At 73.7% G+C, this 50,052-nt stretch carries 46 protein-coding genes and 1 pseudogene; 17 read left to right on the top strand and 30 right to left on the bottom strand.

Annotated elements, in window-relative coordinates; all coding sequences use genetic code 11:
- Positions 1–12: 12 nt before the first annotated feature.
- The 5 genes from C1I92_RS34515 to C1I92_RS18870 all read right to left on the bottom strand — a co-directional run bounded on the left by C1I92_RS34515 (position 13) and on the right by C1I92_RS18870 (position 5,975).
- Positions 13–594, bottom strand: coding sequence for a hypothetical protein (locus C1I92_RS34515; RefSeq protein ID WP_111256203.1), 582 nt, complete (start codon positions 592–594; stop codon positions 13–15).
- Between the two features lie 78 nt (positions 595–672).
- Entirely contained in the window at positions 673–1,293 is a 621-nt protein-coding gene (locus tag C1I92_RS18880; RefSeq protein ID WP_111256202.1) for an HNH endonuclease family protein, read from the bottom strand.
- 150 nt (positions 1,294–1,443) lie between these two features.
- Entirely contained in the window at positions 1,444–1,617 is a 174-nt protein-coding gene (locus tag C1I92_RS33905; RefSeq protein WP_158564198.1) for a hypothetical protein, read from the bottom strand.
- A gap of 142 nt (positions 1,618–1,759) precedes the next feature.
- Positions 1,760–4,414 (bottom strand): ATP-binding protein, encoded by a 2,655-nt coding sequence (locus C1I92_RS18875; protein ID WP_111256201.1) that lies wholly within the window; start codon positions 4,412–4,414, stop codon positions 1,760–1,762.
- A gap of 1 nt (position 4,415) precedes the next feature.
- Positions 4,416–5,975: a 3-hydroxyacyl-CoA dehydrogenase family protein gene (locus tag C1I92_RS18870; RefSeq protein ID WP_111256200.1), complete on the bottom strand. Its 1,560-nt coding sequence runs from the start codon at positions 5,973–5,975 to the stop codon at positions 4,416–4,418.
- 97 nt (positions 5,976–6,072) lie between these two features.
- Between C1I92_RS18870 and C1I92_RS18865 the strand changes: the two genes are divergently transcribed.
- From C1I92_RS18865 to C1I92_RS18845, 5 genes are read left to right on the top strand one after another with little or no spacing between them, the layout of a single operon-like run.
- Positions 6,073–6,909 (top strand): ABC transporter ATP-binding protein, encoded by an 837-nt coding sequence (locus C1I92_RS18865; protein ID WP_111256199.1) that lies wholly within the window; start codon positions 6,073–6,075, stop codon positions 6,907–6,909.
- Between the two features lie 34 nt (positions 6,910–6,943).
- Positions 6,944–7,963, top strand: coding sequence for an ABC transporter substrate-binding protein (locus C1I92_RS18860; RefSeq protein WP_111256198.1), 1,020 nt, complete (start codon positions 6,944–6,946; stop codon positions 7,961–7,963).
- 13 nt (positions 7,964–7,976) lie between these two features.
- Positions 7,977–10,085, top strand: a complete 2,109-nt coding sequence (locus C1I92_RS18855; RefSeq protein WP_233507082.1) for an iron ABC transporter permease — start codon at positions 7,977–7,979, stop codon at positions 10,083–10,085.
- Entirely contained in the window at positions 10,048–10,488 is a 441-nt protein-coding gene (locus tag C1I92_RS18850; protein ID WP_111256196.1) for a nitroreductase family deazaflavin-dependent oxidoreductase, read from the top strand. The genes C1I92_RS18855 and C1I92_RS18850 overlap by 38 nt, the downstream gene beginning before the upstream one ends.
- A 38-nt stretch (positions 10,489–10,526) precedes the next feature.
- Positions 10,527–11,402: an SDR family oxidoreductase gene (locus tag C1I92_RS18845; RefSeq protein WP_111256195.1), complete on the top strand. Its 876-nt coding sequence runs from the start codon at positions 10,527–10,529 to the stop codon at positions 11,400–11,402.
- 22 nt (positions 11,403–11,424) lie between these two features.
- On the opposite strand, the gene C1I92_RS18840 is transcribed toward C1I92_RS18845, so the two are convergent.
- The 3 genes from C1I92_RS18840 to C1I92_RS18830 all read right to left on the bottom strand — a co-directional run bounded on the left by C1I92_RS18840 (position 11,425) and on the right by C1I92_RS18830 (position 13,851).
- The gene (locus tag C1I92_RS18840; RefSeq protein ID WP_111256194.1) at positions 11,425–12,741 is read right to left on the bottom strand and encodes a WD40 repeat domain-containing protein; all 1,317 of its coding nucleotides are present in this window, start codon (positions 12,739–12,741) and stop codon (positions 11,425–11,427) included.
- A complete protein-coding gene (locus tag C1I92_RS18835) occupies positions 12,738–13,262 on the bottom strand; it encodes a SigE family RNA polymerase sigma factor (protein ID WP_111256193.1) in 525 nt (174 codons plus the stop codon). Before C1I92_RS18835 ends, C1I92_RS18840 begins: the two co-directional genes overlap by 4 nt.
- Positions 13,263–13,323: 61 nt before the next feature.
- Positions 13,324–13,851 (bottom strand): PepSY domain-containing protein, encoded by a 528-nt coding sequence (locus C1I92_RS18830; RefSeq protein ID WP_111256192.1) that lies wholly within the window; start codon positions 13,849–13,851, stop codon positions 13,324–13,326.
- A gap of 139 nt (positions 13,852–13,990) precedes the next feature.
- Here C1I92_RS18830 and C1I92_RS18825 point away from each other — a divergent pair, with 139 nt between their 5' ends.
- Together C1I92_RS18825 and C1I92_RS18820 are read left to right on the top strand one after the other, a co-directional pair.
- Positions 13,991–14,398: a hypothetical protein gene (locus tag C1I92_RS18825; protein ID WP_146605195.1), complete on the top strand. Its 408-nt coding sequence runs from the start codon at positions 13,991–13,993 to the stop codon at positions 14,396–14,398.
- Positions 14,305–15,603, top strand: coding sequence for an HNH endonuclease signature motif containing protein (locus C1I92_RS18820; protein ID WP_158564197.1), 1,299 nt, complete (start codon positions 14,305–14,307; stop codon positions 15,601–15,603). The genes C1I92_RS18825 and C1I92_RS18820 overlap by 94 nt, the downstream gene beginning before the upstream one ends.
- A gap of 14 nt (positions 15,604–15,617) precedes the next feature.
- On the opposite strand, the gene C1I92_RS18815 is transcribed toward C1I92_RS18820, so the two are convergent.
- Both C1I92_RS18815 and C1I92_RS18810 read right to left on the bottom strand, forming a co-directional pair.
- Entirely contained in the window at positions 15,618–16,901 is a 1,284-nt protein-coding gene (locus C1I92_RS18815) for a sensor histidine kinase (RefSeq protein ID WP_111256189.1), read from the bottom strand.
- A gap of 4 nt (positions 16,902–16,905) precedes the next feature.
- Positions 16,906–17,589: a response regulator transcription factor gene (locus tag C1I92_RS18810; RefSeq protein WP_111256188.1), complete on the bottom strand. Its 684-nt coding sequence runs from the start codon at positions 17,587–17,589 to the stop codon at positions 16,906–16,908.
- Positions 17,590–17,711: 122 nt separating this feature from the next.
- Between C1I92_RS18810 and C1I92_RS34510 the strand changes: the two genes are divergently transcribed.
- The gene (locus tag C1I92_RS34510; protein WP_199521358.1) at positions 17,712–18,263 is read left to right on the top strand and encodes a hypothetical protein; all 552 of its coding nucleotides are present in this window, start codon (positions 17,712–17,714) and stop codon (positions 18,261–18,263) included.
- Between the two features lie 12 nt (positions 18,264–18,275).
- Here C1I92_RS34510 and lpdA read toward each other — a convergent pair whose 3' ends face one another.
- From lpdA to nucS, 4 genes and pseudogenes are all read right to left on the bottom strand, one after another.
- Positions 18,276–19,676 (bottom strand): dihydrolipoyl dehydrogenase, encoded by a 1,401-nt coding sequence (gene lpdA, locus C1I92_RS18800; RefSeq protein WP_111256187.1) that lies wholly within the window; start codon positions 19,674–19,676, stop codon positions 18,276–18,278.
- Between the two features lie 71 nt (positions 19,677–19,747).
- Positions 19,748–19,825: pseudogene (locus C1I92_RS35455) on the bottom strand (endonuclease NucS domain-containing protein); the annotation flags it as partial.
- A 314-nt stretch (positions 19,826–20,139) separates the two neighbouring features.
- Entirely contained in the window at positions 20,140–20,406 is a 267-nt protein-coding gene (locus C1I92_RS18790) for a hypothetical protein (protein ID WP_111256186.1), read from the bottom strand.
- Between the two features lie 9 nt (positions 20,407–20,415).
- Positions 20,416–21,105, bottom strand: a complete 690-nt coding sequence (gene nucS, locus C1I92_RS18785) for an endonuclease NucS (RefSeq protein ID WP_111256185.1) — start codon at positions 21,103–21,105, stop codon at positions 20,416–20,418.
- A gap of 61 nt (positions 21,106–21,166) precedes the next feature.
- Between nucS and C1I92_RS18780 the strand changes: the two genes are divergently transcribed.
- On the top strand, positions 21,167–21,487 hold the full coding sequence (locus tag C1I92_RS18780) for a hypothetical protein (protein ID WP_111256184.1): 321 nt from the start codon (positions 21,167–21,169) through the stop codon (positions 21,485–21,487).
- A gap of 3 nt (positions 21,488–21,490) precedes the next feature.
- Here the strand turns inward: C1I92_RS18780 and C1I92_RS18775 are convergent, their stop codons facing one another.
- Complete coding sequence (locus tag C1I92_RS18775) at positions 21,491–22,345, bottom strand: alpha/beta fold hydrolase (RefSeq protein ID WP_111256183.1); 855 nt, start codon at positions 22,343–22,345, stop codon at positions 21,491–21,493.
- Between the two features lie 58 nt (positions 22,346–22,403).
- On the opposite strand from C1I92_RS18775, the gene C1I92_RS18770 reads away from it, so the two are divergent.
- Complete coding sequence (locus C1I92_RS18770; protein WP_146605193.1) at positions 22,404–23,405, top strand: zinc-dependent alcohol dehydrogenase; 1,002 nt, start codon at positions 22,404–22,406, stop codon at positions 23,403–23,405.
- A gap of 10 nt (positions 23,406–23,415) precedes the next feature.
- On the opposite strand, the gene C1I92_RS18765 is transcribed toward C1I92_RS18770, so the two are convergent.
- From C1I92_RS18765 to imuA', 3 genes are read right to left on the bottom strand one after another with little or no spacing between them, the layout of a single operon-like run.
- Complete coding sequence (locus tag C1I92_RS18765) at positions 23,416–26,820, bottom strand: error-prone DNA polymerase (RefSeq protein WP_111256181.1); 3,405 nt, start codon at positions 26,818–26,820, stop codon at positions 23,416–23,418.
- Positions 26,821–26,833: 13 nt separating this feature from the next.
- Complete coding sequence (locus tag C1I92_RS18760; protein ID WP_111256180.1) at positions 26,834–28,429, bottom strand: DNA polymerase Y family protein; 1,596 nt, start codon at positions 28,427–28,429, stop codon at positions 26,834–26,836.
- Positions 28,426–29,094, bottom strand: coding sequence for a DnaE2-dependent mutagenesis accessory factor ImuA' (gene imuA', locus C1I92_RS18755; protein WP_233507078.1), 669 nt, complete (start codon positions 29,092–29,094; stop codon positions 28,426–28,428). The genes C1I92_RS18760 and imuA' overlap by 4 nt, the downstream gene beginning before the upstream one ends.
- Before the next feature lie 94 nt (positions 29,095–29,188).
- Here imuA' and C1I92_RS18750 point away from each other — a divergent pair, with 94 nt between their 5' ends.
- A complete protein-coding gene (locus C1I92_RS18750) occupies positions 29,189–29,986 on the top strand; it encodes an MBL fold metallo-hydrolase (RefSeq protein WP_111256179.1) in 798 nt (265 codons plus the stop codon).
- A 344-nt stretch (positions 29,987–30,330) separates the two neighbouring features.
- Here C1I92_RS18750 and C1I92_RS18745 read toward each other — a convergent pair whose 3' ends face one another.
- Positions 30,331–30,582 (bottom strand): YrhB domain-containing protein, encoded by a 252-nt coding sequence (locus C1I92_RS18745; RefSeq protein WP_158564196.1) that lies wholly within the window; start codon positions 30,580–30,582, stop codon positions 30,331–30,333.
- 256 nt (positions 30,583–30,838) lie between these two features.
- Here C1I92_RS18745 and C1I92_RS18740 point away from each other — a divergent pair, with 256 nt between their 5' ends.
- Genes C1I92_RS18740 through C1I92_RS18730 form a run of 3 tightly spaced genes read left to right on the top strand, consistent with a single transcriptional unit; the run spans position 30,839 to position 34,636 of the window.
- A complete protein-coding gene (locus C1I92_RS18740) occupies positions 30,839–31,447 on the top strand; it encodes a GNAT family N-acetyltransferase (protein WP_111256177.1) in 609 nt (202 codons plus the stop codon).
- A gap of 10 nt (positions 31,448–31,457) precedes the next feature.
- Complete coding sequence (locus C1I92_RS18735; protein ID WP_111256176.1) at positions 31,458–33,569, top strand: prolyl oligopeptidase family serine peptidase; 2,112 nt, start codon at positions 31,458–31,460, stop codon at positions 33,567–33,569.
- Positions 33,570–33,574: 5 nt separating this feature from the next.
- Positions 33,575–34,636 (top strand): mechanosensitive ion channel family protein, encoded by a 1,062-nt coding sequence (locus C1I92_RS18730; protein WP_199521357.1) that lies wholly within the window; start codon positions 33,575–33,577, stop codon positions 34,634–34,636.
- Positions 34,637–34,645: 9 nt separating this feature from the next.
- Here C1I92_RS18730 and C1I92_RS18725 read toward each other — a convergent pair whose 3' ends face one another.
- A complete protein-coding gene (locus C1I92_RS18725) occupies positions 34,646–35,077 on the bottom strand; it encodes an OsmC family protein (protein WP_111256175.1) in 432 nt (143 codons plus the stop codon).
- Positions 35,078–35,195: 118 nt separating this feature from the next.
- On the opposite strand from C1I92_RS18725, the gene C1I92_RS18720 reads away from it, so the two are divergent.
- Entirely contained in the window at positions 35,196–35,585 is a 390-nt protein-coding gene (locus C1I92_RS18720; protein ID WP_111256174.1) for a globin, read from the top strand.
- A 4-nt stretch (positions 35,586–35,589) separates the two neighbouring features.
- On the opposite strand, the gene C1I92_RS18715 is transcribed toward C1I92_RS18720, so the two are convergent.
- Positions 35,590–36,201 carry a CGNR zinc finger domain-containing protein gene (locus tag C1I92_RS18715; RefSeq protein ID WP_158564195.1) on the bottom strand — a complete coding sequence of 204 codons (612 nt, stop codon included), beginning with the start codon at positions 36,199–36,201 and terminating at the stop codon, positions 35,590–35,592.
- 91 nt (positions 36,202–36,292) lie between these two features.
- Between C1I92_RS18715 and C1I92_RS18710 the strand changes: the two genes are divergently transcribed.
- Complete coding sequence (locus C1I92_RS18710; protein ID WP_199521356.1) at positions 36,293–37,477, top strand: MFS transporter; 1,185 nt, start codon at positions 36,293–36,295, stop codon at positions 37,475–37,477.
- On the opposite strand, the gene C1I92_RS18705 is transcribed toward C1I92_RS18710, so the two are convergent.
- Positions 37,455–37,970 (bottom strand): mycothiol transferase, encoded by a 516-nt coding sequence (locus tag C1I92_RS18705; protein ID WP_111256171.1) that lies wholly within the window; start codon positions 37,968–37,970, stop codon positions 37,455–37,457. The genes C1I92_RS18710 and C1I92_RS18705 overlap by 23 nt on opposite strands.
- Positions 37,971–38,071: 101 nt before the next feature.
- Here C1I92_RS18705 and C1I92_RS18700 point away from each other — a divergent pair, with 101 nt between their 5' ends.
- Complete coding sequence (locus C1I92_RS18700; protein WP_111256170.1) at positions 38,072–39,712, top strand: glycoside hydrolase family 13 protein; 1,641 nt, start codon at positions 38,072–38,074, stop codon at positions 39,710–39,712.
- A 93-nt stretch (positions 39,713–39,805) separates the two neighbouring features.
- Here C1I92_RS18700 and C1I92_RS18695 read toward each other — a convergent pair whose 3' ends face one another.
- The 8 genes from C1I92_RS18695 to C1I92_RS18660 all read right to left on the bottom strand — a co-directional run bounded on the left by C1I92_RS18695 (position 39,806) and on the right by C1I92_RS18660 (position 49,892).
- The gene (locus C1I92_RS18695) at positions 39,806–40,450 is read right to left on the bottom strand and encodes a DUF8185 domain-containing protein (RefSeq protein ID WP_111256169.1); all 645 of its coding nucleotides are present in this window, start codon (positions 40,448–40,450) and stop codon (positions 39,806–39,808) included.
- Positions 40,447–40,851: an acyl-CoA thioesterase gene (locus C1I92_RS18690; protein ID WP_111256168.1), complete on the bottom strand. Its 405-nt coding sequence runs from the start codon at positions 40,849–40,851 to the stop codon at positions 40,447–40,449. The genes C1I92_RS18695 and C1I92_RS18690 overlap by 4 nt, the downstream gene beginning before the upstream one ends.
- A complete protein-coding gene (locus C1I92_RS18685) occupies positions 40,848–41,300 on the bottom strand; it encodes an acyl-CoA thioesterase (RefSeq protein WP_111256167.1) in 453 nt (150 codons plus the stop codon). The genes C1I92_RS18690 and C1I92_RS18685 overlap by 4 nt, the downstream gene beginning before the upstream one ends.
- A 10-nt stretch (positions 41,301–41,310) precedes the next feature.
- A complete protein-coding gene (gene ettA / locus C1I92_RS18680) occupies positions 41,311–42,987 on the bottom strand; it encodes an energy-dependent translational throttle protein EttA (RefSeq protein ID WP_111256166.1) in 1,677 nt (558 codons plus the stop codon).
- Positions 42,988–43,743: 756 nt separating this feature from the next.
- Positions 43,744–44,928, bottom strand: coding sequence for a single-stranded DNA-binding protein (locus C1I92_RS18675; protein WP_111256165.1), 1,185 nt, complete (start codon positions 44,926–44,928; stop codon positions 43,744–43,746).
- A gap of 454 nt (positions 44,929–45,382) precedes the next feature.
- On the bottom strand, positions 45,383–46,531 hold the full coding sequence (locus C1I92_RS18670; protein ID WP_111256164.1) for an epoxide hydrolase family protein: 1,149 nt from the start codon (positions 46,529–46,531) through the stop codon (positions 45,383–45,385).
- A 20-nt stretch (positions 46,532–46,551) separates the two neighbouring features.
- Positions 46,552–48,195, bottom strand: a complete 1,644-nt coding sequence (locus tag C1I92_RS18665) for a GTPase (protein ID WP_111256163.1) — start codon at positions 48,193–48,195, stop codon at positions 46,552–46,554.
- Positions 48,192–49,892: a GTPase family protein gene (locus C1I92_RS18660; protein ID WP_146605192.1), complete on the bottom strand. Its 1,701-nt coding sequence runs from the start codon at positions 49,890–49,892 to the stop codon at positions 48,192–48,194. Before C1I92_RS18660 ends, C1I92_RS18665 begins: the two co-directional genes overlap by 4 nt.
- Positions 49,893–50,052 lie beyond the last annotated feature (160 nt).

Below are 50,052 nucleotides of genomic sequence, written 5' to 3'. Positions count from 1 at the left end.
GGAGGCGGCGGGTCAGCCGGCACGCCGGCTCCTGATCAGCGCCCAGCCGGCCGCGGCCGCCCCGCCGGCGATCACGAGGATGGCGTACGGCGCCGAGACACCGGAGTCGTCGCCCGCCGAGCCGCCGGCCGGGATCGCGGTGGGCACCGGGAACGACGTCGGGGCGGGCGCGGGCGTCGGCGTGGGAGTCGGCGTCGGCGTCGGTGTGGGCGTCGGCGTCGGTGTGGGCGTCGGTGTGGGCGTGGGTGTCGGCGATGGCGGCTCTGCGGCGACGCGGGCGCCGCAGACGAACCAGTCGGCGATCTCGCGCGCCCGGCCGTTGGGCAGGGCCGGCGCCGTCAACCCGGTGAACGGCGGGTCGGTGTAGACGCGGTGGTCGGGCCCGCCGCGCACCCCCACCGCTGTGATCGAGTAGCGCTCGTCACGAACCCCGACGCTGAGCCGGGTGCCGTCGTCGGAGAGCGACGCGCTGATCGCGTCGCTGCCGGTCAGGTCGTCGCCGAACCCGCCGCAGCCGGCCGCCTGGGCCTCGGCCGGGGCGACGGTCAGCAGCAGCGCGGCCAGCCCCGCCGGCAGCAGCCGAAGTCCACGCACGACGCCCCCCGACGCAACGGTGTGAGGCCGCAGACGACGAGGCGGCCCACAGCTTTATAGCGTGACGGGACCGGATTGTCAGCAAGTGCCCAACATCTGGTGCAATGCCGCCTTCTCCGCGCTGGTGACGGTGAGGTCCCAGTCGTACTTCACGTCGGTCCAGTGCCGGGCGTAGTAGCACCACCAGTCCTGGTTCGCCGGCTTCCACTCCGATGGGTCGCTGTCACCCTTGGAGCTGTTGCTGGACGCGGTGACGGCGATCAGCTGGCCGCGAGCGAGGTCGTTCGCGAAGTCCTCGCGCCGGTCCTCGGTCCACGAACTGGCGCCGGAGCGCCAGGCGTTGGCCAGCGGCACCATGTGGTCGACGGAGACGTCACCCGGCTCCTCGATCCAGACCTGGTCGTAGACGCTGTACCACCGGCCCGCGGTCGGGTAGCAGTCGGCGCCGGTCATGACGCCGGATCCGTCGCGGACCAGCACCGTCTCGCGGGTGTTGCAGGTCCCTTCGGCGGGGCTCCAGTGCGGGAACCGGTCACGTGAGTAGCCGTCGCTGGAGCCGGGCGGCGCGACGGTGAGATCGGCGAGCTGGCTGGCCGACTCCGACGGCGACGGCGGATCCGGCGGGTAGGCGTGGGCGGCGCTGACCAGCCCGACGAGGACGGCGAGGGTCGCGAGGAGGGTGAGGACGGCTCGGCGCATGGTGGTGACCTCCTGATTGGCCAGGTGTCACCAAGACTGTCAAGAATATCCGGAGTGCACCAGGATGCGTCGCCCGTCGTTCACCGAGCCTTCGACGGGGAGTCGCACATCCCCCGAGCGCCGGCGACTCCCCGTCGATCGATGTGCCCGTCAGTTGGGCGAGTAGCTGACCAGGTAGAGCTGGCCGTCCTTGAACACGTAGGTGAAGCCGAGCGCGTCCTTGTACCCCGAGTAGCTGGACGCGCTCGCCGGCATCGTCGCGCCCACCGAGGCCGCGGCCACGACGCCGAGCGTGGCCAGCGTCATCACCATGCGCTTCTTCATGTCATTCCCCTTCGACTGCGGACAGCGGATTCGCCGGTGCCAGGGCGGCGCCGGCATCGCAACGGTAGGGACGACGCCGCGCCGCTCCGCCCGGTTCGGCGCCGATCGGGCGATTCCCGAACGACCCCGAACGGCGGCGGGGTCAGACCCTGGTGAGGCCGCGCTCGACGACCAGTGGCGCGTCCGGCCGCGCGCAGCCGCAGTCCGCCCCGGCGTCGAGCTGCGCCAGATGATCGAGGACGCGGCGAGCGGACGGTTCCGACGCCGACCGGTAGCTCTCACCGGTCCGGGCCCAGACCTCGCGGGCACCCTCGCGGTCGCCGCGCGCACACCGCACTGCGGCCAGGCCCTCGTCCGCGACCGCGGTGCGGATCGGATCGGACAGCTCCGCGGCGAGGTCACGGGCGGCGGTGAACGCCCGCTCGGCCTCGTCGAGGTCGCCGCGGTAGCGAGCGGCCACGCCGGCGGCGCTGTGCAGCCGAGCCTCCAGCCCGCGGTCACCCAGCTCTCGCGCGAGCTCGAGCGCGTCCTGCAGGCGCCGCTCGGCCGCGTCGAACTCGCCCAGCGCGGCCAGCGCCTCGCTCAGGCAGTGCCCGTGATAGGCCGCGCCCATCCGGTCGCCGATCTCCAGGGCCAGCTCCACGCCCCGCTCGGAGTGGTGGCGCGCGTCGGCGAACCGGCCGAGCTGCAGGCAGAACGCCGCCGCGTTGGTCAGCACCATCACCTCCTGGTCGCGTTCGCCGTTGCGCCGGCAGATCGCGACCTCCTTCTCGAAGTGGGCCAGCCCCTCCTCGAGCTGGCCGGTGTGCTGCTGCGTGACCGCCAGGTTGTCCGCCGTCATCCGGGCCCGGCGCTCCTCGCCGTGCCGCTGGTAGATGTCGCGCGCCGTTCGGAACCCCTCGACGGCGGCGGCGAAGTCCCCTGTCTCGGCGTGCACGATCGCCAGCGAGTTCAGCGCCTGCGCGAGCCCGAGCTCGTGGCCGACGCCGCCGAACAGCTCGGCCGCCGCCGCGAGGTGCCGGCGTCCCGCCTCCATGTCGCCGATCCGCAGCCAGGTGCCCCCGATGTTCCGCTCGGTCGCCGCGACGACGACCGGGTCGCCGTATCGCTCGGCGGCGTCGCGGGCGCGCAGGTGCAGGTCGAGCACCACTTGCAGGTCGGTGCGCAGGTTCAGGTACGGCGTGAGCAGCAGGACCAGCGCCACCGTCGCCTCGGCGTGCTCGGAGGCGTACTCGTCCTGGATCAGCGCGACCAGCGCGGCGGCCTTGGCGTCCAGCCAGGCGACCGCCGCCGCCCGGTCCGCCGGGGCGGCGACGGCGGACGGTCGCGGGCCGCCGTCCGGAGGGTCGGCCGGGAGCAGCGGCAGCCCGGCCAGCGCCGGGCCCAGCTGCTCCAGCTCCTGCGCCATGCGCGCGACCGCCAGCCGGTAGTGGTCGAAGAGCCGCGCGACGGCCGCCGACCGCTCCGCCGGCCGGTCCTCGTCGAGCGAGGCGGCGACGAGCTGGGCCCGGACGAGGTCATGCAGGCCGAAGGTGCCGGGAGCGCTGCGGCGGACCAGGTGCTGGTCGGCGAGCTCCGCCAGCCGGTCGGCCGCCGCCTCGACGTCGATGCCGGCCAGCGCCGCGGCGGCCGGCGCGTCCAGGTGCTGGCCGGGATGCAGCGGGAGCAGCCGGACGAACCGCTGGTCGTCGCGGGGCAGGCCGCGGTACGACAGCGCCAGCGACGTGTCCACGTCCGGCTCCAGGCGCAGCCCGTCGAGCCGCTTGCGCAGCGGATGGGCGAGCTCGGCCAGGGTCCAGTCCGGACGAGCCGCGATCCGCCGGGCCGTGATGCCCAGCGCTAGCGGCAGCCGGCCGTCGGCGCGGGCGATCTCGAGCGCGGCCTCCGGCTCGGCGTCCACCCGCTCGGCGCCGGCCATGGTCCGGAACAGCTCCAGCGACTCGGCGTCGGTGAACGGCTCCAGCCCGATCCGCTGCGGGCCGCCGCGCCCACGGACGGCCTCGTCCAGGCCGGGCAGCGCGAGCCGGCTGGTCACGAGGACCCGGGCCGGTGTGGTGGCCGCGAGCAGCGGCGCCAGCTGCTCCTCGCCCCCGGCGTTGTCGAGGACGACGAGGTGCGGCCGGTCCGCGAGCCGCCGCCGGCACTGCACAGCCAGCGCCTCTGGGGCGTCGGCTCGCCAGCGCGGATCGTCCTCGCCCAGCAGCCGCAGCATCGCCACCAGCACCGACCCGGGCGTGAGCGGCGCACCGTCCGGCTCGAACCCGCGCAGATCGACGAACAGCGTCGCGAGGCCCGGGGTCCGCGACCGAAGGACCGCGGCGGCGCGCAGGGCCAGCTCGGTCTTGCCGACGCCGGCCATGCCGGTGATCAGCGTGACGGCGTCGGCCCGGGCGTCGGCGATCGCGACGAGCTCACGGCCGCGCCCGGTGAACTCCGGCACCGGCTCGGCGACCGTCGCGGAGACCGGCACGAGCTGTTCCGGCACCGCGCCCATCGCCCGGCCCGCGGCCAGCCGCCAGGTCAGCGCCTCGGACTCCGACAGCCCGAGCGCGGCGACGATGTCGCCGACCAGCTCCGCGTCCACCCGCCGCCGGCCCGGCTGGAACGCGTCGTAGACGGTGACCCGGCCCGGCTGTGCGGCGCCGCCGCGCACTCCGCGAGCGACGCGGTGCGCCGCGACCCGGCGGGTGATCTCGCTGAACGACGGCGAGCCGGCCCACACCCGCAGCCGGGCCAGCCCCGCCGCCAGGTCGTCGAGGGTCCACAGGCCGACCGCCTGCGGGCGTCGCTCCCCCATGTCAGAGGTCGGCGAACCGCAGGCCGGTCGTCGCCAGCTGCCTGAGCAGCGGCGACGGCGCCAGGCCGGGCTCGCGGACCTCGGCCTGCAGCCGCTCCAGCGTCGCCAGCGCGGCGGCCGGTCCGAGCCCGTCCAGCAGCTCGAACGGACCGGCCGGCAGCCGGCAGCCCAGCCGCATCGCGGTGTCGACGTCGGCGGCCGAGGCGTACCCGGTCTCCAGCATCGTGACGGCGTCGTTGAGGTAGGGCACCAGCAGCGCGTCGACGACGAACCCGGCGCGGTCGGCGCAGACGACGGTGGTCAGCCCGGCGGAGGTCGCGAGGCCGGCGACGGTGTCCACGGCGCCAGGGGCGGAGACGACGGTGCGGACGACCTCGGCGACGGCGCCGGACGGCCCGGCCAGGTGCAGTCCGACGACGTCCGCGGGCCGGCCGCTGGCGGCGGCCGCCGCGACGACCGGGCCGTCGCCGAGGGCCACCAGCACGGCGCCGGGACCGGCCTCGGCGCCGAGCCGGGCGAACGTCTCGGGGTCGCCCGGCGCGACGAGGACATCGACGTCGGCCCCGTCGAGGACGACGTCGTGGCCGGCCTTGGCCAGCGCGTCCGGGAGCGTCCCGGCCGACGCGGGGTCGCGGAATCCGACGCGGCGGACCCGGTGGGCATCAGGAGGAACCACAGCGGACCCCGCGCCGACACCGTCGTCCACCGAGTAGTCGTAGAAGCCGCGACCGGACTTGCGGCCGAGGAACCCCAGCGTCACGAGCTCGCCCAGGACGGGGGCCGGCGCGTGCAGCCGGTTGCGGCCCTGCCGGTACATCGTCGCCAGGATCTCCTGCGCGGTGTCGAGTCCGATCAGGTCCAGCAGCGCCAGCGGGCCCATCGGGTAGCCCAGCCCCGCCGTCGTCGCCGCGTCGATGTCCTCGCGCGACGCGTGCCCGCTCTCGTACATCGCCGCCGCCCGGTTCAGGTACCCGAACAGCAGCGCGTTCGTGACGAACCCGGCCCGGTCGCCACAGGCCACCGGCGTCTTGCCGAGCCGCCGCGCGAGCTCGGTGACGGCGTCGGCGACCTCCGGCCCGGTCACCACCGTGCGCACGACCTCGATCAGGTCTTGCACCGGCGCCGGGTTGAAGAAGTGCATGCCGACGACCCGCTCCGGGTGCGACACCGCGACGCCGATCTCCGTCACCGACAGCGAGGACGTGTTGGTCGCGAGGACGGCGTCGGCCCGGACGATGCCGTCGAGCCGGCCGAACAGGTCGCGCTTGAGGTCCAGCCGCTCCGGTACCGCCTCGACGACGAGGTCGGCGTCGGCCAGCGCGGCGAGATCGGTGGTGAACGCGATCCGGCCGGCCAGCGCCGCCTGCTCCTCGGCCGTGAGCTTGCCTCGCTTCACGGCCCGGCCGGTCGACGCGTCGAGGTGGCCGCGCCCGGCCGCGAGCGCCGCGTCGTCGCGCTCCACGCCGACGACGTCGAGGCCGGCCCGCGCGAACACCTCCGCGATGCCCGCGCCCATCGTCCCCAGCCCGACGACGCCCACCCTGGCGATCCGCACAGTCATGCGGCGAGTCTAGGCAGCGCGGCGGGACGCGCGAACGTGACGTATCCGCCACCGCCGCGGGTTGCGATTTAGCTTAGGCGTACCTTACGTTGGCGCGGTGACCATTTCGCCCCCTCTGCCCGTCGACGGGCTCGCTGCGCGCGGGGTCGACCTCGCGTACGGGCGCGACGTCGTCGTGCGGGCGGCCTCGATCGAGCTGGAGTGCGGCGTGGTCACGGCGCTCATCGGGCCGAACGGCAGCGGCAAGTCCACGCTGCTGCGGGCGCTGGCCCGGCTCCATCTCCCCCAGGCCGGCGAGATCAGCTTCCACGACGGCACCGACGTGCTGAGCCTGGACCCGCGCGAGCTGGCCCGCCGCGTCACCCTGCTGGCGCAGAGCCGCAGCACGCCGGGCGGGCTCTCGGTCCGCGAGCTGGTCGAGTACGGACGGCACCCGCACCGCGCCCGCTGGAGCGGCCGCGACCCCGGCGCCGAGGCGGCCATCGCCCGGGCCATGACGCTCACCGGCATCGAGGCGCTGGCCGACCGGCCGGTGCAGGCGCTGTCCGGCGGACAGGCGCAGCGGGTGTGGCTGGCCAGTTGCCTCGCGCAGGACACCGGCCTGCTGCTGCTGGACGAGCCGACCACGTTCCTCGACCTGCGCTACCAGATCGAGATCCTCGACGTCGTGCGCGAACTGGCCGACGACCACGGCATCGGCGTCGGCCTCGTGCTGCACGACCTCGACCAGGCGGCCGCCGTCGCCGACCGCGTGCTGCTGCTCGAGGGCGGGACGGTCACCGCGGACGGCCCGCCGCACGAGGTGCTCACCACCGAGAACCTGACCCGCGCCTACGGCATCCGCGTCGACGTCCATGTCGACCCCGTCGACGGGCGCATCTCCACCCGCGCCGTCGGCCGGCACAACGACGTCCGGTCGCGCGCGACCGCCTGATCCCGTTCCCACACCGATCACGAGGTACATCATCATGAGAAGAGCGCGCGCCCTCGCGGGCCTGTCCGTCGCGTTCGTGCTGCTCGCCACCGCCTGCGGCACGACGGAGGACGCGTCCGACGACCCGACGGAGGCGGCCTCGACCGGCGACTCCGAGGACGCCGGCGGCTCCGGCGACGCCGGCGGGCCGATCACCGTCACCGACGCCCGCGGCGTGGAGGTCACGCTGGAGGAGCCCGCGGTGCGGGTGGCGGCCACCGAGTGGAACGCCGTCGAGAACCTCGTCTCGCTCGGCGTCATGCCGGTCGGCGTGTCCGACATCCAGGGCTACGAGAACTGGGTCAGCGGCGCGCCGCTCGACGACACCGTCACCGACATCGGCACCCGCGGCGAGCCGAGCATGGACACCCTCGCCACCCTCGACGTCGACCTCGTCATCGTCACCGACAGCCTGATCGAGGGCGCGATCGAGCAGGTCGAGGCCACGACGCCGGTCGTCGTCATGCCGGGCGGCGACGTGCAGGACAACATCGGGCAGATGTTCGCCAACCTCGACCTCATCGCCGAGCTGACCGGCACCGAGGACCGCGCCGAGGGCCTGCGCGACCAGTTCGACGAGAAGATCGAGGAGGGCCGGGCGGCGGTCGAGGAGGCCGGCGCCGCCGGCAGCCCGGTCGCGTTCGCCGACGGCTGGGTCGACGCCGGCAGCGTCAGCATCCGTCCTTTCGCGCCGGGCTCGCTGGTCTCCGACGTGTTCGAGGAGATCGGCCTGGAGAACCCGTGGCAGCTCGAGGGCGACCCGGTGTACGGCCTGGCCCAGACCGACGTCGAGGGACTGACGGCGCTGCCGGCCGAGACGCGCTTCTGGTACATGGCCAACGACAACGACGGCGGCGACGCCTTCGCCGACAACCTGGCCGGCAACGCGATCTGGGAGTCGCTGCCGTTCGTGCAGTCCGGCAACGTCGCCCGGCTGCCCGACTCGCTGTGGATGTTCGGCGGCCCGACGTCGATGATGCAGTACGTCGACGCCGCCGTCGACGCGCTCGGCTGAGACGGACCGTCTGGTGAGGTCCGGCCGCCTGGGGCTGGTCGCCGCCGGACTCGCGGTGCTCATCGCGGGCCTGGCGGTCGTCCACCTCATGCAGGGCACCGCGCAGGTCGGCGCCGGCGAGGTGCTGCGCTGGGCGACCGGACAGGGCACGGACGACGCCGGCGCGATCGTGCTGGCCTCGCGGCTGCCGCGGCTGCTGGCGGCGATCGTCGTCGGCGTCGCGCTCGGCGCGGCCGGCGCGGTCATGCAGTCGGTGTCGCGCAACGTCATGGCCTCGCCGGACACGCTGGCCGTCAACGCCGGCGCGCACCTGATGCTGGTGACGGCGGCGACGGCGGGCTTCACGCTGCCGCTGCTGGGCGGTGCCGGCCTGGCGTTCCTGGGCGGGCTCGGCGCGGCGGCGCTGGTGCTGGCGCTGTCCGGGCTCGGCGGCACCGGCGCGGTCCGGCTGGTGCTGGCCGGCACCGCCATCGCGCTGGCGCTCCAGTCGCTGACCAGCGCGCTGGTCATCCTGTTCTCCGAGGAGACGCGCGGCCTGTTCGCCTGGGGCGAGGGGTCGCTCGGGCAGAACGGCCTCGGCGGCGTCCGCACGATCGCACCGGTGGTCGTCGTCGTGCTGGCCGGCCTGCTGCTGCTCGGCCGCAAGCTGGACCTGCTCTTCGTCGGCGACGACCACGCCCGCATGCTCGGCGTCAACGTGCGCCGGGTCCGCGCGGGCTCGATCGTGCTCGCCGTCATGCTGTCCGCCTGCGCCGTCACGCTGGCCGGCCCGATCGGCTTCGTCGGCCTGGCCGCGCCGGCCATCGTGCGGCTGGCGACGCCCGTGGTGCCGGGGCTGCACCGGCACGCCGTCCTGCTGCCGATGTCGGCCGCGACCGGCGTGCTCATGCTGCTCGCGGCCGACGTCGGGCTGCGGGCGGCGATCGGCTCGCAGGGCGCGCTGGAGGTGCCGACCGGCGTCGTCACGACCATCCTCGGCGCGATCTTCCTCATCGCGCTGGCCCGGCGCATGCGCATGTCCGACACCGTCGGCGAGCCGCCGGCCGCGGGGGTGCGCGGCGGCGTGACGCGGCGGCGGTTCGCCGCCGTGCTGACCACGATGATCGTGGTGACGGTGGCGGTCGCGGCCGGCGGCACCCTGCTCGGCGACTCCGTCCTGCTGCTCGGCGACGTCGTCAACTGGCTGTCCGGCCAGGCCGGGCCGATCGTCAGCACCGTCATGGACACCCGCCTTCCCCGCGTCGCCGCCGGGCTGCTGGCCGGCGCCGCGCTGGCGCTGGCCGGCGCGATCATCCAGGCGGTCGCCCGCAACCCGCTGGCCGAGCCCGGCATCATCGGCGTGGCCGGCGGCGCCGGAGCCGGCGCGGTCCTGATGATCACGCTGGTGCCGCTCGCGAGCTTCTGGGCGCTGGCCGGCGCGGCCGGGCTCGGCGCCGCCCTGGCCGCGGCGCTGGTGTTCGCGCTCGCCGCCCGCGGCGGCTTCGCCAGCGACCGGCTGGTGCTGATCGGCGTCGCGGTGTCGGCGGGCGCGCAGTCGCTGATCGTCGTGATGATCACGCTCACCGACCCGTGGAACGAGACCAAGGCGCTGACCTGGCTGGCCGGGTCGACGTACGGCCGCTCGTTCGAGCACCTGGTGCCGATGGCGCTGGCCGTCGCCGCGGTGGTCCCGCTGCTCTACGGCATGCGGCACACGCTGGACCTGCTCTCCGTCGACGATCACACGCCGCGGATCCTCGGCGTGCACGTGCCGAAGGCCCGGCTGGCGCTGCTGGCCGGCGCCGTCGCGCTGACCGGCGCGGCCGTCGCCGGCGTCGGCGTCATCGGGTTCGTCGGGCTGGTGGCGCCGCACGCCGCCCGGGCGCTGGTCGGACGGCGGCACGGGCGGATGCTGCCGGTGGCCGCGCTGCTCGGCGCCTCGCTGGTCTGCCTGGCCGACGCCCTGGGCCGGACGGTGATCGCGCCGGCCCAGCTGCCGGCCGGGCTGGTCACCGCGATCGTCGGTGCGCCGTACTTCGTCTGGCTGCTGTACCGGTCGCGGGTGCGGGGGAATACCGCCCCGCGCCTGCTGGGTTGGCGTCGACATGCCCCTCAACGGAGACTACGCACCGAGCCCGTCTGACTGGGCCCGCAAGCAGGCGGAGAAGTACGAGGAGTCCGGCGGCACCGCCGCGACCACGCTGCGCGGCAAGCCCGTGATCGTCCTCACGTCCGTCGGCGCCAAGACCGGCAAGCTGCGCAAGACCCCGCTCATGCGGGTCGAGCACGACGGGGAGTACGCCGTCGTCGCCTCGGACGGCGGCGCGGCGCGTCCGCCCGTCTGGTATCACAACCTCGTCGCCAACCCGCACGTCGAGCTGCAGGACGGCGACCAGAAGCACGACTACCTCGCCCGCGAGGTCACCGGCGCCGAGCGCGACCTGTGGTGGGAGCGCGCCGTCGCCGTCTGGCCCGACTACGCCAACTACCAGACCAGGACCAGCCGGGTGATCGCGGTTTTCGTGCTGACCCGCCTCACCGACTGACGCCGTTTCGCCCGGGGCCGGGCGGGTAGTGACCGGTCATGACCACCGATCAGACCGCCCGGCCACGCGAGTTCCCGGCCCAGCAGCAACAGCCGCCCGGCTCGACCGCCGCGATGACACCCGTCCCGGACCACGGCGAGGAGAGCTACCGGGGCTCGGGCAAGCTGACCGGCCTGCGCACGCTGATCACCGGCGGCGACTCCGGCATCGGCCGCGCCGTCGCGATCGCGTTCGCCCGCGAGGGCGCCGACGTCGCGATCACCTACCTGCCCGAGGAGCAGGCCGACGCCGACGAGACGCTGGCGCTGGTGCGTTCGGCCGGCCGCGACGGCTATGCCTACGCCGCCGACCTGCGCACCCACGAGGCCTGCGTCGAGGTCGTGACCCACGCGGTGGCCGAGCTCGGCGGGCTGGACGTGCTGGTGAACAACGCCGGCTACCAGATGGCCCGTGGCGGCGGCATCGACAGCATCGAGCCGGACCGGCTGGACCGCGTCATCAAGACCAACCTCTACGCGCTGTTCTGGCTGACCCAGCAGGCCGTGAAGCACCTCAAGCCCGGCGGCTCGATCATCAACAACTCCTCGATCCAGGCCTACGACCCGTCGGTGTCGCTGCTGGACTACGCCGCGACGAAGGCCGCGATCAACAACGCGACGGTGAACCTGGCGGCCGAGCTCGGGCCGCGCGGCATCCGCGTCAACGCGGTCGCGCCCGGGCCGGTCTGGACGCCGCTGCAGCCGGCCACCCAGCCGCCGGAGAAGGTCGAGAAGTTCGGCCAGGACACCCCGCTGGGCCGAGCCGGCCAGCCCGCCGAGGTGGCGCCGGCGTTCGTGTTCCTCGCCTCGCCGCGCGACGCGAGCTACGTGTCCGGCACCGTCCTCGGCGTGACCGGCGGCAAGCCCGTCTTCTGACGGGCCCCGGCGCCGGGGCCGGTCAGAGGGTCTCGTGCCAGACGATCCGGCCCGTCGGCGCGGCCAGCTCGCAGCGTCCGTCGAGCGAGCAGCGCACCACGCTGTGGTCGGCGGTGGCCTCGTCCCAGACGTCGAACACGAAGCTGTCGTCGCTCTCCCACGTGATGTTGCCAGGCCCGGTGTCCGCCACGGTGAGCACCGGCTCGCCGGATCGAGCGTCGAGCACGACGATCGAGCGCGGCACGTCCAGCTGCTCCTCGACCTCCGCGGCGGTCCTCGCCGCCTCCTCGAACTCCTCGGCGCTGGGCAGACCCGGCGCTGCGATGAGGGCGAGGTGCCGTCCGTCCGGCGAGAAGGCCTGGGGGCCGGCGAAGTGGTCCGGCGGCATGGTCCAGAGCGTCTCGCCGGTGACGGTGTCGACGACGCCAGGCGTGGTGTCCGCGGCCTCGTTCGGCGGCGTCAGGACGGCCAGGTCGCCGCTGGGCGCGACCGAGGTGGTGAACCCGTAGTCGGTCCACGGGGTGACGGTGCCGGCGGCCGGGTCCCAGAGAAGGATGCCGCCCGGCGCGTTCGTCGCCCTGTCCAGCACGACCCGGCCGTCGCCGAGGAAGCCCTTGGCCACGCCGACGGAGCCGTCGGCGCCCGTCTGCTCGCGCTCGTACACGATGTCGCCCGTCCGCGCGTCGGCCACGCGGAGCAGCGTGCGCCCCGGGCCGTCGCCGGGCCCGTGGGTGGACCAGTCGTGTGCCCCCCAGGCGATCAGGGTGCCGTCACCGGAGACGGCGACGTCGTAGATGGCGCCCTCGTCCAGGACGGTCCGCTGCCCGTCGCCCGAGATGAGGGCGAGTTGGTTGCCGTCGGTGTTGTCGATGCCGGACTCGACGAACAGCACCACGAAGCCGCCGGCGACCTGGGACAGCGCGCGGAACCCGCTGAAGTCGCCGTCGAACGGGACCTCGGTGTCGCCGCTGTGCAGCGCGCCGTCGGCATACCAGGGCACGTCCGGCCGAGCGCCCTCGGCCAGCCCGCCGGTGTCGAGGGTGACGGTGGCCGGGCCGGCGGGTCCCTGGTCGGGCGCCTCGTCGGGCGCCCCGTCCGCCTCCGGGCCCGCGGCCGGGCCCACAGTGCCGAGGTCGGGGCCACCGCTTCCGAGCGGGTCGGCGACGACGAACGCCGTACCGGCCGCGACGGCGACGAGGGTGCCGCCGGCGGTCGCGAGCCGGACCTTCGCGCGGCGCCGGCGCGCCTCACGGAGCACCGCGTCGGCCAGGCCGGCCCGGGGCGGAACGCGCAGCGCGAGGTCGTCCAGCGCGTCGCGCACCTGGTCTTCGAGCGTCATGCTGATGCCTCCTCAGGAGTGGGCAGAGCCGCGCCGGCGGCGAGCTCCGGAGCGAGCACGCGAACCCGGGCCAACGCCCGGGCGGTCTGGCTGCGCACCGTGCCGACGGAGCAGCCCATGATCTCGGCCACCTCACGCTCGGGCAGGTCCTCGTAGAACCGGAGCACCAGGACGGCGCGCTGCCGGGCCGTCAGCCGGAGCAGCGCCCGGCGCAGGTCGAGCCGGTCGTCGACCTGGCCGACGCCGTCGCGGACGGAACGCTCCGGCGGGACGGCGACCGTGTCCTCGCGGACGACCTTCCGGCGACGCCAGCGGCTGGCGTGGTCGTGATAGATCGTGCGGCGGACGTAGGCCTCGGGGTTGTCGACCTTGTGCCAGCGGCGGACCAGCTTGACCAGCGCCCCCTGGACGAGGTCCTCAGCCAGGTGCGGGTCGCCGGTCAGCGCGTAGGCGGTACGCCGCAGCGCCAACGAGCGGGACTCCACGAACTCCCGAAACTCGCTCTCGGCTCGAGAATCCACTTCGTCCCTCTCGTCGGCGCTGCTTCCTCACTCACAGACGCACGAGCATGGGCTCACTATGTCAGTCATCGTCATGGTCGTCGTGGTGGTCGTCGTCGGAGCCGTGGCCGCTGTTGTCGTCACGGTCGTCGTCGTGCTTGTCGTCGTCGTCGCGGTCGTCGTCGACGTCGACGCGGGTGATGTCACCGGAGAGCGCGTCCACCCGGACGTCGTGCTCGACGCCGTCGCGGTGGATCTCGACCTTCCACTCCAGCCGGCCGTGCTCCCACTCGCGCTCGACCTCGGTGACGGTGCCGCCGCCGACGTGGGCGAGCGCGATCTCCTCGGCCTCGCCGCTGCCCATCTCGTCGCCGCTCGGTGCGGCGGGCGCGCTGGTGGGCGAGTCGTCCGGCGACGGCAGCGCCGACGGGGTGTCGTCGGGCGTCGCCGACGGGGTGTCGTCGGGCGTCGCCGACGGGCTGTCGTCGGCGGTGACCGACGAGCGCGGCCGGTTGTCGCCGTCGTCGGTGCTGACGGCGTAGGCGACGCCGCCGGTGATCAGCAGGGCGGCCGCGGCAGCGGCGGCGGAGACGAGTCGGTTGCGGTTCATGATGGCGTCCTTCCGTTTCGGTGCGATGCCACCACGTTCCCGCCGGCCGCCCTAGCGCCGCGCTGGGCGACGGTTAACGCGGGACTAAGCCGATGGCCGCCGAGTTGATCTTGCCGGCGGGGCGGGTACTGTGGTGCGCATGTTCGAAGAAGCCACACTGACTGCGGCGCCGCCGGGTTCTGACCCGGCGATGCCGGACGATGCCGGGTGGCATCCGAACCGCGATGAGTGGGTCTGGCCGGAGCAGTGCGACCCGGTCGCCGCGATCGACGCCGCGCTGCTGCGCGAGCTGTGCACCGGCGAGCCCGGCCCCACGCTCAGCGATGCCGGGCGGATGCCGGCGGGTCCGGAGCTGGCCGCGCTGCTGGCCCGGCGCGACCCGGCCGCCGCCGACGCCTACGACGTCGTCGAGGCGGTGGCCGGGTACCCGCCCGCGCGGCTGCGGCTGCGGCTGTGGCGGGCGCGGGTGACGGGTGGGGGCGGCTGGCCGCCTGGGTGGCCGCCGGCCAGGCCGCGGCGTTGGCCGAGCTGGCGTCGCGCGCGGTGATGGCGCCGAACGATACCGGGTACCGCTCGGTCAACCCGGTCACGAACACGGCGGCGGAGGTCGCCGCGCGGACTCAGCTGTCGACGAAGCAGGCGGAGAACCAGGTCGGGCACGCGGTGCAGCTGGTGGCGGACTTCCCCGACACGCACGCGGCGCTGTCGGCCGGACTGATCGATGTGCGCCGCGCCCGGGTGGTCACCGACGAGCTGGGCGGGCAGCAAGCGGCGGTGCGTGCGCGGGTGGAGGCGGCGGCGCTGCCGAAGGCGCCGTTCCTGGACTCCGTCGCGTTGCGGAGGCTGGTGAAGCGGCTGTTGCACGAACTGGCGCCGATGGAGACGGCAGAACGCGCCCGCGCCGCGCGGGATGGCCGGTATGTCGCGGTCATGCCGGCCTCGGATGGGATGGCGTTCCTGGAGGCGCTGCTATCGGCCGACGACGCCACCGCCCTGAACACCGCCCTCACCAGTGCGGCCGCGGATGCCAAGCGTGCCGACGTCGCCGCCGGTGCACCGATGCGGACCGTGGACCAGCGCCGCGAGGACGCGCTGGCCGAGCTGGGCTGGGCCGCACTGACCAGGTGCGCCGACACCGCCACCACCACCGGCGAAGCCGCCACGGATACGACCGTCACGCGCGCAACCGTCACTGGCGAGGCTGCTGATCACCGGCCGCGCAGCGGGCCGGGCGCCGCCCGTCGATCGCCGCGGCCGGTCAGCGTCCACGTGACCATCCCGTTCGAGTCGTTGGCCGGGCTGGCCGACCAGCCCGGCGACCTCGAGGGGTACGGACCCGTTCCCGCCCATGTTGCCAGGGCACTGGCGGCCGAGGGCGTCTGGACCTGGCTCTCGACCGACCCCGGCACCGGGCAGCTGCTCGATCTGGGCCGCACGAGATACCGGCCGAGCAAGGCGTTGGCCGAGTTCATCGTCGCCCGGGATCGCACCTGCAGGATGCCGGGGTGCCACCGACTGGCCCGGAGCGCCGACATCGACCACATCGTGCCGTTCGCCGCGGGCGGCTCGACCTGCCCGGCCGGCTGCCACGCCCTGTGCGAAACCCACCACCTGCTGAAACACCACGGCGGATGGGACGTCGAACGACAACCCGACGGCAGCACCCACTGGCGCAGCCCCACCGGCCACCATTACGTTCGGCCACCCGACTCGATCCGGCCGGGCGCCACACCGGACCCGCCGCCACACTGAACCTCGCTCTGTGGTCAACCGGCGCCGAGCTCGACGACGACGGTGAGCCCGCCGCCGGCCGGGCTGTCCAGCCGGACGCCGCCGCCGGACTGCTCCGCCGTCCGCCGGACGATGTCGAGCCCCAGGCCGCTCGACCCGGACCCGCTGACGCCCCGGCGCAGCACGCCGGTGGTCTGCCCCGACGGCAGCCCGGGCCCCTCGTCGGCGACGACCAGCCGGGCGCCGCCGCCCTCGCGCGTCTCCAGCCGCACCGTGAACGCCGTACCGTGAGGGGTGTGCGCGAAGACGTTGCCGAGCAGCGCGTCGACGCACGCCTCCAGGTCGCCGCGGGCCAGCGCGACCGGCAGCGGCCCGGCCGCGACGTCCACCGTCAGCTCCCGGTCGGTGTCCTCGGCCAGCACCGCCCAGAACGCGGCCCGCTCGCGCACCACGTCGGCCGCGTCCGTCGTCGCACCGGCCGGTGCCGTGCCGCGCCGGCGGGCCTGCCCGATGACGTCGGTGACGGCCCGATCGACGGCGTCGACGTCGGCGACGATGCGCTCGCTCTGCTCGCCGGCGGGCAGCGCCTCGGCGTCCATCCGCAAGGTCGTCAGCGGGGTGCGGACGCGGTGCGAGAGGTCGGCGATGGTCTCGCGCTCCTCGCGCAGCAGGTCGGTGATCCGGCCGGCCAGCCGGTTCAGCGCCGTCGCGACGACGCCCAGCTCGCTCGGCGCGGACGGGTCGGCGCGCGCGTCCAGCTCGCCGCGGCCGAGCCGGTGCGACACCGCCGCCAGATCCGTCGCGCCGCGCACCAGCCGCCGGCCGAGCCGGTCCGCGACCAGCAGCCCGACCAGCAGCAACGCGATCCCCAGCCCGGCCAGCGCCAGCCAGGCGCGTGCGACGCCCTGGCGCAGCTCGGCGTCCGGGACGAAGGTGCGGATGACGCCGGCGCTGCTGTCCGGCCCGCCGACGGCGAACACGATCTCGCGGCCGCCGTCGGCCTCGGCCGACGCGCTGGACCCGCGTTCGCCCAGCTCGACCAGCGGCGTCCGGTCCGCCTCGGCGCCCAGCCGCTCGCCGCCGGGCAGGAACACCGTCACGTCGAACCGGGACGTCGCGTCGAAGTGCTCGACGGTGAGCGCCAGCGACGGCGCGTCGGCGGTCGCGACCAGCGACGTCAGCGCCTGCGCCTCGACGGTGGCCGCCTGCACGGCGCGGTCGGCGGCGACGTCGCGGACCAGCAGCGCGAGCGGGACGAGGAACGCGACCAGCACCAGCGTCGTGGTGGCGGCGACGAGCACGAGCAGCCGGCGGCGCACCCCGTCACTCCTCCGGCGCGGCCAGCCGGACGCCGACGCCGCGGACCGCGTGCAGGTAGCGGGGCTCCTGGGCGGTCTCGCCGAGCTTGCGGCGCAGCCACGACAGGTGCACGTCGACGGTCTTGTCCGCGCCGCCGTACGGGAGCTGCCAGACCTCCGTCAGCAGTTCGCGCTTGCCGACGACCTCGCCGGCCCGCGCGGCCAGGTAGTGGAGCAGGTCGAACTCGCGCGGCGTGAGCTCCAGCTTGGCGCCGTCGAGGCTGGCCTCGCGGCTGCGCGGGTCGACGCTCAGCCCGCCGACGGTGACCGCCTGATCGCGCTGCTCCTCGCCGCCGCGGCGCAGCACGGCGCGGATGCGGGCGTCGAGCTGGGCGACGCCGAACGGCTTGGTCACGTAGTCGTCCGCCCCCGCGTCGAGGACGGCGACCACCTCGCGCTCGTCGTCGCGCGCCGTCGCGACAATGACGGGGACGTCGCTGACACCGCGGAGCATCCGCAGCATCGCGGTGCCGTCGAGGTCCGGCAACCCCAGATCCAGCACGACGACGTCCGGCCGGTCGCCGACGGCCTGCTCCAGCCCCGCCATCGCCGTCGGCGCGGACCGGACCGCGTGGCCGCGCTCGGTCAGCCCGCGGATCAGCGCGGACCGGATCGTCGCATCGTCCTCGACGACGAGTACCTGAGCCATGGCGACGACCCTAGGGCACGTGGCTGCCCTTGGTCCGGCCCTCAAGGCGTCCGTTGAGGTCGCCTTAGGCGTCCCTTAACCCGGGCGGCGGGCATAGTGGGTGCGTGGTCAGGACTCGGGCGGTGCGCGTCGGAACCGGGGTGCTGCTGTGGCTCGCGGCCGCGGCCGGCGCCACGGCGGTCGGGATGGGCGCGGTCGGCGTGATCGGCAGCGACATCTTCGGCTCCAGCCAGGAACCGCTCACCCAGGCCGAGGTCGAGCAGCGCCTGGCCTCCCCCGCGCCACCGTCGACGCCGCCACCGTCAACGCCGCCGCCGTCCACGCCGCCGCCGTCCACGCCGCCGCCGTCCACGCCGCCGCCGTCCACGCCGCCGCCGTCCACGTCACCGGCCCCGCAGCCCACGACACCGCCGGCGACCACGCCTCCGGCCCGGCCCCGCGTCATCGACGCCAACGGCGCCGGCACCGTGACCGCGCAGTGCAACCCCGACGGCACCGTCCGGGTCATCGGCGCCGTCCCCGCCCAGGGCTACGAGGTCGACGCCGACGACGACGAGTCCGACGACCACCCGCAGATCAAGTTCGAGGGCGAGTCGCTCGAGGTCGAGGTCCGCCTCCGCTGCGTCGACGGCGTCGTCACCGACGAGATCCGCCAGAACGCCGATGACGACTGATGCGGCCGTCGGTCAGATGTTGATCGGGTGGCCGGAGATGCCGTGGATGGCCTCCTTGACCGCCTCGGACAGCGTCGGGTGGGCGTGGATGTTGCGGCCGACCTCGTCCGCCGTCAGGTCCCACAGCTGCGCCAGCGTCAGCTCGGGCAGCAGTTCGGTGACGTCCGGGCCGATGAGGTGGGCGCCGAGCAGCTCGTTGTGCGCGGCGTCGGCGACGATCTTGACGAAGCCGACGGGGTCGCCGAGGCCGTGCGCCTTGCCGTTGGCCATGAACGGGAACTTGAAGGCCTTCACGTCGTGCCCCAGCTTGCGAGCCTGCTCCTCGGTGTAGCCGAAGCTGGCCACCTGCGGCTGGCAGTACGTCGCGCGCGGGATCATGTCGTAGTCGATCGGCATGGTCTCCGCGCCGGCGATGGTCTCGGCGGCGACGGTCGCCATCGCCTCGGCGGCGTGCGCGAGCAGCAGCTTGCCGGTGACGTCGCCGATGGCGTAGATGCTGGGCACATTGGTGCGCAGGTACTCGTCGACCTCGATGGCGCCGCGCTCGGTGGTGCGCACGCCGGTCTTGTCCAGGCCGTAGCCGTCGATGCGCGGGGCGAAGCCGATCGCCTGCAGCACCTTGTCGGTCTCGATGACCTCCTGCTTGTCGCCGGAGGTGACGGTGACCCGCACGACGTCGCCGGAGTCGTCGATGCTGTCGACCCGGGTGGACGTGCGCACGTCGACGCCGAGCTTCTTGTACTGGCGGGCCAGCTCCTTGGAGACCTCGGGGTCCTCCAGCGGCAGCATGCGGTCGAGGAACTCGACGATGGTGACCTGGACGCCGTAGTTGGCCATGACGTAGCCGAACTCGACGCCGATGGCGCCGGCGCCCGCGATGACGATGCGGCCGGGCAGCTCGCTCTGGAGGATCTGCTCCTCGTAGGTGACGACACGCTCGCTCAGCGACGTGCCGGGCAGCAGCCGGGTGGTCGCGCCAGCGGCGACGATGCAGTGCTCGAACGTCACCGTCTCGCTGCCGCCGTCGTTCAGCCGGACGTCGAGCGTGGTCGCGTCGGTGAACGTGCCCCAGCCGTCGAACTCGGTGATCTTGTTCTTCTTCATCAGATAGTGCACGCCCTTGACCCGGCCGTCGGCCACGGTGCGGCTGCGCTCGTACGCCTTCGAGTAGTCGGCCTTGACCTCGCCCTCGAAGACCAGGCCGAACGTGTCGGCCTCGTTCTTGACGATGTGGGCCAGCTCGGCGTTGCGCAGCAGCGCCTTGCTCGGGATGCAGCCGACGTTGAGGCAGACGCCGCCCCAGTACTTCGACTCCACGACCGCGACGGACTTGCCCAGCTGGGCCGCGCGGACGGCCGCGGTGTACCCGCCCGGCCCGGCGCCCAGCACGACGACATCGAAGTGCGCACTCATGATTGACAGCCTAGAGGTCGCGGGGACGCCGGTCGGCGTGACGTTCAGAACAGCCGCGAGGTGGGGTCGTCGACGCCGCGGACCGGCGCCAGCAGCGGGTCGCGGTTGAGCAGGTCGAGGTACCGGGTCAGCTGCTCGACGCCGTCCATGCAGTCGTTACCCTCCGCTTCGGAACTAGCGGTCACGGCGAGGTTCCTTCGGAACCTCGACACGATTGGCGTCGAGGTACGCCGCCGTTCGATGAATGAAGTCAGCGACGGCACCAGCCTCGTCGGGGTGGTGAACAACGTCCTGGTAGCCAGCGTCGTACCAACCAGCTTCGGTCCCGGTCACGTATGCAGCGGGAGTCCAGCGTTGATCCGCGGAGTACGTCGCCCACAGGGTGACCAAGTCAGGGCGCGGATGAAGTCCGCGTTCGCACGGCTGGCGATGATGGCCGCGACCTCCTCCGCGTCGTTCGACATCAGCGGACTCCAGGGAGTGCGAAGAGAAACACGCCGTTCGACACCTCATCGGCGGCGAACCTGAGCACACCCTCGTCGGTGTCGATCTCGACCACGGAGAGCGACCGTTGATTTCCATAGATCGGGTCAGTGACGCGGATCGACTCACCAGTGCTCTGCCACCGCAGTTCCCAGACGTTCGGCGGCAGGTCGGGGACAGCATCGGCATACGAGCGCCCGCCCACGAGCGTCCAGCCAGGCGTGTCCGGTGGACCGAACGTCGTCATGCCCAGACCCTAGAACAGCCGCGAGGTGGGGTCGTCCACGCCGCGGAGCGCGTCGTAGTCGACGGTGACGCAGAGGATGCCGCGGTCGACGGCGAGTGTGCGGGCCTGCGGCTTGATCTCCTGCGCCGCGAACACGCCGCGGACCGGCGCCAGCAGCGGGTCGCGGTTGAGCAGGTCGAGGTACCGGGTGAGCTGCTCGACGCCGTCGATCTCGCCGCGCCGCTTCACCTCGACGGCGACGGCGACGCCCTCGTGGTCGCGGCAGAGCAGGTCGACCGGGCCGATCGCCGTCGGGTACTCGCGGCGCACCAGCCGCCAGCCGGCGCCGAACGTCTCGACCTGCTCGGCCAGCAGCACCTGCAGGTGCGCCTCGACGCCGTCCTTGACCAGCCCTGGGTCGACGCCGAGGTCGTGGCTGGAGTCGTGCAGGACCTCGTGGAGGTTGATCACCAGCCGGTCGTCGGTCTTGTCGTTCTGGACGGTCCAGACCGCGACCAGGCCCTCCTCGTCCGGCTCCGGGTCGCGGACGGTGAGCGTGCAGGGCGGGCTCATCCAGTTCAGCGGCTTGTACGAGCCGCCATCGGAGTGCACCAGCACGCTGCCGTCGGCCTTCACCATGATGACGCGGGTGGCGAGCGGGAGGTGGGCGGTCAGCCGTCCGGCGTAGTCGACCTGGCAGCGTGCGATGACGATCCTCACCGCCCGAACTCTAGACGGCGTAGCGTGCGCATCACACGCACATCGAGGTGCGGGGGCAGGCATGAACCGGATAGGGCTGATCGCGATGGGCCTCGTCCTGCTGGCCGTCGTGGGCGTCGGCGGGGTCGTCGTCCAGCGGCAGGGCGAGCGGATCGACGAGCTGGAGGCGACCGTCGGCGAGCTGGAGGCGGTCTCCGACGCCGTCATCGCTCGGCGCACCGTCGACGACGCGGCACGGCTGGACGAGATCGAGCAGCAGCTCGGCTTCGACGCGCCGGACTGGCCGTCGGAGAACTTCGCCGAACGGATCGCGCAGCTGGAGTGGGATTTCGCCCTGATCTGCGCTTACCTGCACCGCACGGGCGCCGAGGTGCTGTGCTGACGGCTAGACCACGTCGTCCAAGAAGGCGTCGACGGCGGCGCGGAACGGGGTCGGGCGTTCGACCCACGGGTAGTGGCCGCAGTCGTCGACGACGGCCAGCCGCCCGGCCGGGAACCGCTGGGCCAGTGCGGCGACCGGCGCGAACCCGGTCATCGCGTCGTCGGCGCCGGCGACCACGAGGACCGGGGCGGTGACGGACGCGAGCCGCTCGGCGAGGTCGGCGGGCGGGTCGACGCTGAAGTAGGCGCGGTTGGCGGGCAGGTCGTAGCGGCCGACGGCGGCGTGCTCCCGCTCGGCCGGGCCCCAGTGCGCGTAGCTGGCCGGCGCGACCCGCCGCTGCCAGACATTGAAGCCTTCGTCGTCGAGGACGGCAGGCCCGGCGAGCAGCGCCGTCCAGGCGTCGTCGACGGCGGGGTCCGCCGCACGGAGCCGCTCGGCGATCGCCTCGGCGTCCGGCTCGGCGTCGACGAGGTGGGTCGACGGCGGCGTGATCAGCACGAGCGCCGCGACGTGCGCCGGATACTGCACGGCGTACGCGACGGCGAGCCGGGTGCCTGCGGAGTGCCCGGCGACCAGCAGGCGGTCCTGCCCCAGATGCCGGCGCAGCGCCTCGAGGTCGCCGGCCTGCCGCCAGTACGAGCCCGCCTCCGGCTCGTCCGGCGCGGGTGACTCGCCGACGCCGCGCAGGTGCGGGATCACCAGCGGGTGCCGGCCGGCCAGCCCGGCGAGGTCGCCCAGGTAGGCGGGGTGCCGGGCCGCCCCTCCGGCGAGGACGACGACGGGCGGGCCCGCGGCGACCGGCCCAGCCAGCTCGTCGTAGTGCAGGGACGTGTCGTCGGCGGCGCGGTAGGCAGGCACGCACCGACGCTACCGTCACCGTTGACATGGAATGGTGTTCCGTCTTGACTGCCAGCGCATGAGGCGATGGACGATCACCGGCGAGCGTCGGCTGGAGCTGCACGAGGCCGCGACACCGCGACCGGCCGCCGGCGAGGTGCTGGTCGGCATCGAGCTCACGGCCGTCAGCGCCGGTAGCGAGCTGCACGCGTACCGGTCCGGCCCGACCGGTTTCATGGACGACCCCGGCTACCTCGCGGCCGGCCGGGTCCTCGAGACGGGCGCGGGCGTCACCACCCTCCGCCGCGGCGATCGGGTCTTCGCGGCGGCGCCGCACGGCGACGCGGCGATCGTGCCCGCGCACCGCGTCGTCCCGGTGCCCGACGAGGCTCCGTTCGACGACGCGGTGCTGTGCTACCTCGCCAGCCTCGGGCTCTACTGCCTGCACGCCGGCGAGTACGCGGCCGGCGAGAACGTCGCCGTCGTCGGGCTGGGCGTCGTCGGGCTGTGCGCGGCGCTGGTGGCGACGGCCTGCGGCGCCAGGGTGCACGCCGTCGACGCCGACGACGACCGGCTCCGGTTCGCCGCCGGCCTCGGTCTGAGCACCTGGGACGGGCGCGACCCGGAGCTCTCCGCCGGCGTGTTGCGCGCCTCGCCCGAGGGGATCGATCTGGTGGTCGAGACGAGCGGCTCGTGGCGCGGGCTCGACACCGCGGCCCGCATGTGCCGGCGCGGCAGCCGCATCTCGGTGCTCGGCGTGTACCGCGACCTGCCCGACGCGCAGACCGGCGCGGCGCTGCATCGGCAGCTGCTGAGCTACCCGGCGAAGTTCCACTACGACGGCATCCGCATCGTCGGTTGCGCCAACCATCCGTGGCGGGACGCGCACGACACCGGCGACGGGTGGTCGGTCCAGCGCGCGCTGCGCTACCTCCTCGAGCGCGTCGCCCGGCGGCGGCTGGCGCTGGCGCCCGTCGTCACCGACCGCATCGCGCCGGGCGACCTGCCGGAGTTGTATGCCCGGCTCGACGACGGTGACCGCTCGGTCGTCGGCGTGCTGATCGACTGGACCGCCGGCTGAGCTCCAGGGGTCAGTGGAAGTCGCGGGAGCGGTGCCGGGCGTGCAGGGCGCGGGCCGCCTCGGGGTGCAGCTCGTCGAGCGAGGCCAGCTTGTCCGCGACCAGGTTGGTGACGCCGTCCTTGCGCTCCAGGATCCCCCGCACGATCATGCAGGCGGCGTTGCGGGCGACCCGCCGGTGCCGCTGCCACAGCCCGCCGCCGCAGACGACGTTGAGCATGCCGGTCTCGTCCTCGATGTTGAGGAACGTGATGCCGCCCGCGGTGCCGGGCCGCTGCCGGTGCGTGACCACGCCGGCGACGGTGACGCGGCGGTTCGGCTCGGCGGTGGCGAGGTCGGCGACGGAGAGGATGCCCTCGCCGCGCAGCAGCGGGCGCAGGTGCCCGATCGGGTGGCCGTCCGGCGAGATCGACGTGGCCCACAGGTCGGCCAGGGTCAGCTCGACGTCGCTCATCCCGGGCAGCGGCGGCGCCGCGGGTGCGGCGGTGACGGCCTCCAGCTGGCCGGCGGACTCGGTGTAGCCGGCGTTCCACAGCGCCTCGCGGCGGCTGAGCCCGAACCCGTCGAACGCGCCGGCGGTGGCCAGCGCCTCCAGCTGACGGGCGTCCAGGCCGGCCCGGCGGGACAGGTCGGTCGGGTCGCGGAACGGCCGCTCCTCGCGGGCCGCGACGATCCGCTCGGCGACGTCCTTGCCGATGCCGCGGACGGAGTCCAGGCCGATCCGGACCGCGTACCCGGTGTCCCGGCGGTGCAGCGGCGTCGGGTCCGGCGTGCCCGGGACCCACTCGGTGCGCTCGTGCTCCGGGCGCAGGCACTCGGGGTCGCCGGTGACCCCGGGCTCGCCGGCGAGCTCGAGCCCGGCGACGGCGCCGGACGTGACGATGTCGGGCCGCAGGACGGTGACGCCGTGCCGCCGGGCGTCGTGGACCAGCGACTGCGCGGAGTAGAACCCCATCGGCTGGGCCCGCAGCAGCGCGGCCAGGAACGCCGCCGGGTAGTGCAGCTTGAGCCAGGAGCTGACGTAGACGAGCTTGGCGAAGGACAGCGCATGGCTCTCGGCGAACCCGAAGTTCGCGAACGAGAGGATCTTCGTGTAGAGCGCGTCGGCCTTCTCCCCGACGATTTCCCGCTTGGCCATGCCCTTGTAGAGCTTCTCCTTGATGCTCTCGATCCGCTCGATGCCGCGCTTGGAGCCCATGGCCCGGCGCAGCAGGTCGGCGTCGTCGGGGGTGCAGTCGCCGACCGCGATGGCCATCTGCATGAGCTGCTCCTGGAACAGCGGCACGCCGAGGGTCCGCTTCAGCACCGGGATCAGGTCCGGGTGTGGGTAGTCGACCTCCTCCACCTTCGTGGCGCGGCGGATGTAGGGGTGGACGGCGCCGCCCTGGATCGGGCCGGGGCGGATCAGCGCGATCTCGATGGCGAGGTCGTAGAACTCCCGCGGACGCAGCCGGGGCAGCGTCCCGATCTGTGCCCGGCTCTCGACCTGGAAGACGCCGATGGAGTCGGCCCGGCAGAGCATGTCGTAGACGGCCGGCTCCTCCTTGGGCACGCTCTGCAGCTCCCACGCCTCGCCGAGATACCCGGCGATCATGACGAACGCGTGGTTGATCGCGTTCAGCATTCCCAGCCCGAGCAGGTCGAACTTGACCAGCCCCATCGACTCGCAGGCGTCCTTGTCCCACTGCAGGACGGTGCGGTCCTTCATCCGCGCCCACTCGATCGGGCACACCTGGCCGATCGGCCGCTCGGTCAGGACCATGCCGCCGGAGTGGATGCCCAGGTGCCGCGGCGCCCGCATCAGCTGGTTGGCGAGGTCGACGACGGCTCCAGGTATGTCGTGCTGCTCGCCGTCGGCCTCGGCCACCGCGCTCCAGCTGTCGGTCTGCTTGGACCAGGCGTCCTGCTGTCCCGGCGAGTAGCCCAGCGCCTTGGCGGCGTCGCGGACGGCCATCTTCGGCCGGTAGCTGATGACGTTGGCCACCTGGGCGGCGTTGCGGCGGCCGAACCACTTGTACACCTGCTGGATGACCTCCTCGCGCCGGTCGGAGTCGAAGTCGACGTCGATGTCGGGTTCCTCGTCGCGGTTGACGGAGATGAAACGTTCGAACGGCAGGTCGTGGAAGACCGGGTCGATCGCGGTGACGCCGAGCGCGTAGCAGACCGCCGAGCTGGCCGCCGATCCCCGGCCCTGGCAGAGGATGCCCTCGTCGCGGGCGAACCCCACGATGTCGTGGACGATGACGAAGTAGCCGGCGAAGTCCTTCTGGTCGATGATCCTCAGCTCGTGCTCGATCCGCTCGCGGGCCGCCTGCTCGTGCTTGACCCCCCGGTAGTACCGCTGGAAGCCGCGCTCGACCAGGATCCGCAGCCAGCTCATCGCCGTGTGGCCCTCGGGGATGTGCTCCTTCGGCAGTCGCGGGCTGGCCTTGCGCAGGTCGAACGCGAGCTCGCCGGCCAGCTCGACGGAGCGGGCGACGGCGCCCGGGTAGCCGGCGAAGCGGGCCGCCATCTCCCGGCCCGGCCGCAGCGACGCCGCGCCCCACGCCGGCAGCCAGCCGTCCATCTCCGCGAGGCTGCGCCGGGCCCGGATCGCCGCCATCGCCGAGGCCAGCCGGTACTCCTCGGGGTCGGCGTAGTGGACGTTGTTGGTGGCGACGACGGGCAGCCCGCGGTCCGCGGCCACGCCGGCCAGCAGCCGGTTGACGTCGTCGTCGCTGGGATGGCCGTGGTCGAACAGCTCGACGACGACGTGCTCGCGGCCGAACAGCGCGGTCAGCCGGTCCAGCTCCGCCGCGGCCGCCGCCGGCCCCGCGGTGGCGAGCGCGGACCGGACGGCGCCCTTGCGGCAGCCGGTGAGCACCAGCCAGTGCCCGCGCCCGAACTCGGACAGCTCGTCGAGGCGGTAGTCCGGCTTGCCCTTCTCCTTGCCGCGCAGCTGCGCCTCGGTGATCGCGCCGGCCAGCCGGTGGTACCCCTCGACGCCTCTGGCCAGCACCAGCAGGTGCTGCCCGCGCGGGTCCGGCACGCCGTTCTGCGGCGCGTCCAGGCCCAGCGACAGCTCCGCGCCGTAGACGGTGCGCAGCTCCGCCTCGGCGTACTTCTGCGCGATCTCGGCGAACAGCGGCGCGCCGTAGAAGCCGTCGTGGTCGGTCAGCGCCAGCCCCTGCAGCCCCAGCTCGATGGCCGCCTCGACCAGCCGGTCCGGCCCGCTGGCGCCGTCGAGGAAGCTGAAGTTGCTGTGCGCGTGCAGCTCCGCGTACGGCGTGACCGGCTCGTCCGGCCGGACCACCTGGGCCTTGCGCCGGTACGGCGTGCGCTTGCGCGACCCGGGCCCGTCCTCCGGCGGCACCGACGGCCGGTCGGAGAGCCGGCGCTCCAGCTCGCTCCAGGTCATCGGCGGGTTGTTCCAGCCCACGGCTCACGCTCCGTCAGTCATAGCCGGCCTCGGCCCACCAGCCGTCGTCGGCGCAGGTCATCAGCCAGGCCCGGCCGTCGACGGTGACGATCTGGAAGCGGGCGGCCCAGCTGGCCGGGTTCTCCCACCACTGCTCCTCCACCGGCCACGGCCCGGCCCACGCGCCGACCGGCTGCCAGTCGTCGCCCAGCCCGTCGGGGACGTCCGCGGCCCGCCGCGCACCCCGTCCGGCGGGGACCGGCTGCCGGACCGCGCGGAACCGGACCGGCGGTGCGCTGACCACGCCGCGCTGGCTGACCAGCACGAGCTTGCCCCGCTCGTCGACGACGATCACCGGGCGCGGCTGGGCGAACACCCGGACCGGCGCCGGCGGCGGGAGGCTGCCCGGCCACGGCAGCTCGGCCGGACGCAGCCCGACCGGCCGCTCGCCCCACGGGACCAGCGCCTGCCGGTCCGCCGGCGACCGGCCGCCCTGCACCATCGGGACGGTGACCGCGTGCGGCCCGAGCATCCCCTGCACCCGGGCGACCGCCCGCTCCACCCGCTCGTCGGTGCCGCCGCCCCACAACCCCGCGGCGTGCGCGGCGACCGGCTCGACGGTGTCCGGGACGAACCTGACCAGCTGGACCGGCTTGGTGACGCCCGTGGTGGTGCGCAGCTGACCCCGTAGCTGCCAGTGCACGCGGTCGACCAGGTCGGTGGCGGCGAACCAGCGCGAGTGCGCCCACACCCGCGAGGACGCGACCTCGTCGTCGCACTCGGCCTCGATCAGCACTTCGGTGCAGACCAGCCCGCGGTCGGCCAGCTGGGCGACGAACCGCTCGGCGGTGCGGCGGACGCTGAACCCGACCGCCTCGGCGGTGTCCAGCGGCGGCTCGAACCGGACCTCGCACTCCAGCTCCGGCGGCGGGGTGCGGACGCCCAGCAGCGACGGGTCCGTGCCGCGGGCCAGCCGGTGCACCTTGGCGCCGTAGCCGCCGAACCGCGCCTGGACGTCGTCGGGCTCGAGCCGGGCGAAGTCGCCGAGCGTGTGCAGCCCCAGCCGGCGCAGCAGCCCGGCCACCTCGTCGTCGTCGATGACGCCGACCGGCAGGTCGCGCAGGAACGCCGCCGAGCCGCCCACCTCGACCACGACGGTCTCCTGCGGCCCGGCCCGCCGCGCGGCCTGCTCGGCGGTGAACAGGTCGTCGGCGACGCCGAGGCGGCAGTCCCAGACGCCGGCCCGGACCAGCTGCTCGGCGATGAGCGCGCCGGCCGCCTCCTCGCCGCCGTAGAACCGGCCCGGCGCGCGCACCGCCAGCAGGCCGGGCCGCAGCGGCGCGACCCCCGGCCGCAGCTGCTCGACCGCCGTCAGGACCGGCTCGAACGCCCGCGCGTCCCGGTCCGGGTTGTGGTCGACGAGCACCAGCTCGGGGCAGCGCGACTGCGCGTCGCGGCGGCGCATCCCGCGGCGGACGCCCTCGGCCCGGGCCGCCTCGCTGCAGGCGACGACGGCGTTGGCGGCCAGCACCGCGACCGGCGCGGTGTCCTCGTGGCCGGGCTCCTCGGCCCGGGCCGCGACCACCGGCCAGTCCGGGCACCACACGACGAGGACGCGACGGCGGCTCATCCGGCCACGTCCAGCTCTGCCGGCGCGCTCTCGATGGCCTCGAGGTCGGCGCCGGACACGGTGCCGTCGGGGCCGGGCAGCCACAGCCACGCCGACCGCGGCCGGGCGCCGGCGCCCCGTCCGGACGCCTCGACCCGCACCCGCCGGCCGCGCAGGTGACCCGCGCCGCCGTCCGGGCCGACCCACAGCGACGACGCGACGTGCAGCCGGGTCTGCGCGCCCTCCCAGTCGCCGGCGCAGACCAGCGCCGCGCCGTTGCGGCGGGCCAGCGCGACCAGCCGCCGGGCCAGCTGCCCGCCGACCGGGGCCGGTGGGCGCACCAGGACCAGCTCGACCGACGTGAGCAGCACCGCGACCACCTCGGACCACTGCGATCCCGGGTCCTCGACGACCACCACCCGGCCGAGGTCGGCGCCCAGGTCAGCGGCCGCCAGCACGCCGAACTCGGAGAACCCCACCATCGCCGACCACGCCCCCGCCGCCGTCGCGCCGGCCAGCAGCGCCAGCGGCAGCACCCCCGACGCGTCGACCGAGACCGCGTGGCCCCGCCGCAGCCCGCCGAGCAGCGTGCGCAGGGCGGGCAGCACCGCGACCGGCTCCGGCGGAGCGGCCAGACCCGCTCCGGCCAGCGCCGCTTCGGCCTGCTCGAGCCCCCGGACCGTCACCCACCCATCGTCGAACACGTGTTCGATCGGTGTCAAGCTGGACGGCCGCACATAGTGCTTGCATTTCGCAATCACTGGGTCTACGCTCCCGGACATGCTGAACCAGGTCGCGGAGGGCGTGCAGGTCCACCGGAGCGAGTTGATCCAGAACAACACCGTCGTCGTGCACGGCCGCGACGGCGTGCTGCTCGTCGACCCGGGCATCACCGGCGACGAGCTGGCCTGCCTCGCGGGCGACCTGTCCCGGCCCGTGGTGGCGGGCTTCTCGACGCATCCGGACTGGGACCACGTGCTCTGGCACGCCGCCCTCGGCGACGCGCCCCGCTACGGCACCGCCCGCGGCGCCGCCTTCCTGCGGGAGCTGCTGGCGAAGGACGACTGGCGGGCCGAGGTCGCCGAGGGACTGCCGCCGGAGATCGCCGACGACATCCCACTGGACGGGTTCGGGCTCATCACCGGCCTGCCGGCCGGAACCGCGGAGCTTCCGTGGGACGGTCCCCGGGCCCGGATCATCGAGCATCCGGCGCACGCCCAGGGTCATGCGGCGCTGCTGATCGAGGAGCGCGGCGTCCTCGTCGCCGGAGACATGCTGTCCGACATCCTGGTCCCGTTCCCGGACCTGGGCGCCGCGGACCCGATCGGGGACTACCTCACCGGGCTGGCGCTGCTCGAGGCCGTGGCCGGCGACGTCGAGGTCGTCGTGCCCGGGCACGGGTCACCCGGCGACGCCGGCGAGCTGCGCGCCCGGATCGCCCTGGACCGCGCGTACATCGAGGCCCTGCGCGACGGCCGCCTCCCCGACGACCCCCGCATCGGCCCGGCGGCCACGTACGGCCAGGACTGGCTCCCCGCCGTCGCCGAATGGCAGCTCCAGCAGCTCTCGTCGAGGTGAGGCTCTTCTGCTGCTCCCGTGGGTGGGCACCCTGCCCTGAACGGTGACCGTGGGCCCGTCACACAGAGGGATGCGGCAACGGCCGGCGGATGCCCGCGAAACCGCCGGACACGGACCGGCGCCGGCCGGGAACCGTCGCTGTGGCGTGCATCCGCCGGTTTCGCGGGCACGGCCGGTTCTCTTCCCGTGATGAGAGCGGCTCAGGCCACGGCCAGCTCCCGGGTGTCGCGCACCTCGGGGCGGCACGTCGGGGGCCCGGCTCGGACGGTCCGCTCCATGTCACACCAATGAATGGAGCGGGCGTAGGCCACAGTACAAGGGCGGCCTTTGGTAACCGCCAGGGTTCAGTTGAACGAGCCTCCGAACACTGAGCCCATGTACGGAGCTGCGCCAGACTTCGGCACTATGACTGGGCCGTTCCCAGCCAGGGATGAAGAGATATCTCCATCTTCGATGAAGGCTCGACTGTTATAACCAAATGCCCAGCCATCGTCGGTTTCGGAGCACGTGCCGATGACGATCTCCGCGTGATTTTCCGAGCGAACCACCTCATCGAGAAAGCGCTGCGCTGCCTCAAACGCGTCTTGAAGTACCACGTCAATTCGTCCTTACAAAGTAGAAGCTGGTCCAATAGTCGAACGACGCTGGGCCACTCGGTCCGATCCCCTGGAGGTCGATGATGTTGACCCTCCCTCGTTGAACGACGGCATTCCAGACGTGCGCCTCCGTGCCGTTGCCGCGCGCACCGTCAGCTCATCGTCGTCACTCGCCGTCATGCACCCGAACCTACGCAACCCACCGTGTCTCCGGCCATGCCTGACCCGCGCGGCCACGATGGCGCATGATCAAGTGATGCAGTCCTCCAGTCCCGTCGTCCGGCAGGCGCTGCGCTCGGACGTCGGCACGGTCGCTCGGGTGCTGGCCGAGGCGTTCGACGCCGACCCGATGATGCGTTCCATCGTGTCGGCCAAGCGCTACCGCAAGCGGCTGACCTCACTGTTCGCCTTCGAGACGCTGCTCAGCCCGCGCGGCTCGTGGGTCGCCGTCGTCGACGGGGAGATCGCCGGCGCGGCGCTGTGGGGGCTGCCGGGCGTGCCGCCGCCGGGGTTCTGGGCGACGCTGCGGCACAGCCGGCACCTGCTGCGGGCGTTCGGGACCGGGCTGCCGCGCGCCCTGCGCTCGTTCCGCGTCATCGAGGACGCGCATCCCACGTCGCCGCCGCACTGGTACCTGCAGACGCTCGGGGTGGCGCGGCCCGGACGGGGTGTGGGCGGCGCGCTGCTGCGCGACGGGCTGGCGCGGGCCGACGCCCAGGGGATGCCGGCGTACCTGGAGTCGTCAACCCCCGCGAACATCCCGATCTACGAGCGGTACGGATTCCGCCCGACCAGGGAGATCGTCCTACCGGACGGGCCTACGCTGACGGCGATGTGGCGCGATCCGGTCCGAGGGGGTCAGTAAGGTCGGAGTCGTGGCCTTAGACGCATCGACCTTCCAGCAGCCGTATCCCCTCGCCCCCCGTGGCGACGACGCCGACGTGCTGCACGGCGTCACGGTGCCCGACCCCTACCGCGCCCTCGAGGCCGAGGACGACCCCGGCACGCAGACGTGGTCCAAGGCGCAGCGCATGCTGTTCGACGAGCACCGCGCCGGCTGGCCGGCCCGCGCGGCGTTCGCCGACCGGCTGACGCGGCTGCTGGAGGCCGGCTCCGTCGGCACCCCGGTGTGGCGCGGCGACCGCGCGTTCCACACCCGCCGCCTGCCCGGCCAGGAGCACGCCGTCCTGCTGACGACCGACCCCGGCGGCGCCGAGCGGACGCTCGTCGATCCGATCGCGCTGGACCCGTCCGGCGCCACCACACTGGACGCCTGGCAGCCGTCGAAGGAGGGCGACCTGCTGGCCTACCAGGTCTCCGAGGGCGGCACCGAGGAGTCCGTGCTGCGGGTGCTCGACGTCGCGACCGGCGAGGTGGTCGACGGGCCGATCGACCGGGCCCGCTACTCCCCCGTGGCCTGGCTGCCCGGCGGCGAGGCGTTCTACTACGTCCGCCGGCTGCCGAAGGACGCCGTCCCGGCCGGCGAGGACCAGTTCCACCGCCGCGTCTACCTGCACCGGCTCGGCGCCGACCCGGCCGACGACGTCGAGATCTTCGGCGACGGCATGGAGAAGACGAACTACTACGGCGTCTCCGTCTCGCGCGACGGCCGCTGGCTCGTCGTCACCGCAGCGGCCGGCACCGCGCCGCGCAACGACGTCTGGCTGGCCGAGCTGGGCGGCGCCGACCCCGCCGCGCCGCAGCTGCGCCCCGTCATCGTCGGCCAGGACGCGAAGACCGCCCTGCACGTGGGCCGCGACGGCCGGCTCTACGTCTGGACCGACCTCGGCGCGCCGCGCGGCCGGCTCGCCGTCACCGACCCCACGACGCCGGAGCCGGAGCACTGGCGCGATCTGCTGCCCGAGGACCCCGAGGCGGTCCTGGAGGGCTACGCGCTGCTCGACGGCGACGAGCTGGACGCGCCGGTGCTGCTGGCCGCCCGCACCCGGCACGCGATCTCCGAGGTGACGGCGCACGCGCTGGCCACGGGCGAGGCGCTGCACACGCTCGAGCTGCCCGGCATCGGCAGCGTCGGCGGGCTGTCCGAGCGGCCCGAGGGCGGGCACGAGGCGTGGCTCGGCTACACCGACCACACGGTCCCGGTGCGGATCCTGCGCTACGACGCGCGGACGCGGACCGTGTCGACCTGGGCCGACGCGCCCGGCGCGGTGGACGTCCCGGCGGTGCGGTCCGAGCAGGTGACGTACCGGTCGAAGGACGGCACCGAGGTGCGCATGGTCATCGTCTCGCCGGCCGGCGCCGCGCGGCAGCCGCGGCCGGCCGTCCTCTACGGCTACGGCGGCTTCAACATCGCGCTGACGCCGGCCTACTCCGCCAGCATCCTCGCCTGGGTCGAGGCCGGCGGCGTGTGGGCCGTCGCCAACCTGCGCGGCGGCTCGGAGGAGGGCGAGCAGTGGCACCGCGCCGGCATGCGCGAGCACAAGCAGAACGTGTTCGACGACTTCGCCGCGGCCGCCGAGTACCTCGTCGCCGAGGGCTGGACGACGAGTGAGCAGCTGGCGATCTACGGCGGCTCCAACGGCGGCCTGCTGGTCGGCGCCGCGCTGACCCAGCGGCCCGAGCTCTACCGCGCCGTCGTCTGCTCCGCGCCGCTGCTCGACATGGTCCGGTACGAGAAGTTCGGCCTGGGCGAGTCCTGGAACGACGAGTACGGGACGGCGGCGGACCCGGTCGAGCTGGGGTGGCTGCTCGGCTACTCGCCGTACCACCACGTCCGCGACGGGGTCGAGTACCCGTCGGTGCTGTTCACCGTGTTCGACGGCGATAGCCGCGTCGACACGCTGCACGCCCGCAAGATGGCCGCGGCGCTGCAGGCGGCGACGTCCGGCGACCCGGCGACGCGGCCGATCCTGCTGCGCGCCGAGGCCAACGTCGGGCACGGCGCCCGGGCCGTCTCGCGCACCGTCGACCTCAGCGCCGACCAGCTCGGCTTCGTCGCCGCGCAGCTGGGACTGGAGCCGCGGTGATCCCGATGGTCGGCCTCCTCGCGGCCACCGGTGCCGTCGGCGCGGCCGGCGTCATCGCGTCGCCCGACATCACCGAAGCCGAGCAGTACTCCGCCGAGTGGTGGCGCGACGTGCTGCTCGACGTGCCGCTGCGCCTCGTCGGGCTCATCCTCTTCGCCGTCGTCGCCCGCTATCTCGCGCACAAGTTCATCAACCGCATGGTCCGGCGCACCGTCGAGAAGGAGCCGCCCAAAGCCGTCCTCGGATCGGCCCGGGCCGCCCGCATCGTGTTCGGCGGCGCGGGCGCCTACTCCGAGCGGCGGGCGCTGCGGGCCGAGACCATCGGCTCGGTGCTCCGCAGCATCACGACGGTGGTCATCAGCGCCATCGCCGTGGTCACGGCGCTGGAGATGCTCGGCTACGCCGTCGGCCCGGTGCTCGCGTCCGCGGGCGTCCTGGGCGTCGCGCTCGGCTTCGGCGCGCAGAACCTCGTCAAGGACTTCCTGGGCGGCGCCGCCATGCTGCTCGAGGACCAGTACGGGGTCGGCGACGTCATCGACATGGGACACGCAGTCGGCACCGTCGAGTCGGTCAGCCTGCGCATCACCCGGCTGCGCTCCGTCGACGGCACCGTCTGGTACGTCCGCAATGGCGAGGTCATCCGGGTCGGCAACTCGTCCTACGGCTGGTCACGGGCGCTGCTCGACGTGAACGTCCCGGCCGACGCCGACGTCACCCGGGCCCGCCGGCTGCTCGAAGAGATCGTGCACGTCCTCGCCGACGACCCCCACTGGCGCGAGCTGATCCTCGAGCCACCCGAGGTCTGGGGCGTCGAGGACCTCACCCCGGACGGCGTGCTCATCCGGGTGGTCATCAAGACCAAGCCGCTCGAGCAGTGGGGCGTCGCCCGCGAGCTGCGCGAACGGATCAAGCAACGGTTCGACGCCGAGCGGCTGGCGCTGCCGGTGGCGACGGAGACGCCGGCGGGCGGGGCGGGCGGCTCGGCCGGCGCCGTGAATCCGCCGCCGGCCACGGCGCCGCCGCCGTTCGCCCCGCCACCGCCTCCGTCGTCGTCCGACAACCCTTGACGACCGCGCTCAGCCCTCGGCGAGCGCCGCGTCGAGCGTGATCGTCGTGCCGGTCAGCGCCTTGCTGACCGGGCAGTTCGCCTTGGCGTCCTCAGCCGCGGCGACGAAGTCCTCGGCGGAGATGCCCGGCACGACGCCGCGCACGGTGATCTTGATGCCGGTGATGCCCTCGCCCGGCTGGAACGTCACGTCCGCCGACGTCTCCAGCGAGGTGGGCGGCGTGCCGGCCTTCGCCAGCCCGTTGGAGAACGCCATCGAGAAGCAGGACGAGTGCGCCGCCGCGATCAGCTCCTCCGGCGACGTCCGGCCCTCCGGCGCCTCCGTGCGCGCGGCCCACGTGACGTCGTAGGTGCCGAGCCCGGACGAGTCGAGGGTGACGCGGCCGGCGCCCTCGAACAGCGAGCCTTCCCAGCGCGTGGTGGCGGTGCGGGTCGTTGCCATGAACTGTTCCTCCCATGCGACGTATGTGTGACCGCCGTCCATCCTTCCCTGTCCGCTCCGCCGGCGTGTGGTCAGGGGCACTTTGCATCTCGGGTGGCCCGGCGGCGACGATGGAGGGGTGACCACCCGCCTGGACAACTTCTACGACGCCGTCGGCGGGCACGAGACGTTCGCGAAGCTCGTGCACCGCTTCTACGAGGGCGTCGCCACCGACCCGCTGCTGAAGCCGCTGTACCCGGAGGAGGACCTCGGGCCGGCGGAGGAGCGGCTGCTGCTGTTCCTGGAGCAGTACTGGGGCGGCCCGACGACGTACTCCGACCAGCGCGGTCACCCGCGGCTGCGGATGCGGCACGCGCCGTTCAAGGTCAACCCGGCGGCGCGAGACCGCTGGCTGCTGCACATGCGCACGGCCGTCGACGAGCTGGACTTGGCGCCGGTGTATCGCGAGACGCTGTGGGACTACCTGGAGCGGGCGGCGCACTCCATGGTGAACACGTTCGAGGACTGACGGCCTACCGCTCGCGGGCAGGCACGCCGGCCGGGGAGCCGGCCCGCCGGGCGGCCCGGTAGCGGCGCATCCGGGCGTTGACGCCGCAGGTGTCGTCGCTGCACCAGCGCCGGTTGTGGTTCTTCGTCCGGTCCAGGTAGATCCACCGGCAGTTCGCCGTCGAGCACTCCGCGAGCCGGGCCAGGTCCGCCGAGCCGAGCAGGCCGACGATCCGGTCCGCGATCGGCCACAGCACGCTCTCCGGCTCGTCCGACGCCGGCCAGCCCCAGGCGTAGGCCGCCGGCCCGCGGCCGAGCCTCGCCGCGGCGAGCGCGGCGACGTAGGCGTCGTGGATCGCGTCCAGGTGGTGCCGGTCCGGCGCGGTCCCGGCCAGCTCGGCCCGGATCACCGCCTCGAGGTGCGCGCGGAGCTCGTGCGCCCGGGCGAGGGTGGCCGTTTCCTGGCGGGCCGCCGCCCTGAGCCGTCCGGCCTGCTCGGGACCGATCAGCCCCGTCTGCTCGGCCCAGGCGACCAGGTCGGCGTAGCTCGGCAGCAGTTCCACCAGGGCGGGCTCGAACCCGCCGACCGTGTTGAGGAAGTCCACGGCCGGATGCCCGCCGATCAGCTTGAACGCCATCATGCCTCTTCGCGGTTACGGGCTACTTCTGTGTTTGAGCGTAACACCGCCGGGTATGTCGTTCGACCGTGACCACGTGTGGGGAGGAGTCGTGACGACGCCGGCACGCGCTGCCTATGCCGGGTTTGCCGCCTTCGGCGCGCTGTGGGGTGTGTGGGGCGCGCTGCTGCCGGCGGTCCGCGAGCAGGCCGGGCTCGGTCACGGGCAGCTGGGCACGGCGCTGCTGTTCATCGGCGCCGGAGCGCTGCCCGCGATGCTGCTCACCGGGCCGGCGGTGGACCGGTGGGGACATCGGGTCACGGCGCTGCTGCAGGTGGGCCTGGGGATGACGGGGATCGTCGTCGCCGTCACCGGCCACGGCTTCGTCGGCCTGTCCGCCGGCCTGGCCCTGCTCGGCGCGGTGTCCGGCGCCGCCGACGTCGCCAACAACGCGGCGGCCGCCTCGGCGGAGCAGGCGTCCGGCCGGCCGGTGATCGCGCGGGCGCACGGCGTGTTCTCCGCCGCCGTCGTGGTGGCCAGCCTCGCCGGCGGCGCCCTCCGCGGCGCCGGTGCACCCGTCGTCGTGCCGTTCGTCCTGGCCGCCGCGGCGGGTGGCGTGGCGGGCCTGATCACGCTCGCCGCTTCCACCGCCTGGACGCGCGGACCTGGGTCGGTCACCGCCACGCCCGCCTGGGGCGACCGGCGACCACTGCCGCTGCTGCCGCTGCTCGTCGCCGGCACGTTGGTGGCGCTGGCGTTCGCCGTCGAGAACGCGCACCAGAGCTGGAGCGCGGTCTACCTCGGTGACGTCCTGTCGGCGGGCCCGCCGCTCGCCGCCGCCGGCCCCGCGGTCTTCGCCGGCGCCGTCGCGCTGACGCGGTTCGCCACCGCCGGCCTGACCGGCCGGCACGCGCTCGTCGTGCTGGTCGCCGGCGCCCTGACCGCCGCCGCCGGCACGGCGATCGTCGCCGCCGCCGGACACGTGGCGGTCGCCGTGACGGGGCTGGGCCTGGCCGCGGCCGGAACCGCCGTGCTCCAACCGACCGTCTTCGGCCTGGTCGCGCGCCGGGTGGACGAGGCCGACCGCGGCCGGGCGACCGGCGTCGTCACCACCGTCGCCTATCTCGGCTTCCTCGCCGGTCCCGTCTACGTCGGGCAGTGGGCCGGCGCCGTGGGCCTGCCCGGCGCGATGCTCGCGGTCGCCGCCGTCGCCGTCGTCCTGGCGCTGTCGGTCCCGCCGGCGGTGCGGACGATCGGCGGCCGGCAGGCGCCCGTCAGGCGATGCCGAGCCGGGTGACGATCCCGCGGACGAACGCCGCCTGGCCGATGTGCTGGTAGTTGTCGCCGATCACGCTGACCAGCCGCACGCCCATCGTCACCGGCGGATCCCAGCCCTCGTCGACGACCCGGTCCAGCGTCTCGTCGTCGAGCTCGCGCAGAAAGCCCTCGGTGATCTCGTGCGTCGCGTCGTGGTAGCCGATCAGCAGCTCCGGATCGGCCCGCACCGCGGCGACGTCGGCGCTGGTATGCCCGTAACCGGTCGCGCCGGCGGGGAACGGCAGGTCGAACCGGCCCGCCCAGCCGCCGGACGACCACACCTGGTCGATGCCGGCGACCTCGGCGACGTGGTCGTCCTGGATCCGGGTCAGGTGCCAGACCAGCCAGGCGATCGAGTTGGCGTCCGGGTCGACGCGGTGGGCCAGCTGACTCGGCGTCAGCCCGCCTACGGTCGCGTGGACCCGCTCGCGGATCCGGCCGAACGCGTCGATCAGCAGGTCGGGACCGTGCACGGTGCACCCTCCTCGGCGTCGTCGAACTGCCATGACACCACACGCAGGGGCGACGGCCGCGGACCTGGCGCCGCTACCGTCATGTCCTAAGCTGGTGTCCCGTGACTCAGGCTTCCCGTGACTGGTGGAGAGACGCCGTCATCTACCAGGTGTACATCCGGTCCTTCGCCGACGGCAACGGCGACGGTGAGGGCGACGTCGCCGGACTGCGCGACCGGCTCCCCTACCTGCGCGACCTCGGCATCGACGCGCTGTGGATCAACCCGTGGTATCCGTCGCCGCTGAACGACGGCGGGTACGACGTCGCCGACTTCCGCGACATCGATCCGCGCTTCGGCGATCTCACGCAGGCCAAGTCGCTGCTCGACGAGGCGCACGGGCTGGGCCTGAAGGTGCTGCTCGACATCGTCCCGAATCACAGCTCCTGGGACCACCGGTGGTTCAAGGAGGCGCTGGCCGCGGGACCGGGCTCGCCCGAGCGGGCCCGGTACGTCTTCCGCGACGGCCGCGGCGAGACCGGTGAGCTGCCGCCGAACAACTGGCGCAGCGTGTTCGGCGGGCCGGCCTGGGAGCGGGTCACCGAGCCCGACGGCTCCCTCGGCCAGTGGTACTTCCACATCTTCGACGTGTCGCAGCCCGACTTCGACTGGAACAACGCCGAGGTGCGCGCCGACTTCCTCGACATCCTGCGGTTCTGGTTCGACCTCGGCGTCGACGGGTTCCGCATCGACGTCGCGCACGGCATGGACAAGAACATGGACGGGCCGGACCTCCCGTACGACAAGTCCGGCCTGCTGGACCGCCCGTCGATCGCCGACCACCCGTTCTTCGACCGCGACGGCGTGCACGACATCTACCGCGGCTGGCGCGAGGTCGCCGACTCCTACGACCCGCCGAAGCTGTACGTCGCCGAGGCGTGGGTCGAGCCGGCCGAGCGGCTGGCGCGCTATCTGCGCGACGACGAGCTGCACAGCGCGTTCAACTTCGACTACCTCAAGTCCGGCTGGACGGCCGCCGAGCTGCGCCGCTCCATCGACGACTCGGTGACGGTGCTCGCCTCGGTCGGCGCCCCGGCCACCTGGGTCCTCGAGAACCACGACGTCGAGCGGGTCGTCACCCGCTACGGCCGCACGGTGACGGCGGCCGGCGCGGGGCACGCGGGACGCGCGTCCGGCCCCGTCGACCTCGAACTGGGGACGCGGCGGGCCCGGGCGGCGGCGCTGCTGATGCTGGCGCTGCCCGGCGGCGCGTACGTGTATCAGGGCCAGGAGCTGGGCCTGCCGGAGGTGCTCGATCTGCCGGAGGAGTCACTGCAGGACCCGGTGTGGGAACGGTCCGGTCACACCGAGCGTGGCCGCGACGGGTGCCGGGTGCCGCTGCCCTGGACCGTCTCCGGATCGTCGTACGGGTTCGGCACGGGCGGCGCGTGGCTGCCGCAGCCGGCCGGCTGGGGCTCGCGCTCCGTCGAGGCCGAGGCCGCCGACCCGGCGTCGACGCTGTCGCTGTACCGGTCCGCGCTGCGGCTGCGGCGCTCGATCCCCTCGGTCGAGCCGCTGGCCTGGCTGCCGTCGTCGTCGGACGACGTGCTGGCGTTCCAGCGGGGCCGCTCGTTCGCCTGCGTGGTCAACCTCGGGACGGCGCCGGCCGAGCTGCCGGCCCACCGCGAGGTGATCCTCGCCAGCGGCGACGTCGACGCCGACGGCCGGCTGCCCGCCGACACCGCCGCCTGGCTCGCCGTCTGATCGCTCGCGCTCCCATGATCATCAACCTTCTGTGTCGTCAGGACAGCCCGAAAGGTTGATGATCATGGGCGCGGCGGTGCGGGCCGCGTCCGGTCAGAGGGCGAACAGGGCGAGGCCGGAGCGCGCGAGGACGGAGCCGTTGGGCGCGTCCAGCCGCCACCACGGCCCGACCGAGCGCAGCGCGACCTCGGCGTCGTCGGCGCCGCTGAGGAAGCCGTAGGACGAGGCGGCGTGCGCGAGCCGCAGCGGGATGCCGGCGGCCAGCTCGCGGTCCCAGATCTCGGTCGCGAGCCCCTCCAGCGCCGCCCGGCCGGCCCGCAGCGACTTCCCGTCGGCGACCCCGGCCGCGCGGGTGCGGAACTCCTCGACCCCGCGCTCGACATCGGCGACGACGGCGGTCAGCGGGAGCCGGGCGAGCTCGGTCCAGCCGGAGCGCGGCGGCAGGCTGCTGGCCCAGCGCAGCGCGGGCAGCGCCGGCGGCAGCTCGAACCGCCCGGCGGAGCCGACCGCCCGCGCGGCGAGGTTGCCGGCCTCGACGACGACGTCGAGCTCGGCGGGCTCGGCCAGCCCGACGGCGCGCAGCGCGAGCGCGTCGAACGGGGTCTCGGCGAAGCAGCCGGCGACGGTCCCGTGGGCGACGATGCGCAGCACGGAGTCGGGCTCGTACTTGGCCACCCGGCGGGCGAACGTCGCGAGGTCGGCCGCGGCGGCCGGGTGGGCCGGGACGAACGACGTCACGACGCCTCGAGGTAGCGCTCGAGGACCTCGCGCTCGGCCGGGCTGACCGGACGCGGCGTGTTGGCGCGGACGTCGAACGCGACCAGCACGCCGGTGGCCCGCGCGAACAGCGTCGACTCGTCCCGGACCTCGTAGCCGACCTCGAACGACGTGGTGCCGATGCGCGTGACCCACACCTCGACCTGCAGGGGATCGGTGCGGAATGGTACCGGCGCCAGGTAGTCGATGCTCTGGTGCACGACGACGGAGCCCTCGTGCGGCGCGTTGCCCGTCGAGGTGAGCTGCCGGTGCGCGAAGTCGACCCGCGCCTCCTGCAGGTACTCGGCGAACGTCACGTTGTTGACGTGCCCGAACGCGTCGAGGTCATCGAACCGGACGGAGCACTCGTAGACGTGCCTCACGCGGCCGCCTTCCCCGGCTCGGGGCCGTCGAGCTCCAGGAACGACTCGAGCACCAGGCGCTCCTCGTGCGCGACCCGGCGCGGGTGCGCGTCCTCGAGGTCGTACGGCACCAGCACCGTCGACGCGACCGCGTACACCGTCCGGCCGCCGTCGCCGTCGACGTCGAGCACCTCGTAGCCCAGGTCGAAGGACGAGTTGCCGACGCGGCGGACCCACGTCTCGACCCGGACCGGCTCGGCCCGATAGTGCAGCGGCGCGTGGTAGCTGATCTCGTGCCGCGCCACGACGACGCCTTCGGCGAGCTGTTCCGCGCCCTGCTTCGGGGCGTGGATGAACAGCATGTCGACGCGTGCCTCCTGCAGGTAGCGCAGGTAGACGACGTTGTTGACATGACCGTAGGCGTCCATGTCGGCCCAGCGCAGGGGCACGTGTGTCACGTGGCGCGGCACGCCGGGGCCCCTAGTCGCGGTTGAGCTTGCGGTAGGTGACCCGGTGCGGCCGCGCGGCGTCGGCGCCGAGCCGCTCGATCTTGTTCTTCTCGTAGCTCTCGAAGTTGCCCTCGAACCAGAACCACTTCGCCGGGTCCTCGTCGTCGCCCTCCCACGCGAGGATGTGGGTGGCGACGCGGTCCAGGAACCACCGGTCGTGCGACGTGATGACCGCACAGCCCGGGAACTCCAAGAGGGCGTTCTCCAGCGACTGCAGTGTCTCGACGTCGAGGTCGTTGGTCGGCTCGTCGAGAAGGATCAGGTTGCCGCCCTGCTTGAGCGTCAGCGCCAGGTTCAGGCGGTTGCGCTCACCGCCGGACAGCACGCCGGCCGGCTTCTGCTGGTCCGGTCCCTTGAAGCCGAACGCGGACACGTACGCGCGGCTCGGCATCTCGACCTGGCCGACCTTGATGTGGTCGAGCTCGTCGGACACGACCTGCCACACGTTCTTCTTCGGGTCGATGCCCCCGCGCGACTGGTCGACATAGGACAGCCGGACCGTGTCGCCGATGCGGAATTCGCCCGCGTCCGGCTGCTCCTGGCCGACGATCATCTTGAACAGCGTCGTCTTACCGACGCCGTTCGGGCCGATGACGCCGACGATGCCGTTGCGCGGCAGCGAGAACGACAGGTCGCGCATCAGCGTGCGGTCGCCGAAGCCCTTCGTGACCTTGTTCGCCTCGACGACGAGGTTGCCCAGCCGCGGACCCGGCGGGATCTGGATCTCCTCGAAGTCGAGCTTGCGGGTCTTCTCGGCCTCGGCCGCCATCTCCTCGTAGCGGTCGAGACGGGCGCGCTGCTTGGTCTGCCGGCCCTTGGCGTTGGAGCGGACCCACTCCAGCTCTTCGCGCAGCCGGCGCTGCCGCTTGGCGTCCTTCTGGCCCTCGACCTTGAGGCGGGCTTCCTTCGTCTCCAGGTAGGTCGTGTAGTTGCCCTCGTAGCCGTGGACGCGGCCGCGGTCGACCTCGGCGATCCACTGAGCGACGTGGTCGAGGAAGTACCGGTCGTGCGTCACGGCGATGACCGCGCCGGGGTACTTCTCCAGGTGCTGCTCCAGCCACAGCACGCTCTCGGCGTCGAGATGGTTCGTCGGCTCGTCGAGCAGCAGCAGGTCGGGCTGCTGCAGCAGCAGCTTGCACAGCGCCACCCGGCGGCGCTCACCACCGGACAGCACCGACACGTCGGCGTCCGGCGGCGGGCAGCGCAGCGCGTCCATGGCCTGCTCGAGCTGGGAGTCCAGCTCCCACGCGTTGCGATGGTCGAGCTGCTCCTGCAGCTTGCCCATCTCGTCGAGCAGCTCGTCGGAGTAGTCGACGGCCATCTTCTCGGTGATCTCGTTGAACCGGTTGAGCAGCTCGAGAGTCTCGGCGACGCCCTCCTGGACGTTGCCGAGCACGGTCTTGTCCTCGTTGAGCGCCGGCTCCTGCGCGAGGTAACCGACCGTCGCACCGGGCGCCAACTGGGCGTCACCGTTCGACGGCTGGTCGAGCCCCGCCATGATCTTGAGGATGCTCGACTTGCCGGCGCCGTTGGGCCCGACGACGCCGATCTTCGCACCCGGCAGGAAATACAGCGTGACGTCGTCGAGGATGACCTTGTCACCGTGCGCTTTGCGCGCCTTACGCATGGAGTAAATGAAGTCCGCCATAACGAGTCCAAGAGTACGGCCTCACTCCCTCCCGAGACGACCGCGTCCCCTCTCTGAGCACGACCCGGGCTGCCGTCGCGGCCGACTCGGCTCATCGATGCCGGACGGTCCCGGCCGTGACGTGGCTTGTGGCGACGGTTCGCGCTGGTCATCAGGCTTCTGGAGTCGTGAGTGGTGGGTGGGTCCGTCCTCCCTTCCTGTCGGGCTGCGGATCGGTGGTAGCCGGCGGCTGCGGCAGAAGCGTCGGCGACGGTGGGTGCTCCGGCGTCCCGGCGTCCCGCGATTTGCCGTCACAGGCAGGCTCGCACGGCGACCTCGCCCGCCGACCTCGCCGCGGAGCGCGGCACGGGCTCCGCGGCGAGGGATCTGGCGCCGGTCGGCCAGACCGGGACCGCGCCGCCGGTCGTCGGGTGAGGACACGGATCGGGGGGTCCGTGGTGGGCCACCGACGGCCGGCGGCGCGGAGTCGGGTCAGCCACCGACGTCGGCCTCTCGCGCCTGGCGCGACCGGTCGAGCGGGGCGGCGAGGTCCCCTCAGGCTGTGCGCGGGCGCCGCGGGGCCGGGGTCAGCCGCCCACGCCGGCCTTCTCGCGCCCGGCACGACCAGTCGAACGCGGCGGCGACGTCCCGTCAGGCCGCGAGCCCGCCCTGCAGAGCCGGGTCAGCCGCCCACGCCGGCCTTCTCGCGCCCGGCACGACCAGTCGAACGCGGCGGCGACGTCCCGTCAGGCCGCGAGCCCGCCCTGCAGAGCCGGGTCAGCCGCTCACGCCGGCCTTCTCGCGCCCGGCACGACCAGTCGAACGCGGCGGCAAGGTCCCGTCGGGGCGTGCGCCGTCGCCCTTGGGCTGGGCGGTCTTCGCCCTCGGCGGCGACGCCTGCTTCGCGGGTGCCCCAGCACCTTCCAGGGGCGTCTCCGCGCCGGCTGTCGTTGTCTCGGCGTTCGCCGCCGTTGCCGGCGCGGGGACAGTTGCCGACCGGGCCTCGCCCGTCGCGCGGTCGCCGTCATTCGCCGGGTCTGGGCCCGACGACCGGTTCCCGCCCATCATGCGGTCGTCGGCAGTCATGCGATCACCAGCGGTGAGCCGATCGCCGACCTGGGCAGGAGCGCTGTTCGCCGGCCGGTCGCCATTGGAGTAACCGTCCACAGGCGGCACATTCGCCACGGGCCGTCCATCCATCATCCGCGGCGCGCCGGCCACCGGCCGCCCGGCATCCATCGGCCGCCGGGCGTCCGTCGATCGCGCGGTGTCCGCGGGACGTGTGGTCTCGCCGGGGCGAGTGGCGTCGAGGACCATGACGCCGGTGGGCCGGGTGCGGAGCTCGGGCGGTGTCGTGTCCATGGATGGAGCGCTGGCCAACTGCCGGACTCCGGCCACGGGCCGACCGGCGTCCATCGATCTGGCGCCGTCCATCGGACGCGCACCGTCGGGTGGCCATCCTGGCGCGGGCTGGATCCCGGCCCGGCGTTGACCGGCCAGGATCTCACCGGTCCGCCGATCGACACCCTGCTCCTGGGCGAGGTAGGCCGCCCGGACGGAGTCGACCGCGTCGTCGTCCTCGGGGAGGATCGGCTGCCGGCTGACCTTGGTGAACAGGGAGATGCCGCGGTAGAGGTCGTGACCGAGGCTGCGTGCGGTGATCTCCGGCGACACCCGCATCGCGTTGTTGTCGTCGCGCCACTCCCGATTCTTCAGCCGGCCGTACACAAGGACCGGATCGCCCTTGTGCAGCGACGTCTTGATGTTGTCGGCCAGCGGCGCCCGCCAGCAGTAGACCGTGTAGTAGGACGCGTCGTCGTCGACCCAGGTGCGCGTCCGTGAGTCGTACCGCTGGCTGTTGCAGGCCAGCCGGAAGCTGGCGAACCGCTCGCCCTTCTTCGTCTCGTCCATCCGTGGTTCGGTCGCGACGTTCCCGACGACTGTGATCATGACCTCGCTCATGTGACGTCTCCTGTGCTCGTACCGATGCGGTTGATGATCACGAGACTTCCGGCCGGAGCGTCCGATCGAAAGGCCGGTTCGGCGAATTGTGGACAACTCGGCGAGCTCATGGGGCCTGTGGACAGCGGCGCCCCGAACCCGCGGGCCGAGGGGAAGAACGGACGGACCGGCACCGCCGCCGGTACCGCCGCAGCGGGAGGCCGAGGCTGGTCACGTGGACTGCGCGGGGTCCACGACCGCGCGAGGCCCACGACCGCGCAGTCCACGGCCGTGCAGTCCACGGCCGCACGGGCCCCACGGCCGCACGGGCCCCACGGCCGCGCGGCGCCCACGACCGCCCGCGGCCTGCCGAACCGGAGCCATGGAGGACCGTGCGGCTCGGCCGGCGCCCCCAGGGCCCGACAACAGCACACACGCCGCGGAACCCCGTCGAGCAGCCGGCCGGCCGAAGCCGTCAGCGGACCAGGCGGAAGAACGTCCTGATCTCGTCCACGACGATCTCCGGCTGCTCCAGAGCGGCAAAATGCCCACCCCGGGCGGGCTCGCTCCAGTGGACGATGTTCGTGAACCGCCGCTCGGCCCATCGCCGCGACGGCCGCTGCAGCTCCTTCGGGAACACTGTGCACCCGGTCGGCACGTCGACGGCGTCGCCCACGCGGCCCGCGATCCACTCGTCGACCTGGCGGATGCTCTCCCAGTACAGTCGCGCCGCCGACGCACCGGCGGCGGGCAGCCAGTACAGCATCACCGTGTCCAGGAGCTCGTCCCGGCTCACGACGGTCGAGAGCGAACCGGGGTGGTCGGTCCAGAACCAGTACTTCTCCGCGATCCACGCGCACAGCCCCACCGGCGAGTCGACCAGCCCATACCCGACGGTCTGCGGCCGGGTCGCCTGCTGCCGCGAGTACCCCGACCCCCACTCCGACGCCTCCCGCAACGCGGCCAGCGCCGACTCCTCCGCCTCGGTGAGGTCGCCGAACGTCGCCGGGTCGGGCGGGGCCAGCGGCGGCATCAGATGGATCCCGGCGATCCGGTCCGCCGAAGCGACCCCCAGCAACGTCGACACCGTCGTGCCCCAGTCGCTCCCGACGGCGCCGTACCGCTCATACCCGAGCCGCGACATCAGCGTCGCCCACGCGGCGGCGATCCGCTCGACGCCCCAGCCGACGGACGCGGGCTTGTCGCTGAACCCATAACCGGGCAGCGACGGCACCACCACATGAAACGCATCAGACGCACGACCCCCGTACGCCACCGGATCGGTGAGCGGCCCGATCACCTTGCGGAACTCCAGCACCGACCCGGGCCAGCCGTGCGTCAGCACCAGTGGGAGCGCGTCGTCGTGCGGCGAGCGGACGTGCAGCAGATGGAACCCGAGCCCGTCGATCACGGTCCGGAACTGCGGCAGCCCGTTCAGCCACCCCTCCACCCGCCGCCAGTCGTAACCCGTCGCCCAGTACGAGCACAGCGAGCGCAGCCACTCCAGCGGCACCCCCTGCGACCAGTCCGCGACGGTGGCAGGCTCCGGCCAGCGGGTCGCGCGCAGCCGCGCCCGCAGGTCGTCGAGCTGGGACTCGGGCACGTCGATGCGGAACGGCTCCACCCCGCCGACTCTAAAACCTGTCAGGCGCGGGCCCGCTCCAACGCGGACGTGAAATCGCGGTACCGGCCGACCTCGACGTCGATCGGCTGGACGACGACCTCCGCGGCGACGCCGTCGACGAGGTCATGGAGCTGACGGCGGACGCGGGCCTCCTGGCGCCGGCTGCCGCGCCGCGCGGCCACCAGCCCCAGCAACCCGAGCAGCACGCCCAGCACCAACCCACCGGCCAGCAGCACCGTCGGCACCGGAACTCCGCCGACCGACGGCTCAGCGACGTCGAAGCGGAGGAACGACGTGCCCGCCAGTGCGAGCAGCCACAGCACCCCGGCGGCCGCCGTCAGCAGCGCCAGCCACTGCAGCGCGTTGAACAGCCGCCACCAGCGCGGCCGCGACGCGATGCCGAAGTCGGTCCCCGCGACCCGCCGGTCCAGCTCGTCGGGCAGCCGCTTCCCGGCCGACGCGGCGGCGGAGCGGACGGCGTCGCGCCACGACGGCGGCAGGGTTCCGGCTGCCGCGTCGCCGTACTCGCGCACGGCGGCGTCGGACCGGGACCGCTGCACCGGCGTCGGCGCGGGCAACGAGATCCGCCCGCCCGAGTCTCCCGGCGCGCCAGAAGTCAGCACCGACGACCGGACCCGGACGCCCAGCTTCGCCAGCGGAGCGCGTCGAAACCGGCCCAGCCAGCGGGTGATCGGCCACCCGGTCGCCGCCCGAGCCCGCTGCAGATACGACCGACCCGCCGCCTCGGCGACCACGTCCGCACCGGACGCCTCGACGACGGCCGACGCCAGCCGCCGCCGCTCCGCGTCGCCCACCGTCCCCGGCGAACCGGAGCCGACCGCGGTCGCGACCAGCTCGGCCGTCATCCTGATGTCGGCCTCGATCCGCTCGTCGACGGCGCGGCGCTTGGTCACGGCGGTCCGGATCAGGTCGACCAGCACGTCGACGCCGTCGCCCGTCGCCGCCGAGAGCGCGACCACCGGGACCTCGTCCAGCCCGTCCTTGTCCAGCAGCCCGCGCAGGTCGGTGACGCACTCGACGACGTCGGCGCGGGAGAGCCGATCGATCTGGTTGAGCACGATGACCGTGACGCCCTGGTGCGACGCCAGCGGCCGCAGGTACCGCTCGTGCAGCGCGGCGTCGGCGTACTTCTGCGGGTCGAGGATCCAGACGAACAGATCGACCATCTCGACGAGACGGTCGACGGTGTCGCGGTGCGCCTTCTGGGTGGAGTCGTGGTCCGGGAGATCCAGCAGCACCAGCCCGTCGAGGTCGTCGCCCGCACCGGAGTCCAGCACGCTCTCGCGGGCCACCCGGTGCCGCGGCGGCACGCCGAGCCAGTCCAGCAGCGGGATCACCCCCTGCGTGCCCCACACGATGGCCAGCGGATCCGACGTCGTCGGGCGGCGGACGCCGACGACGGAGACCTCCATGCCTGCGATCCGGTTGAACAGCGTCGACTTCCCGCTGCCGGTCGCGCCCGCCAGGGCGACGACCGTGTGCTCGACCGACAACTGGCGACGCTCGCCGGCGCGGTCGACCACCACCTGAACCGTCTCAGCGAGGTCCGGTGGCAGCCGCTTGCCGCCGGCCGCGACCGCCTCCTGCAGCGCGGTCACCCGTTCCGGCAGCGTGACGCGGTCGCGGCGGGGCCACCTCCTCATGCGGCGTCCTCCCGGGCCTGCTCGACGGTGACGAGAGCGGCCCGCAGCGCATCGCCCGCGCCCGCCTCGACAGGTAGTCCCCCGAGCCGGTCGGTGAACCGCGCGGACTCGGTCCGCAGCAGCTCCTCGACCCGTTGCGACAGGTCGGCGCGGGCCCGGGCGGTCAGCCGCCGCACGGCCTCGTCGCCGAAGAACGCCTCGAGCAGCTTCTGCCCGACGACGGCGGTCCCGCCGGCCACGCCGACCTCGGCGCCGGTCAGCCCGGCCGTCGACGCGAACACGACGATCATCAGCGCGAGCCCGAGCCCGTTGACGCCGAACGACAGCAGCCGGGCGTTGAACCGTTTGTCCGCGCCCTCGGCCCGGACCATCTCCAGCACCGCGTCCTGCCACTCGCGGACGGTCGCGGCGCTGCGCGTGGGCAGGTCGGCGGCGGTGCGGGAGAGGTCGTCGCCGGCCAGCAGGGCCCGCCCGGCGGCGGAGTCGCGCCACTTGCCATCGGCCTTCTCGGCGGCCCGGTTGGCCTCTTCGACGATCATCGCGGCGACGCCGCTCTCGATCGCCTCCTCGACGGCGGCGGCGGGCTGCGGGCGGCCCCGCAGGAACGCCGTCACCTTGTCGCGCAGCCGGCCGACCTTCGCCTCGAGCGACCGCATGAAGTCGCCGGTCCCGACGAAGTCCTGCCAGCGGGCCAGCACCTCGCCGCGCAGCATCGAGCCGTCGGCGGACGCGGCGTCGATCCGCTTGGCCGTCTTGCCGTAGACGTGGGCGATCTCGTCGCGCAGCCGGGTCAGCGTCGCCACCTGGTTGTCGGCCGCGTCGGCGAGCTTCGGCAGCCGGCGCAGCGCGCCGCCGATCGCGCCGTCGAGCGTCCGCCGGACGATCTCGTTGCGCGCCGACTCGTCCGCGGCCAGCCCGTCCAGCCACGCCCGCACCGACGCGACCGCCTCCTCGGGCAGCAGGCCGGAGTCGTCCGGCGCGGTCTCCTCCACGACCAGCAGGGGCGCGTCGGCCAGGCCGTGCTCGGCCAGCATCGATGCGAGGTGGGCGCGGACCTCGCTGACGGACTCGGGTGCGACCCGGTCGAGGACGACGGCGACGGCGGCCTGCCGCTCGGCGGCGGCGCGCAGGAAGTCCCACGGGACGGCGTCGGAGTAGCGCGCCGCGGTCGTCACGAACAGCCACAGGTCCGCGGCGGCGAGCAGCTGCGCGGCCAGCGTCCGGTTCTCCGTCACGACGGAGTCGACGTCGGGCGCGTCGAGGATGGCCACGCCGGCCGGCAGCCCGTCGTCGGCGACCAGCCGCAGCGCGCCGCCGGCCTGGTCGTGGATCGCGACCCGCGGCAGGTCAGGCAGCACCCGCAGCTCGTCGAACCAGCCGATGTCGTCGGGGTGGTGGACGAGGACCGGCGAGCGGGTCGTGGGCCGCAGCACGCCGGCGTCGCTGACCTTGCGCCGGACCAGCGAGTTCACCAGCGTCGACTTGCCCGCGCCGGTCGAGCCGCCGACGACGGCGAGCAGCGGCGCGTCCAGTTGGTCCAGGCGCGGCAGGATGTAGTCGTCGAGCTGGGCGAGCAGATCGCGTCGCGTCGTGCGGGCGTCTTCCGCGTCGCTGACCTCCAGCGGGTACTGCACGCCGGAGAGCCGGCCGCGAAGAGCGGCGAGAGCACCATGGATGCTCACCTCAGCGGTTTCCACTGGCGAATCTTGCACTCTCGCACCGCCCCTGGCCAAGAGGCGTAGCCCCATTGATGCCAATCGTTCACATCGCAAGTCACATGGTTCAGTCGATGGACTAACGTCGGGCGAGCTGGAATGCCTTCGATGGAGGACTCGATGTCGCTCGAACGTCCCACCC

The organism is Jiangella anatolica (assembly GCF_003236295.1).
GTDB classification, from domain to species: Bacteria; Actinomycetota; Actinomycetes; order Jiangellales; family Jiangellaceae; genus Jiangella; species Jiangella anatolica.
Note: the sequence above shows the minus strand (reverse complement) of the source record. Positions and strands in the feature narration are given on the sequence as shown.

Coding starts and splice junctions, on each gene's coding strand:
- C1I92_RS18880 (WP_111256202.1), bottom strand. CDS start 1,293: ATGCGCCGAGCCGTCCTCACCCTCCTCGCGACCCTCGCCGTCCTCGTC.
- C1I92_RS33905 (WP_158564198.1), bottom strand. CDS start 1,617: ATGAAGAAGCGCATGGTGATGACGCTGGCCACGCTCGGCGTCGTGGCC.
- C1I92_RS18875 (WP_111256201.1), bottom strand. CDS start 4,414: ATGGGGGAGCGACGCCCGCAGGCGGTCGGCCTGTGGACCCTCGACGAC.
- C1I92_RS18870 (WP_111256200.1), bottom strand. CDS start 5,975: ATGACTGTGCGGATCGCCAGGGTGGGCGTCGTCGGGCTGGGGACGATG.
- C1I92_RS18860 (WP_111256198.1), top strand. CDS start 6,944: ATGAGAAGAGCGCGCGCCCTCGCGGGCCTGTCCGTCGCGTTCGTGCTG.
- C1I92_RS18850 (WP_111256196.1), top strand. CDS start 10,048: ATGCCCCTCAACGGAGACTACGCACCGAGCCCGTCTGACTGGGCCCGC.
- C1I92_RS18845 (WP_111256195.1), top strand. CDS start 10,527: ATGACCACCGATCAGACCGCCCGGCCACGCGAGTTCCCGGCCCAGCAG.
- C1I92_RS18840 (WP_111256194.1), bottom strand. CDS start 12,741: ATGACGCTCGAAGACCAGGTGCGCGACGCGCTGGACGACCTCGCGCTG.
- C1I92_RS18830 (WP_111256192.1), bottom strand. CDS start 13,851: ATGAACCGCAACCGACTCGTCTCCGCCGCCGCTGCCGCGGCCGCCCTG.
- C1I92_RS18825 (WP_146605195.1), top strand. CDS start 13,991: ATGTTCGAAGAAGCCACACTGACTGCGGCGCCGCCGGGTTCTGACCCG.
- C1I92_RS18810 (WP_111256188.1), bottom strand. CDS start 17,589: ATGGCTCAGGTACTCGTCGTCGAGGACGATGCGACGATCCGGTCCGCG.
- lpdA (WP_111256187.1), bottom strand. CDS start 19,676: ATGAGTGCGCACTTCGATGTCGTCGTGCTGGGCGCCGGGCCGGGCGGG.
- C1I92_RS18790 (WP_111256186.1), bottom strand. CDS start 20,406: ATGACGACGTTCGGTCCACCGGACACGCCTGGCTGGACGCTCGTGGGC.
- C1I92_RS18780 (WP_111256184.1), top strand. CDS start 21,167: ATGAACCGGATAGGGCTGATCGCGATGGGCCTCGTCCTGCTGGCCGTC.
- C1I92_RS18770 (WP_146605193.1), top strand. CDS start 22,404: ATGAGGCGATGGACGATCACCGGCGAGCGTCGGCTGGAGCTGCACGAG.
- C1I92_RS18760 (WP_111256180.1), bottom strand. CDS start 28,429: ATGAGCCGCCGTCGCGTCCTCGTCGTGTGGTGCCCGGACTGGCCGGTG.
- C1I92_RS18750 (WP_111256179.1), top strand. CDS start 29,189: ATGCTGAACCAGGTCGCGGAGGGCGTGCAGGTCCACCGGAGCGAGTTG.
- C1I92_RS18740 (WP_111256177.1), top strand. CDS start 30,839: ATGCAGTCCTCCAGTCCCGTCGTCCGGCAGGCGCTGCGCTCGGACGTC.
- C1I92_RS18730 (WP_199521357.1), top strand. CDS start 33,575: ATGGTCGGCCTCCTCGCGGCCACCGGTGCCGTCGGCGCGGCCGGCGTC.
- C1I92_RS18725 (WP_111256175.1), bottom strand. CDS start 35,077: ATGGCAACGACCCGCACCGCCACCACGCGCTGGGAAGGCTCGCTGTTC.
- C1I92_RS18715 (WP_158564195.1), bottom strand. CDS start 36,201: ATGGCGTTCAAGCTGATCGGCGGGCATCCGGCCGTGGACTTCCTCAAC.
- ettA (WP_111256166.1), bottom strand. CDS start 42,987: ATGGCGGACTTCATTTACTCCATGCGTAAGGCGCGCAAAGCGCACGGT.
- C1I92_RS18675 (WP_111256165.1), bottom strand. CDS start 44,928: ATGAGCGAGGTCATGATCACAGTCGTCGGGAACGTCGCGACCGAACCA.
- C1I92_RS18665 (WP_111256163.1), bottom strand. CDS start 48,195: ATGAGGAGGTGGCCCCGCCGCGACCGCGTCACGCTGCCGGAACGGGTG.